General features: G+C 53.5%; 47 protein-coding genes and 1 tRNA gene (2 of these 48 cut by a window edge). 21 read left to right on the forward strand and 27 right to left on the reverse strand.

Annotation, left to right across the window (positions count from 1 at the left end):
* The 4 genes from MICA_RS04050 to MICA_RS04065 all read left to right on the forward strand — a co-directional run.
* Positions 1–97 carry the end of a GIY-YIG nuclease family protein gene (locus MICA_RS04050; RefSeq protein WP_014102426.1) on the forward strand. Its footprint begins 212 nt before the window's first position, so only the last 97 of its 309 coding nucleotides appear in the window; its start codon lies off the left edge, out of view; the stop codon is at positions 95–97.
* Positions 98–318: 221 nt separating this feature from the next.
* Complete coding sequence (locus MICA_RS04055; RefSeq protein WP_014102427.1) at positions 319–942, forward strand: MarC family protein; 624 nt, start codon at positions 319–321, stop codon at positions 940–942.
* 24 nt (positions 943–966) lie between these two features.
* Complete coding sequence (locus MICA_RS04060; protein WP_014102428.1) at positions 967–2,385, forward strand: bifunctional 2-methylcitrate dehydratase/aconitate hydratase; 1,419 nt, start codon at positions 967–969, stop codon at positions 2,383–2,385.
* Positions 2,385–3,068, forward strand: a complete 684-nt coding sequence (locus MICA_RS04065; protein WP_041793792.1) for a hypothetical protein — start codon at positions 2,385–2,387, stop codon at positions 3,066–3,068. Before MICA_RS04060 ends, MICA_RS04065 begins: the two co-directional genes overlap by 1 nt.
* 11 nt (positions 3,069–3,079) lie before the next feature.
* Here MICA_RS04065 and MICA_RS04070 read toward each other — a convergent pair whose 3' ends face one another.
* On the reverse strand, positions 3,080–3,787 hold the full coding sequence (locus MICA_RS04070; RefSeq protein ID WP_014102430.1) for an MBL fold metallo-hydrolase: 708 nt from the start codon (positions 3,785–3,787) through the stop codon (positions 3,080–3,082).
* 237 nt (positions 3,788–4,024) lie between these two features.
* Here MICA_RS04070 and MICA_RS04075 point away from each other — a divergent pair, with 237 nt between their 5' ends.
* Positions 4,025–4,945: a glycerophosphodiester phosphodiesterase family protein gene (locus MICA_RS04075; protein WP_014102431.1), complete on the forward strand. Its 921-nt coding sequence runs from the start codon at positions 4,025–4,027 to the stop codon at positions 4,943–4,945.
* A gap of 9 nt (positions 4,946–4,954) precedes the next feature.
* On the opposite strand, the gene MICA_RS04080 is transcribed toward MICA_RS04075, so the two are convergent.
* Entirely contained in the window at positions 4,955–5,611 is a 657-nt protein-coding gene (locus MICA_RS04080) for a CPBP family intramembrane glutamic endopeptidase (RefSeq protein WP_014102432.1), read from the reverse strand.
* On the reverse strand, positions 5,611–6,168 hold the full coding sequence (locus MICA_RS04085) for a DUF4402 domain-containing protein (RefSeq protein WP_014102433.1): 558 nt from the start codon (positions 6,166–6,168) through the stop codon (positions 5,611–5,613). Before MICA_RS04085 ends, MICA_RS04080 begins: the two co-directional genes overlap by 1 nt.
* A gap of 169 nt (positions 6,169–6,337) precedes the next feature.
* On the opposite strand from MICA_RS04085, the gene MICA_RS04090 reads away from it, so the two are divergent.
* The gene (locus MICA_RS04090; RefSeq protein ID WP_014102434.1) at positions 6,338–6,622 is read left to right on the forward strand and encodes a hypothetical protein; all 285 of its coding nucleotides are present in this window, start codon (positions 6,338–6,340) and stop codon (positions 6,620–6,622) included.
* Positions 6,623–6,659: 37 nt separating this feature from the next.
* On the opposite strand, the gene MICA_RS04095 is transcribed toward MICA_RS04090, so the two are convergent.
* From MICA_RS04095 to MICA_RS04120, 6 genes are all read right to left on the reverse strand, one after another.
* Complete coding sequence (locus MICA_RS04095) at positions 6,660–7,781, reverse strand: beta-ketoacyl-ACP synthase III (RefSeq protein WP_014102435.1); 1,122 nt, start codon at positions 7,779–7,781, stop codon at positions 6,660–6,662.
* Between the two features lie 90 nt (positions 7,782–7,871).
* Positions 7,872–8,333, reverse strand: a complete 462-nt coding sequence (locus MICA_RS04100) for an EndoU domain-containing protein (RefSeq protein ID WP_014102436.1) — start codon at positions 8,331–8,333, stop codon at positions 7,872–7,874.
* Positions 8,334–8,340: 7 nt separating this feature from the next.
* A complete protein-coding gene (locus MICA_RS04105) occupies positions 8,341–10,596 on the reverse strand; it encodes an acyl-CoA dehydrogenase (RefSeq protein WP_014102437.1) in 2,256 nt (751 codons plus the stop codon).
* Between the two features lie 155 nt (positions 10,597–10,751).
* Positions 10,752–11,708 carry a hypothetical protein gene (locus MICA_RS04110; protein ID WP_014102438.1) on the reverse strand — a complete coding sequence of 319 codons (957 nt, stop codon included), beginning with the start codon at positions 11,706–11,708 and terminating at the stop codon, positions 10,752–10,754.
* A 4-nt stretch (positions 11,709–11,712) separates the two neighbouring features.
* Positions 11,713–12,741, reverse strand: a complete 1,029-nt coding sequence (locus MICA_RS04115; protein ID WP_014102439.1) for a DUF6782 family putative metallopeptidase — start codon at positions 12,739–12,741, stop codon at positions 11,713–11,715.
* A gap of 3 nt (positions 12,742–12,744) precedes the next feature.
* On the reverse strand, positions 12,745–13,740 hold the full coding sequence (locus MICA_RS04120) for a DUF6782 family putative metallopeptidase (RefSeq protein ID WP_014102440.1): 996 nt from the start codon (positions 13,738–13,740) through the stop codon (positions 12,745–12,747).
* Positions 13,741–13,909: 169 nt separating this feature from the next.
* Here MICA_RS04120 and MICA_RS04125 point away from each other — a divergent pair, with 169 nt between their 5' ends.
* The 6 genes from MICA_RS04125 to MICA_RS04150 all read left to right on the forward strand — a co-directional run bounded on the left by MICA_RS04125 (position 13,910) and on the right by MICA_RS04150 (position 21,755).
* Positions 13,910–15,517 (forward strand): carboxyl transferase domain-containing protein, encoded by a 1,608-nt coding sequence (locus MICA_RS04125; RefSeq protein ID WP_014102441.1) that lies wholly within the window; start codon positions 13,910–13,912, stop codon positions 15,515–15,517.
* A gap of 243 nt (positions 15,518–15,760) precedes the next feature.
* Complete coding sequence (locus MICA_RS04130) at positions 15,761–16,567, forward strand: enoyl-CoA hydratase/isomerase family protein (RefSeq protein ID WP_014102442.1); 807 nt, start codon at positions 15,761–15,763, stop codon at positions 16,565–16,567.
* Positions 16,564–17,430, forward strand: coding sequence for a putative phage abortive infection protein (locus MICA_RS11840; RefSeq protein WP_014102443.1), 867 nt, complete (start codon positions 16,564–16,566; stop codon positions 17,428–17,430). Before MICA_RS04130 ends, MICA_RS11840 begins: the two co-directional genes overlap by 4 nt.
* A gap of 103 nt (positions 17,431–17,533) precedes the next feature.
* Positions 17,534–19,471 (forward strand): acetyl-CoA carboxylase biotin carboxylase subunit, encoded by a 1,938-nt coding sequence (locus MICA_RS04140; RefSeq protein ID WP_014102444.1) that lies wholly within the window; start codon positions 17,534–17,536, stop codon positions 19,469–19,471.
* Positions 19,472–19,568: 97 nt separating this feature from the next.
* On the forward strand, positions 19,569–20,468 hold the full coding sequence (locus tag MICA_RS04145; RefSeq protein WP_014102445.1) for a hydroxymethylglutaryl-CoA lyase: 900 nt from the start codon (positions 19,569–19,571) through the stop codon (positions 20,466–20,468).
* Between the two features lie 105 nt (positions 20,469–20,573).
* The gene (locus MICA_RS04150) at positions 20,574–21,755 is read left to right on the forward strand and encodes an isovaleryl-CoA dehydrogenase (RefSeq protein ID WP_014102446.1); all 1,182 of its coding nucleotides are present in this window, start codon (positions 20,574–20,576) and stop codon (positions 21,753–21,755) included.
* A gap of 112 nt (positions 21,756–21,867) precedes the next feature.
* Here the strand turns inward: MICA_RS04150 and MICA_RS04155 are convergent, their stop codons facing one another.
* On the reverse strand, positions 21,868–22,218 hold the full coding sequence (locus MICA_RS04155) for an ArsC family reductase (protein WP_014102447.1): 351 nt from the start codon (positions 22,216–22,218) through the stop codon (positions 21,868–21,870).
* A gap of 190 nt (positions 22,219–22,408) precedes the next feature.
* On the opposite strand from MICA_RS04155, the gene MICA_RS04160 reads away from it, so the two are divergent.
* The 3 genes from MICA_RS04160 to MICA_RS04170 all read left to right on the forward strand — a co-directional run bounded on the left by MICA_RS04160 (position 22,409) and on the right by MICA_RS04170 (position 29,154).
* Entirely contained in the window at positions 22,409–25,876 is a 3,468-nt protein-coding gene (locus MICA_RS04160; protein WP_014102448.1) for an indolepyruvate ferredoxin oxidoreductase family protein, read from the forward strand.
* A gap of 133 nt (positions 25,877–26,009) precedes the next feature.
* The gene (locus tag MICA_RS04165) at positions 26,010–27,743 is read left to right on the forward strand and encodes an SbmA/BacA-like family transporter (protein WP_014102449.1); all 1,734 of its coding nucleotides are present in this window, start codon (positions 26,010–26,012) and stop codon (positions 27,741–27,743) included.
* Between the two features lies 1 nt (position 27,744).
* Positions 27,745–29,154 (forward strand): ATP-binding cassette domain-containing protein, encoded by a 1,410-nt coding sequence (locus MICA_RS04170; protein WP_014102450.1) that lies wholly within the window; start codon positions 27,745–27,747, stop codon positions 29,152–29,154.
* Here the strand turns inward: MICA_RS04170 and MICA_RS04175 are convergent.
* A complete protein-coding gene (locus MICA_RS04175) occupies positions 29,132–29,563 on the reverse strand; it encodes a PaaI family thioesterase (RefSeq protein ID WP_014102451.1) in 432 nt (143 codons plus the stop codon). The genes MICA_RS04170 and MICA_RS04175 overlap by 23 nt on opposite strands.
* Positions 29,564–29,629: 66 nt before the next feature.
* On the opposite strand from MICA_RS04175, the gene MICA_RS04180 reads away from it, so the two are divergent.
* The 4 genes from MICA_RS04180 to MICA_RS04195 all read left to right on the forward strand — a co-directional run bounded on the left by MICA_RS04180 (position 29,630) and on the right by MICA_RS04195 (position 37,290).
* Positions 29,630–30,445: a class I SAM-dependent methyltransferase gene (locus tag MICA_RS04180; RefSeq protein WP_014102452.1), complete on the forward strand. Its 816-nt coding sequence runs from the start codon at positions 29,630–29,632 to the stop codon at positions 30,443–30,445.
* A gap of 31 nt (positions 30,446–30,476) precedes the next feature.
* Complete coding sequence (locus tag MICA_RS04185; protein WP_014102453.1) at positions 30,477–32,339, forward strand: ABC-F family ATP-binding cassette domain-containing protein; 1,863 nt, start codon at positions 30,477–30,479, stop codon at positions 32,337–32,339.
* Between the two features lie 294 nt (positions 32,340–32,633).
* Complete coding sequence (locus MICA_RS04190) at positions 32,634–33,020, forward strand: HU family DNA-binding protein (RefSeq protein ID WP_236619963.1); 387 nt, start codon at positions 32,634–32,636, stop codon at positions 33,018–33,020.
* Positions 33,021–33,225: 205 nt separating this feature from the next.
* On the forward strand, positions 33,226–37,290 hold the full coding sequence (locus tag MICA_RS04195) for a CHASE domain-containing protein (RefSeq protein ID WP_236619964.1): 4,065 nt from the start codon (positions 33,226–33,228) through the stop codon (positions 37,288–37,290).
* 54 nt (positions 37,291–37,344) lie between these two features.
* Here the strand turns inward: MICA_RS04195 and MICA_RS04200 are convergent, their stop codons facing one another.
* From MICA_RS04200 to MICA_RS04225, 6 genes are all read right to left on the reverse strand, one after another.
* Positions 37,345–39,486, reverse strand: coding sequence for a hypothetical protein (locus MICA_RS04200; RefSeq protein WP_014102457.1), 2,142 nt, complete (start codon positions 39,484–39,486; stop codon positions 37,345–37,347).
* A 113-nt stretch (positions 39,487–39,599) separates the two neighbouring features.
* The gene (locus MICA_RS04205) at positions 39,600–40,574 is read right to left on the reverse strand and encodes a type II secretion system protein (RefSeq protein ID WP_014102458.1); all 975 of its coding nucleotides are present in this window, start codon (positions 40,572–40,574) and stop codon (positions 39,600–39,602) included.
* Positions 40,575–40,585: 11 nt separating this feature from the next.
* Positions 40,586–41,623, reverse strand: coding sequence for a type II secretion system protein (locus MICA_RS04210; RefSeq protein ID WP_014102459.1), 1,038 nt, complete (start codon positions 41,621–41,623; stop codon positions 40,586–40,588).
* Positions 41,623–42,909 carry a type II secretion system protein gene (locus MICA_RS04215; RefSeq protein ID WP_187287642.1) on the reverse strand — a complete coding sequence of 429 codons (1,287 nt, stop codon included), beginning with the start codon at positions 42,907–42,909 and terminating at the stop codon, positions 41,623–41,625. The genes MICA_RS04210 and MICA_RS04215 overlap by 1 nt, the downstream gene beginning before the upstream one ends.
* 219 nt (positions 42,910–43,128) lie before the next feature.
* Positions 43,129–45,438 carry a hypothetical protein gene (locus tag MICA_RS04220; RefSeq protein ID WP_014102461.1) on the reverse strand — a complete coding sequence of 770 codons (2,310 nt, stop codon included), beginning with the start codon at positions 45,436–45,438 and terminating at the stop codon, positions 43,129–43,131.
* A gap of 171 nt (positions 45,439–45,609) precedes the next feature.
* Positions 45,610–46,302 carry a beta/alpha barrel domain-containing protein gene (locus MICA_RS04225; RefSeq protein WP_014102462.1) on the reverse strand — a complete coding sequence of 231 codons (693 nt, stop codon included), beginning with the start codon at positions 46,300–46,302 and terminating at the stop codon, positions 45,610–45,612.
* A 226-nt stretch (positions 46,303–46,528) separates the two neighbouring features.
* Between MICA_RS04225 and MICA_RS04230 the strand changes: the two genes are divergently transcribed.
* Positions 46,529–47,131 (forward strand): hypothetical protein, encoded by a 603-nt coding sequence (locus tag MICA_RS04230; RefSeq protein ID WP_014102463.1) that lies wholly within the window; start codon positions 46,529–46,531, stop codon positions 47,129–47,131.
* Here MICA_RS04230 and recQ read toward each other — a convergent pair.
* The 10 genes from recQ to MICA_RS04280 all read right to left on the reverse strand — a co-directional run bounded on the left by recQ (position 47,128) and on the right by MICA_RS04280 (position 56,974).
* Positions 47,128–48,954 carry a DNA helicase RecQ gene (gene recQ, locus MICA_RS04235; protein WP_187287643.1) on the reverse strand — a complete coding sequence of 609 codons (1,827 nt, stop codon included), beginning with the start codon at positions 48,952–48,954 and terminating at the stop codon, positions 47,128–47,130. The genes MICA_RS04230 and recQ overlap by 4 nt on opposite strands.
* Positions 48,955–49,052: 98 nt before the next feature.
* Positions 49,053–49,733, reverse strand: a complete 681-nt coding sequence (locus MICA_RS04240; protein WP_014102465.1) for a class I SAM-dependent methyltransferase — start codon at positions 49,731–49,733, stop codon at positions 49,053–49,055.
* A gap of 81 nt (positions 49,734–49,814) precedes the next feature.
* Positions 49,815–49,905, reverse strand: a tRNA-Ser gene (locus MICA_RS04245).
* Between the two features lie 195 nt (positions 49,906–50,100).
* Complete coding sequence (locus tag MICA_RS04250; protein WP_041793802.1) at positions 50,101–50,307, reverse strand: hypothetical protein; 207 nt, start codon at positions 50,305–50,307, stop codon at positions 50,101–50,103.
* 208 nt (positions 50,308–50,515) lie between these two features.
* Positions 50,516–51,439, reverse strand: a complete 924-nt coding sequence (locus tag MICA_RS04255) for a PLP-dependent cysteine synthase family protein (RefSeq protein WP_041794321.1) — start codon at positions 51,437–51,439, stop codon at positions 50,516–50,518.
* Positions 51,440–51,458: 19 nt separating this feature from the next.
* The gene (mutS, locus tag MICA_RS04260; RefSeq protein ID WP_014102467.1) at positions 51,459–54,194 is read right to left on the reverse strand and encodes a DNA mismatch repair protein MutS; all 2,736 of its coding nucleotides are present in this window, start codon (positions 54,192–54,194) and stop codon (positions 51,459–51,461) included.
* Positions 54,195–54,198: 4 nt separating this feature from the next.
* Positions 54,199–54,696 (reverse strand): dUTP diphosphatase, encoded by a 498-nt coding sequence (gene dut, locus MICA_RS04265; RefSeq protein ID WP_049782091.1) that lies wholly within the window; start codon positions 54,694–54,696, stop codon positions 54,199–54,201.
* Between the two features lie 254 nt (positions 54,697–54,950).
* The gene (locus MICA_RS04270; RefSeq protein ID WP_014102470.1) at positions 54,951–55,454 is read right to left on the reverse strand and encodes a hypothetical protein; all 504 of its coding nucleotides are present in this window, start codon (positions 55,452–55,454) and stop codon (positions 54,951–54,953) included.
* A gap of 190 nt (positions 55,455–55,644) precedes the next feature.
* Positions 55,645–56,424 (reverse strand): bifunctional demethylmenaquinone methyltransferase/2-methoxy-6-polyprenyl-1,4-benzoquinol methylase UbiE, encoded by a 780-nt coding sequence (gene ubiE / locus MICA_RS04275; protein ID WP_014102471.1) that lies wholly within the window; start codon positions 56,422–56,424, stop codon positions 55,645–55,647.
* Positions 56,425–56,431: 7 nt separating this feature from the next.
* Positions 56,432–56,974, reverse strand: a complete 543-nt coding sequence (locus MICA_RS04280; RefSeq protein ID WP_014102472.1) for a hypothetical protein — start codon at positions 56,972–56,974, stop codon at positions 56,432–56,434.
* Between the two features lie 158 nt (positions 56,975–57,132).
* On the opposite strand from MICA_RS04280, the gene murJ reads away from it, so the two are divergent.
* A protein-coding gene (murJ, locus tag MICA_RS04285; protein WP_014102473.1) for a murein biosynthesis integral membrane protein MurJ crosses the window boundary here: on the forward strand, positions 57,133–57,671 show its start. 1,057 nt of this gene lie beyond the right edge of the window; only the first 539 of its 1,596 coding nucleotides appear in the window; the start codon lies at positions 57,133–57,135; its stop codon lies off the right edge, out of view.

A 57,671-nucleotide genomic window follows, 5' to 3' on the forward strand; every position in this document is an offset into this window, starting at 1 on the left:
AAAGCGGATCAAGCGGTGGCGGCGTGAATGGAAAGATCGGTTAATCGAAGAGAATAATCCGGAATGGAACGATCTCTATTCGGAAATTTGTAAATAGCACGGCACAAATCCCGGATAAAGGCTGCCGCCTTTTCCGGGATGACGGCTATTTTCTGTTTCGTCATCCCGGAAAGCCCGTTAGGGCTTATCCGGGATTTGTGCCGTGAAAGTATGTTTCAATAAAGTGGTGAGCATTGTGTCAAAACTCTCGGGAATGTCTTGCGGCCTTCCGGGGTGACGATAAAATGGTTTACTTGGAAATTTTGTCATAGGTTTTGCATGTCACCCGATCTTTTCCTGTCGGCCTTTGTCAGTATGTTTGTCGTCGTCGACCCGTTCGGCACGGCGGCGGTGTTTGCCGCCTTGACGAACAAGCTGGACAAGGCGATGCAGAAACGGATCGCGGTGAAGGCGGTGGTGATTGCGGCCATTATCCTGACGACGTTCAGTCTGGTGGGCGAACCGCTGTTGCGGCACATGTCCATTTCGCTGCCCGCGTTCCGGGTGGCGGGGGGGATTTTGCTGTTCGTCACGGCATTCCGCATGATCATGGGTTTCCACGATCCGGACCAACTCAATTCCGAAAAATCCGCGTATAAGGACCGCAGCGATATCGCCGTCTTCCCGCTGGCCATTCCGCTTCTGTCGGGGCCGGGGTGCATCACCGCCATCGTCATGTTCGCGACATCGTCCAAAAACATGGTCGACTACGCCACGGTGATGACGGCCACGGGGTGCGTGTTGTTGATTGCACTGTCCTGTCTGTTCTTCGCCGGATTTTTGGGGCGTATGTTCGGCCCCACGGGCTATGGCATTGTGACCCGTGTCATGGGCATTTTACTGGCCGCCATGTCGATCCAATTCCTGTCTGATGGGTTCCATCAGCTTTTTAATATTCAATAAAAAACCTTACCGGGAGTAACCACAATGTCCGCCAACGTCGACCTGAATAACCGCCCCGCACCGGATACCGTCCTGACCGATATCGCCGATTATGTGACGGGGTATCAGGTCACCAGTGACGAAGCATACCAAACCGCGCGGTACTGCCTGATGGATACGTTGGCGTGTGGCATTCTGGCGTTGAAATTTTCGGCCTGTACCAAAATGCTGGGCCCGGTTGTGCCGGGTACGGTTGTTCCCAACGCCGTGCGCGTGCCGGGCACACCGCATGCGCTGGACCCGGTGAAGGCCGCGTTTGATATTGGGTGCATGGTCCGCTGGCTGGATTTCAACGACACATGGCTGGCGGCGGAATGGGGGCACCCGTCTGACAACCTCGGGGCCATCCTGTCGGTGGCGCAATATATGCCCAACATGAAGATGCGTGATGTCCTGACCGCGATGATCAAGGCGCATGAAATTCAGGGCTGCCTCGCGCTCGAAAACTCCTTCAACCGGGTTGGGCTGGATCACGTTGTGCTGGTCAAGGTCGCGTCGACGGCGGTCGCCACGCAAATGTTGGGCGGGTCGTATGACCAGATTGTGGATGCGCTGTCCCATGCGTGGGTCGATGGGCAAGCCCTGCGCACCTATCGCCACGCGCCGAACGCCGGCCCGCGCAAAAGCTGGGCCGCCGGTGATGCCACATCCCGTGCCGTGCGTCTGGGCATGATCGTCGTGCAACAGGGGCAGATCGGCTACCCCGGCGTGCTGACCGCTCCGAAATGGGGCTTCTATGACGTGTTGTTCAAGGGCAATGAATTTAAATTCCAACGCCCGTACGGTTCATACGTGATGGAACAGATTTTGTTCAAAATCTCCTTCCCGGCTGAATTCCACAGCCAGACCGCCGTGGAAGCCGCCGTCCAATTGCATGGCGAAGTGAAAGATCGCCTGAATGATATCGAAAAAATCGTCCTGACCACGCACGAGGCCGCCATTCGCATCATTTCTAAAACCGGCCCGCTGCACAACCCGGCGGACCGTGACCATTGCCTGCAATACATGGTCGCCGTGCCGCTGATCAAAGGCAATCTGGTCGCCGAGGATTACGAGGATGATGTGGCCGCCGATCCACGTATCCAGATGTTGCGCGATAAAATGGAAGTGGTGGAAGACAAGCGCTACAGCGTCGATTACCACGATCCGGATAAACGCAGCATCGCGAACGCGGTCCAAATTTTCTTCAAGGACGGCACATCCACCGCCAAAATCGAAATCGAATACCCCATCGGCCACCGCCGCCGCCGGGCCGAGGGAATGCCGGTTCTAGAGGCTAAATTCGAAGCGGCCATCAAAGCGCATTACAGCGCCGATCAAGCCGCGAAGGTGATTGGTTTGTTCAAGGATTCCAAGGCGCTGGATGCGATGAGCGTGAAGGAATTTGTGGAGGCTTGGGTTTGATGTCTGAGCACCGTCCAACCATAACTGCCATCGTTTCTGTTGTCGTCTATGGACTTATAGGGCTCATGGTTTTTGCCATACTTATAGAAGAGAGCGCCCTTTCTATCCCTGACGATAATGGTGGGTGGGTCTATGCGTATCAAACGTTAATCACAGGTTTGATTGCTTTACTTGTTGGTTGGTCAAGTATTCGGGCTATCAGAGCTCAGATTAATGATCAAAGACGTGGACGTCTAGAGGCTCAAGTGGCAGCAGCGGAAGCTTATAGGGCTGCCATAGAAGATTACTACGAGAGAATAAACCGAGTAATCCGCATCGTTAATAGAAAGAATCGCTTGGGCACTGGAAAAAGGCATCGTTGGCAACCAGCTTTCATTGATATTGATTTTAATGAATGGAACCATATGCCAAAAGAATTGCCGGGGATTTTGACGGATTGGTATTATTTATCAAAAGTGCCATCACATAACGTTCCTCTTATGTTAGAGGTGGGGCGTTTTCTGCTTTCAACAAAGCGTTGTGTGGAGACACTTAAAGTTTACCCTGAGAAAGACGGTCTGAGCGCCCTATGTGTTCAGTGGAAAACGTTGATAAAGGCCGCTTCTGAAGATGAAGCGGAAATAAGAAAACGTCTGAATCAAATCAGATCTAGTAATATAAATATTATTTCAAAAATACAATAATGTAAGTCTATTTATAGCGTGACAGCTTCTTGGTCTATGCCAACAATAACGCTCTCTGCGTAGTTTATTTTCATATATTTCTGAAACTTTGCATCCTGCTCCGCGTCCAACATCGGCAAGTGCACCAGATAAATTGTCACATCCGGCAATGACGGCAACAGGGCTTCAATCTGCGCCCATGTCGTATGTTCGCGGTTGATCTCTACATCAATCTTGTTGCAATCGTGGATCAATATGTCGCCATCGCGCAAATGGTCGTAAATCGCCTGCACCGGTTCGGTGTCAGCGGAGTAGACGAGGCGGCGGTTGGGGCCGTCGGTGGTCAGGCCGAAGCACGGCGTGGGGCCGTGATTGACCGGGAAATAGGTCAGGGTGATCGACCCGGCGGTGAGGGTGCCGCCCGCATCATTCAATTCATGGAATTCAAACGGGAACATGTGCGGGTGCTGGGGCAGCTTCACCGCGTCCAATAATGCCCGCACGGCGCGGATGGTGGGGGCGTTGCCGTAGAAATGCAGGGGGTGGGTGCGGCGGTTGTCGGCACGATACAGGCACCCTTTGACCCAGCTTTGATGGATGAAATTGGGCAGGGCGGCAATGTGGTCGATATGTTCATGGGTCAGGAAGACATGGCTGAGGTCTTCAAAGGCGAGGCCAGCGGCGGTTAAGCGCTGGACGCACACGCCGTTGCAGTCGATGAGCAGGCCATCGCGCGTCATATCGGGGCCGTTTTCCAAAAAAAGTGAGGTATTATGGCGGGTTAGCGTGTTAACGGACCCCCCGGTTCCCAGCAAATGACACTTCATATAGGGCTCCCCCTGATTTGACCCTGATCTGGCTTTTTACGGGTTATAGCAGAAGAATCTTGCGGGCTGGGGCAAAAACAGCTAAAAAAGCGCACCTTAAATTAACATAATAACCGGCCTCCAATGAGGGGCCTCTGGGTAGCGTTTGGGATGACGATCAAAATTATTGGTCACCGTGGGAATGGTCGTACGACCGAAACCCCGTTTGCCGAGGGCAAGGCCCCGCAACAGACTCTGCTGTCTTTTATCCAGGCGATTGAAAATGGAGCCGAGGGCGTTGAGTTTGACGTCTTCCTGACCCGCGACCAAATCCCCGTTGTGATTGATAAGGACATGGCGTTTGGCCATATCATTTCCGAAATGGATTGTGTGGATGTACAGCGTATTCTCTTGCCCATGGGGCAGCGTATTCCGACATTGCGCGATACGTTGATCCTGTTATCCGGGATCAATGAGAGCCGGGAAGATATGGATGATTTGTTTATCAATATCGAATTGAAGGGCCCGAACGTGGTCAAGCCGACCATGAATGTTGTCGATGGGGTCGCTGCCCTCTACAGGTTAAAGAAAGACACAATCTATTACAGCGCAACCGATCGGCAGAAATTAAGCGATGTGCGGATGCGCGATGCCTATGCCAATATCCAGCCCACCATCCTGACCATGGAGTTGTTCGCCCCGGAAAAGGTTCACCAGCCGGGCTATTACGTCAGCCCGCGTACAGCGTATAACAAGGCGGCGTTGGGGGATTTGCGCCAATATATTCGCGATATGGATTGTTGCGCCATCGATGTCCCCACCACGGATATTCGTCCGCAATTAATCGAAACGGCGAATGATCTGGGTGTTGGTTTTTGTACGCACCCATCCGGTCCACGGCGTTTTGTGGATTGTGAAAAGACCTATAATGCGTTGACCATGTTGTATCAGTATGCCGCCAAGAGCGGGCGTACTGTCGCGTTTAAGGTGGATGATATTGCGGCGGGGCGGACTGTTGTCAACGCGGCGTCCAACCAGAACAAAGCCCCGGTGCCAATGTTGGAACGTGCCATGGGCACATTGTTTATATAAGATATTTTCTTACGGTGTGCCCCACGCCGCGCCGCTGTAGAAGAAAATTCCCAATCCCACAGTAAAAATCAAACACCCATACAACGCATGTTCAATGCAGGCGAGCCAGAGCGATTGGTGTTTCGCGTAATCGCGCGCGAATAAATATCCGCCAATGACCGTCATGGCCAATGCGACCCAGTTCAGGAACAGGATGTGCATAAAGCCAAAGGCCAGCGCGCTGGCCGCAATAAATCCATTTCCCCGGCCAAACAACGGCGCGTAACGGTTATACAGAAAGGTGCGGTAAATCATTTCCTGGGGCCAGACGGAGAGCAGGGGATAAAACACCATGATTTTGACCCAGAGCGATGTACGCTCCAGCGGCAGGGACAAAAATTGGTCCGGCATAAACGCCCATGTCATTCCCGCAATGATGGGCGCGAGCAGGGCAAAGCGCATCAACACTGGGCGCAATCCGGCGCGCAAACCGGAATCGTTACGGTCCATCCCGTGATGTTCGCGGACATAGAGATAGGTGAGAATGGACCCGATCCACAGCAGGGTCAGCATTAACCCCCGGTCCTTGATGGCCAGAACCAAAAGCGGCATGCCGCCAAACAGCGCCGCAAATTCAAAAGCCAGATAATATTTTGAGGATAGAAGCGAACGCAGCCGGGTCATCATCACAGATAAATGACGGACACCGTAAACGTGCCGGAATAAGACCCCGCCGCTTGCCCGGCATTCACATTCAACGTCGCCCCGATGGGGACCAGCAATGTGGCGTTGGTCATGTTTACGGTTTCAATGGCACCGCCGGCATTGGTGTTGATTTGGAAATTATCAACCTGCATCGTGTTGGCGCCGTTGAACACGGTGACGGTTGGGTCGGTCACGGAAATTACAACGCTGGACCCGACATCACCAAAGATGCGGATGTTGGCTTCGGACGGGGGCGGCGTCGCCACTTGCGTCACGCCGGTATAGGTTCCGGTGCCCGCCGTGTTGATGGTCACACTACCCGCGCCGCCGGATACGGCAAACGCGCCGAAGTTTAAATTTTGTGGGGATGTCAGGGCCAATGTACTGGGCATAATTATCGCCTGGGCCTGCAACACGCCCGTGGCGGCATTGGCCGGAACGGGACCAACGGGTCCGCCGCCCAAAACCATCAACGCCGCGCCCATCGTTGCGATGTGGGCGGTTCTGGTTTTTGTTGTGGCTTTCGTATGCGGGCTCATTTTCGGTGCCTGACTCCTGCATCCGATTGTAGCACGGGGCGGGAGTGTGGCAACAATCACACCGCGCAGCATTCTGTAAACTGCATGACCAAGGCTTTGTTTTTATTTGAAATGCTGTAGAATCTCAGCGGGTTTTAATTTCTAACGATCCACAACCAAGGGGATAAACATGGACGATAATCAAAAAGGGGCGAATTGCCCGATGGGGTTCTGCGCCAATTTGCCGTTACACCAGAAAATGATGGTGATTACGGGCGGTCTGTTTTTGCTGTTTATGTTGCTGGCGGAACTGATCTGGGATGGGCTGGCCATTCTGAACGTCGTTCTGGCCGCGGGCATGATTTTTGGCGGTCTGACCGGGAATTGCCCGTTGACGCGCATGGTTGAAAAACATTGCTGTGCCAAAAGCTGTTCAACCGGCACATCGTGCAGCACTGAGAAAAAAGAAGACTAAATAAAAAACCCGGCGAAATGGCCGGGTTTTTTTATGCTTAAACTTTGCGCAGGATGACGGAGCCCATCGAATATCCGGCCCCGAAGGAGCAGAGGATTCCCTGATCCCCGGATTTCATATCCGCGTGGTGTTTGTGGAACGCAATCACCGATCCGGCGGAGCTGGTGTTGGCGTATTCGTCCAGAATAACCGGGGCTTCGCCCGGGTTCGGGTCACGGCCCAACACTTTTTTGCCGATCAATTCGTTCATGTGCAAATTGGCCTGGTGCAGCCACAGGCGTTTCAAATCATCGGCGCGGATCTGGTGTTCCTGCATGTGGTCCAAAATCATGTCGGACACCATCGGAATGACCTCTTTGAAAACCTTGCGGCCTTCCTGCACGAACAATTTGTCCTTTGCGCCGATGCCTTCCGGGGCGGCGCGGTTCAGGAAGCCGAAATTGTTGCGGATGTTGTTGGAGAATTTTGTACGCAGGCGTGTGCCGACGATTTCAAACGCGTGCGGGCTGTCAGCGGCGTCTTTGCGTTCCAACAGGGTTGCGGTGGCAACATCGCCGAAAATGAAATGGCTGTCACGGTCGCGGAAATTCAAATGGCCGGAACAAATTTCCGGGTTCACCACCAAAATGGCGCGTGCGTTTCCAGCGCGGATCATGTCGGCGGCGGCCTGAATTCCGAACGTAGCAGAGGAGCAGGCGACGTTCATGTCAAAGCCGAAGCCGTTAATGCCCAATGCTTCCTGCACCTCAATCGCCATGGCGGGGTACGGGCGTTGCATGTTGGAACAGGCGACCAGAACGGCATCAACGTCCTGTGGCTCACGCCCGGCGCGTTGCAGGGCCTCACGTGCGGCGGCCACGGCCATTTCCGCCAGAACGGAAATCTGTTCATTTGGGCGTTCCGGAATATTCGGCGTCATGCGCTTGGGGTCCAGAATGCCGGCTTTGTCCATCACGTGGCGGGTTTGAATACCCGATGCCTTCACAATAAATTCCGTACTGGAATATTGTGCGGCGGGGATTGTGCCCGCTTCGATTTCGGCGGCGTGTTCGGCGTTGAACAAATCAACCCATGCGTTGAACGCTGTGACCAGTTCATCATTGCTGATGGTCTGGGGGGGGGTGAACAATCCGGTTCCGCTGATGACGATGGCGGTCATGATCTTTTGTCTCTCAAACTGTTATGGAACGCGGCAGTCTAGCCAAAGAATGGCCCGGATCAAGCGAAAAACGCTGGTTTTAGGCCGTTATTACGGGTTGTTATCGTTGTTTGCGGTGCGCGGGCACGGGTTTCTGCGGGTGTTCAGGGGGTAGGCGGTGATGACGTCATCACCGTCCCGGTCCAGAACAACCCGGACACGGACCCCCCGGATGGTGTTTTCCCCAACATGGTAGCCGTTATCTTCCTTACGCCAGTCTTGGTTGTCATTGGCGGTCATGGTGCGGACGGTGTTGATGACATCATCGGCGGACCAATCCGACGGGAATTCCGATTTGCACGGGACGTTCGCGCCATGCAAATGCCCGCCACCGTAATTGTCGCCATATAAAATATGTTGAATGGCGGGTTCGCTGATGCGGATGTCTTCGGCCATTAAACGCTGGTTGGCCGTGTGGGGCGGGTCGATGGCCGTGTTGACGATGCCAACGACAAACCACGCCATCGCGACCAGGGTCGGAATCACGGCCATCACTGCGGTCTTGCGTTTCATGCGCGGATTATCCGTTACGAATGTCCGGTGATTTTACACGGTGCATGGCGGGCCCGGTCAGGGTTTTGTCGAAATAATCGACCTGAACGATATCATCGCGTGCATCCTTCATCCGACGGAGCAGGGCGGCGGTGCTGGCGTCAATCACGCCTTTTTCCAGCCCTTCATCGACCATCTTGGCGTAATCTTCGGTCTGGGACACGATGCCTTTTTTCGCGGCTTTGAACAACGCGACTTCATGCGGATGGGCCTGGTGCGCCAGTTTGAATGTGTATTCCAAGCGGGCAATATAATCGCTACCCGTTGTCGGAACATAGGTGTTCCACGTCAAATTATCCCGCGCCTCGCCCGGTTTGGACAAAGCTTCGGCAATTTTCGCATCCAGATCATGGCCCGGTTTACGGGTCAGGCGGCCAAACGGAAACACCATCGGTTTCAGCAACAGGCCGACCAATTTGTTCGGATGGTTTTCAATGACTTCGTGTAAAGCGTTTTCCGCCTTGTGAATGCAGTGTGCCGCGGCCCATTGCATGAAGGCTTTGTCACTGTCCTTGCGTCCTTCCAAATTCCACCGGCGCAAGACGTTTGATGCAATGTAAAGATTACTGAGCGCATCACCCAGCAAGGCCGATGTGCGTTCCTTGCGCATCAAGGCGGCTTGCAAGGTCAGCATGGTGATGTTGGCGGTGAAGGAAAATGCCGCGGCCAGTCGGTTAATCTGGCGATAGAATTTTGCATCCGGTCCAGATTGCGGAGCGTGGGACAATGCCCCGCCCGTGAATCCCATGAAAATCGACCGCGCCGCATTGTTGAAAATATTGCCCAGATGTTTGAACAACAATTTTCCGGCGGCATCGGCATCATTATTCTGGGCGGCACGAATTTCATCCAGCGTATAGGGGTGGGCCAGAAACGCACCCTGACCAAAGATCATCAGGGACCGGGTCATGATGTTGGCCCCTTCCACTGTAATGCCGACCGGAACGCCCTGGTACAGGCCGCCCACGGGGTTGTTCGGGCCTTCGACTACGCCCTTGCCGCCGTGAATGTCCATGGCATCAATCGCCACCTGACGTCCTGCTTCGGTCGCGTGGTATTTCAAAATGGCGGAGGCTACGGCGGGGCGGGCCTGCGTTCCGGCTTCGTGCGCCAGATCCAGATCCTGCAACGGCAAAGTGCGCGCGGCATCAATCATATAAGTCAGGCCGCCAATGCGCCCCAACGCTTCTTGCACGCCCTCCATGCCGGACAGCGGTGTGCCGAATTGCTGGCGAATAAAGCTGTACGCCCCCGTTGCGCGCGCGGCAAAACGGGACATGCCGCCAGCCGATGCGGGGAGGGAGATTGAGCGGCCAATCGACAAGCAATCAACCAGCATGTTCCAGCCCTTGCCCGCATAGTCCGGGCCGCCGATGATTGATTCAACCGGAACCACCACATCTTCACCCCAATGCGGGCCGTTCTGGAACGGTGATCCCATTGGGCGGTGGCGGTTACCACGGGTCAAGCCCTTGGCATCAGCGGGGATGAGGGCGAGGGTAATGCCGATATCGTCATGATCGCCCAGCAAATGATCGGGGTCGCGCAGGCGGAAGGCCAAACCAAACAAGGTCGCCACCGGAGCCAGCGTGATATAACGTTTTTCCCAGTTCAGACGGATATATAATTTGTCATCGTCACCTTTGAATACGACGCCTTCGTCTTTCAAATTGGTAGCGTCCGATCCGGCTTGTGGACTGGTCAGGGCGAAGCAGGGGACTTCGCGGCCGTCGGCCAGACGCGGCAAATATTTGTCTTTCTGTTCTTTCGTGCCGTATTGCATCAGCAATTCACCGGGGCCGAGGGAGTTCGGAACCATGGCGGTCGCGGCAACGGTTGCGCTGCGCGATGCGATTTTGGAAACGATGGTGGCGTGCGCGTAAGCGGAGAATCCCAGCCCGCCATATTCTTTCGGAATAATCATGCCGAAGAATTTTTTGCTCTTTAAATAATCCCAGACATCGTCGCCGAGGTCTTTCAATTCATCGCGAATTTTCCAGTCGTCGATCAGACGGCAGAGTTCTTCTGTTTCGTTATCAAGGAAGGATTGTTCTTCGGCCGTTAATGTTGGTGCGGGGGTGTTCAGCAATCCGGTCCAATCCGGGCGGCCCGCGAAAATCGATTGTTCAAACCCAACCGTGCCAGACTCCAGCGCTGCCCGCTGTGTGGGCGAGATGCTGCCGTTGACTTTTTTAAACTGCGCGAGGGCGAATTTACCGAACATGAATCCCGAACTCCTGCCTGTGTTTTTATGGTTGGAAATGAGTTTAGGGTGCGGCGCAGGGCCGTCAATCACAACGCACTGTTTTTATGGCAAAATGGGGATTGTTTTGGGGGATTTGCGCCGCAGGGTTATGTTGCGACGCAATATATTTGGGATTAGGGGCGGGCTTGTTCCCGGATCAGTTCTTTGGCCAGGTCGCGGTAACGCTCAAAGCTTTTTTGATATTCGCCCAAAGGCTGATTTTTTCGGACGCCCGTGCGGTCCGCAAGCCAGTTGGAAAATGTGTTTGCGTCCATCGCGGTAATCGCCGGGTGAATGGTGAGGCGCTGGAGGTCGGTCATAAAATAGCTTCGGTAGAGGGTGGTCTGGTGCTCTGCGCTCATCGGCGTAAAGTGGGTGCTGAGGACATTTTGTGGCGTGTCTTTTTTCTCCAGCGCGCCCTTCAATGCGACGGCCCCGTTTCTTAAGAACGGGACGACATTGGTCGTATGTTTTTGTTCATAGGCTTTGAAGCGCGTATTGATTTCGGTAAAGCACGGTTCATAGGCATGATGCAGCATGTCCCGCAACGGGGCCGGGCGCAGGGCATAACGATAAGCCGTTTTCTGGCCATAGGTGGTGAACCCTTCGGCTGGATCGATCAGGTTTTTGCCGGTTATGTCCTTGTGGCTGGCGACGAAAGCTGCGGTCTGGGCACAGCTTTCAACCTCTTCCAGATGTAAGGCGTTAAAACGGGCCATAGGGGATAAGGTCACCGTTTCAATATCAAACATCGTCTTGCGCCAATGGTGGTGCATTTCATGAACAATCAGAAGGGTGGTTTTATCGTCTTTATACGCGGGCGATGCGCTGATCTGGTCTTTGCCATAGGATGCAGATGTTTTGTTTTTCAGCGCATCTGTCCATTGAAATTTCAGATTGGTTTTGGCCCCGTGCTGGTACAGATATTCGCCATGGGGTGTGCGGCGGATGGTTTCAATGATGGATTGAAGGCGCGCATCACCCTTGGTCGGAATATCGGCAAACGCAATATTCGTGTCATTGGCCAGTGCCGTATTCATAAACACAGGATACAGCAACGGGATCAATACAGGGGCAAAACGCTTTTTCATCGTGTTATCCTTGCGGTATCAAGCCCGCTTCCAATGCGGATTTTGGTTTTGCGGGGGCTTTTGCGTTCATCGTTTCAAGCAGCGTTTTGGCGGTGCGGTTGAGGTCGGCGTCCGCCTGGTTTAATTTTTCAGGATCTTGCGTGGAAACGTTCTGGTTAAACCATGTTTTGAAATCATGGCGGGTCATCGCCTGGATGGCGGTAACGGGAACATTGTTGACCAGATCGGTCGTGAAATGCTGGCGGTGCATATGGGTTATTTGTGCGGGGCTGATCCGGTTGAAATATTCATGATACACAGATGATGCGGTTTGGGAATCTGTCGCATTTTCCGCCTGTTCGACGACAATGTCGCGAACGTCAGAGACAAAATTAATGTGTTTTTTGTGGTAAATGTTCACCTGTGCAAAACAGGGTTCATACGCATCGCGCACATAATTCCGATCTTGCGGATCCATGTCGGCATAATCGCGGGCGATGCCAGACCCATAACCCGGTCGCCATATAAATTTGATCGCCAGACGCTCTCCTGTCGCATCTTTATGCGCGGCGGCGAAGTGGGCGGTATAGGCACAGGCATCAACCTCGCGCAATTGTGCGCTGTAATATTGGTCGTGCGGTTTCATTCGCGCGTATGGGAATGGGATTTCCGATAACTGCCAGTGATGGCGTATTTCATGGACCAGCGTGGCCAGGGCATGGTCATCCGACATGCCCGTGTACAAAAAGCTCGTGTGGTCCTTGTAGAGGCCGAGCGCCCCGCTTGTTTTCTTGTTATACCATGTAAACGCCATATTGGTCCGGACGGCATATTGGTACAATTCTTCACCCGCCGCCGATTGGCGCATCCGGTGAACCAGATGTTGAATGCGCGGGTCGCCGTTGGTGTGAATATTCGCAAATGACATCGTGGTGCCAATATTTTCCGTACCTGCGTGCGGGCTGGGTTCTTCGTGTGCGGCCACGAAAATGCCCGTGATCCCCAGAGCGCAAGCCCCGATGAGCCCGGCAATAATTTTTTCAAAACGGCGCATGGATCAGCTTCCCGGTGTTGGGGCAGGGATGAAACTCTTGATCACCTGACGGTAATAATTGAACGCATTTTGCGTCTCCTGTACCGGCGCTTTTTCGGCGGATCGGGACTGGGTTTCAATCCATCCCATAAAATCCGCATCATCCATGGCGGCAATGTCGGGGTGAATGGTGCCCGTCTTGATGTCGGTGACAAAGAAGGAACGGAACAGCCTGGCTTTTTCCGCCAATGTTGCCGTTTTAAAATGGGTGTTGAACACAGTTTCAAGATCTTTTTCATCGCTTTTTTGCAGGGCGTCGAATGCCGCATGGGCGGGCCGCGCCATGATGGAGAGGTGCGTCTTTTGATATTGATGGAAAACAGGTGAATTGATTTCGGCAAAACACTGTTCATATGTGTCGTGCAAATACAGCCGGGTTGTTTTCGATCGGCGGGCATAATCTTCGGCAATCTTGTCCCCGAACGCGGATTGTGCATTTTGGATCCGGGGCAGGGCTTTGCCCGTAGCATCAGCATGGGCCGCGGCAAAGATCGCCGTTTTGGCACAGGCATCCACCTCGACCATCTGGGCCAGATGATAACGGTCAACTGGGTCCAGTTTCCATTGTTGGGGTTGCAACGTTTCACCCTGCCAGTGGTGATAAAGTTCGTGAACGACCGCCAAAACGGTCCGGCTTTTCGTGTGGTCGGCCTGCATGGTGGTCAACCCGGATTCATACGTGCCCAGCGGGGCCAGCGGATTGCGGGGACGCCATTCAAAAACGGCCCCCGTGCTGGCGGCATGTTGATACAGGGCTTCGCCCTCTGGCGATTGACGAATGGTGGCAATAATCGATTGCAGGCGCTTGTCCCCTTTGGTGGGAATGTCGGCAAAGGGGATCAGCGTGTTGAGCCTTTCCGCGTCATCCGGGGCCGTATACAGCGCATAGCCCACAGCGGCCGCGCTGGTAAACGCGGCGTAGGCCAAGGCGGCAAGGGGGTTAATGCGTCGATGCGTCACGGCTAAGTCCCTGTTTTTATAATAAACCGGGGTTAAAATGACATAATTTCCATAAAAATACCAGTTTTTTCTCCGCTGTGCGCAGGTGGGTCCGGACCCTTGCCCGGGGGGCGGTATGCCCTTAATCTGGCGGCAAAATTTAAGGATAAAAAAGGGAAGGACGAACACAATGACCCGCCTGCACAGCGCCATCAGCGCCGAAAGCCCTGAATACGCCAAAAACCGCGAGGCCATGCTGGCCTTGGTCGCCGACTTGCGGTCCAAAATCGCCGTGATTGAACAAGGCGGCGGGGACAAGGCGCGTGACCGCCACACCTCTCGTGGTAAACTCCTTCCTCGTGACCGGATCAGCCGTTTGCTGGACCCGGGCTCCCCGTTCCTCGAACTCTCGCAAATGGCCGCCTATAAAGTGTATGCGGATGATGTTCCCGCCGCCGGGATCATCACTGGCATTGGCCGTGTCGCCGGACAGGAATGCGTGATCGTCTGTAACGATGCGACGGTGAAGGGTGGAACCTATTACCCCCTGACCGTGAAGAAACACATCCGTGCGCAGGAAGTGGCCGAGCAAAACAATCTGCCCTGCATCTATCTGGTCGATAGTGGCGGCGCGAACCTGCCGAACCAGGACGAAGTATTCCCCGACCGTGACCATTTCGGCCGCATCTTCTACAACCAGGCCAATATGTCGGCCAAGGGCATTCCGCAGATTGCTGTGGTCATGGGTTCTTGCACCGCTGGCGGTGCCTATGTTCCCGCCATGTCGGATGAAAGCGTGATCGTGAAGGAGCAGGGAACGATTTTCCTCGCTGGCCCGCCGCTGGTGAAGGCCGCAACGGGCGAAGACGTCAGCGCCGAAGACCTGGGTGGCGGCGATGTTCACACCCGCGTATCCGGCGTGGCCGACCATCTGGCCGAAAGCGATGACCATGCGCTGGATATCGCGCGCAAGATCGTCAGCCATTTGAACCGCCGCAAAGGTGGCGCGGTGCGGATGCAGGAGCCGAAGGAGCCATTATTCCCAGCCGATGACATTTACGGTGTCATCCCACCCGATTTGAAAACACCATACGATGTACGCGAAGTCATCGCCCGCATCGTGGATAACAGCGAATTTGATGAATTCAAAAAACGCTATGGCACCACACTGGTCACGGGCTTTGCCCATATTTACGGCATGCCGGTGGGCATTGTCGCGAATAACGGCGTGTTGTTTTCCGAATCCGCGTTGAAGGGCGCGCACTTCATCGAACTGTGCAACCAGCGCGGCATTCCGCTCGTCTTCCTGCAAAACATCACCGGGTTCATGGTGGGGCAGAAATATGAAAGCGGTGGCATCGCCAAGGATGGCGCGAAAATGGTGACCGCCGTGTCCTGCGCCCGCGTTCCGAAATTTACCGTCATTATTGGTGGGTCGTTCGGAGCCGGAAACTATGGTATGTGCGGCCGCGCGTTCAATCCGCGTTTCATGTGGATGTGGCCCAACGCCCGCATTTCCGTGATGGGCGGGGAACAGGCGGCGGGCGTTCTGGCCACCGTCAAACGCGCCGCGATGGAACGTGATGGCAATACATGGAGCGCCGACGAAGAAAAAGCGTTCAAAGCTCCCGTCATCGAACAATACGAAACCGAAGGCCACCCATATTACGCCAGCGCGCGTTTGTGGGATGACGGCGTCATCGACCCGGCGGACACCCGCCGCGTTCTGGGCCTGGCCATTTCCGCCAGTTTGAATGCGCCGGTCGAAGAAACCAAATACGGCGTATTCCGGATGTAATTCTCTCGCTCTCGATTGTCATTCCCGCGAAAGCGGGAATCCAGAGGACCGGGACAGATCGCGCCCCATGACTCTGGATCCCGGGTCAGGCCCGGGATGACAACGGGGGAAGGTTTAAAACTAAAACCGTCATCCCCGCCTTGTGCGGGGATCCGGATGACCGGGGTAATATGTGACATGTTGCTCCGGATCCCCGCACAAGGCGGGGATGACAACGGAAAAGTATTTTTTTAGGGACCAAACATGCTGAACGAAAACCAACCCGGAATTGATAATGTGTTGCTGGATATCCGCGACGGTGTGGCGACCATCACGCTGAACCGCCCGGATGTGCATAACGCGTTTGACGAACACGTGATTGCCGCCTTGCATGGCAAGCTGGATGCGCTGGCGTTGGAGCGGGATTTGCGGGTGATCGTTCTGCGCGGCGCGGGAAAGAATTTTTCCGCCGGGGCCGACCTCGTCTGGATGATGAAGGCCGCGAATTACACGCAGGAACAAAATAAATCCGATGCCCTCGCACTGGCCGGGATGCTGAACAAACTCTATTCCATGCCGCAAACCACCATTGCCTGCGTCCACGGCGCGGCCATGGGCGGCGGCTTTGGTCTGGTCGCATGTTGCGATATCGTTCTGGCCACCGAACGCGCCAGTTTTGCCCTGTCCGAAGTCAAAATCGGCCTGATCCCAGCCACCATCGGCCCCTATGTGATGAAGGCCATCGGCGAACGTCATATGCGCCGCTTCGCCCAAACCGGTGAACGCTTCGGCGCGGGCGTCGCCCACCAGATCGGTCTGGTGCATGAAGTGCTGCACGATGATGCCGCTCTGGCCGACCGCCTGAACGAAATCCTCGACGGCCTCGCCACCAACGGCCCCGACGCCGTGCGCGAAGCCAAAGCCCTGTGCAACGAACTCTCCGGCCGCCCCATCGATTTCGCCCTACAAGACCACACCGCCACCCGCATCGCCGAAATCCGCGCAGGTGGAGAGGCGAAGGAGGGGTTGAGTGCGTTTCTGGAGAAGCGGAAGCCGGGGTGGGTTAAATGAGTGATTGCACATCAGGTGATGGCTCCAAAAAGAGGACTGTTGTCAGCGAGCGTTGGGACGTTTTTGCCTGTTTATGTGTGATTGTTTGCTACATATGGCTTTTTTCGTGGTCTTCAATAGATATTTTTATCGCTGATAAAAGTCGTGGAGAGTTTGGGGATAAATTTGGCGCAATAAACTCTCTTTTCTCCGGGTTTGCGTTTGCGACATTGATTTATGCTTTGTTTTTGCAGATGGAAGAGCTGCGTTTGCAGCGAGATGAGTTGAAAGACACTCGTGCTGTGTTGAAGGAGCAAAAAGAAGAGTTTTCCCAGCAAAATGAAAACTTAAAGCGGCAACGATTTGAAAATACATTTTTTCAAATGCTGGAGAATTTCAGCAGGGTTACACTTGGCTTGAGAGGGGCTGTTCGAACAGGTAACAATAGCGCTGTCACAGAAGATTTCACGGGTGCGCGGATGTTGCATGCCTTAGTTAGTTGCGTACATCGTGGCTTGAAAGAACAGTTTATGTATCGGGCCACTACTGCGCCCGATAAATTCAATAAAAATATTACTAATATATTGAGGGATGAATGGATAAAGAGTTCGGAGAGGCGTGTGACTGTTTATCTGAACATGGTGTTGCAAATTGTCGATTTCATAGAAAGAGAAAACGTAAAGGATGAATTTTCAGGGGATACTACACTTTACATGAATATTTTTAAGTGTAGTTTGTCAATTGACGAGATGGAGGCTCTTTATCTTTTTTCTCCTCTTCATTCCGATAGAAGGTTGGCTCCTCTTTTGAAAAAATATAATTTTTTCGATGATGTTTTTGAATGCTTTAGCGAAAAAACGCAGGTATTTAGGTTTCTTCATTAATTAGGATAACGCTTGTTGCGCCGCAACATTCCCCTCCCTTTGCCCATTCCTTTGAATTTGCTACTGTCCCTCACCGCATTTGAATCATAGGGCTGGGGCGTAGATGTTTAAGAAAATCCTGATTGCTAACCGGGGCGAAATTGCCTGTCGCGTGATTGAAACGGCGCGGCGGATGGGGATTGCCACGGTTGCGGTCTATTCCGATGCTGATGCCCGCGCGCGCCATGTTCGTATGGCGGACGAAGCGGTGCGGATCGGTCCGGCGGCCAGCCGGGAATCCTACCTGCGCGGTGACATTATTATACAGGTGGCCAAGGATACCGGGGCGCAGGCCATTCACCCGGGTTACGGGTTCCTGTCCGAAAATACCGATTTTGCCGATGCGTGCGCGAAGGCGGGCATCGTGTTCATTGGCCCGTCGGCCACGGCCATCACTGCCATGGGATTGAAGGACCGGGCGAAGGAAATCATGGCCAAGGCCGGTGTGCCCATCGTGCCCGGTTACATGGGGGCGAAGCAGGATTCCGCAACCCTGAAAGCCGAAGCGGCGAAGGTTGGCTACCCCGTGTTGATCAAGGCCGTCGCCGGGGGCGGGGGCAAGGGCATGCGTCTGGTCGAGGACGCGAAGGATTTTGACGAGCATCTGAATGCCTGCAAACGCGAGGCCGCGGCATCGTTCAACAACGATCATGTGATGATTGAAAAATACATCACCCGCCCGCGCCATGTTGAGGTGCAGGTGTTTGGTGATTCCCACGGCAACGCCGTGTATTTGTTTGAACGCGATTGTTCCCTGCAACGCCGCCACCAGAAGGTGGTGGAGGAAGCCCCGGCGCCGGGGCTGAGCCAAGCCGTGCGCGAAAAACTGGGTGATGCCGCGGTGAAGGCGGTGGAGGCCTTGGGCTACACCAATGCGGGCACCATTGAATTCATCATGGATTCCAAAACCCATGAATTTTTCTTCATGGAAATGAATACGCGCCTGCAAGTGGAACACCCGGTCACGGAAATGATTACGGGCCTTGATCTGGTCGAATGGCAATTGCGCGTGGCGAATGGCGAAGCCCTGCCGTTGCGTCAAGATCAACTCTCAATCAACGGCCATGCGTTTGAAGTCCGCCTTTATGCCGAAGATCCGGCGGAAAATTTCCTGCCGCAAATTGGTCGTCTGACCGCTTTGTCCGCGCCGTTCGGTGTGCGGATGGATACGGGGGTTGAGGCGGGTGATGCCGTGTCCATCCATTACGACCCGATGGTGTCGAAACTGATCGTGCATGGGGCCAGCCGTACGGAAGCGTTGCAAAAACTTTCCTCTGCTCTGGCCGGGACGGTCATTGCCGGGTTGGTCACGAACCAGGAATTTTTGGGCAACATTGCGCGCCATCCGGCCTTTATCGCCGGGGATGTCGATACCGGTTTTATCGCCCGTTTTAATGATGATCTGTTGCCTGAAAATTACGGCGTGGCCGATCTGCATGATCTGGCGATTGCATCCGTTTATATCCTGTCCGGTTCCATGAATGTGGTACAGGGCGACGATATTTGGGATGTGGCCGATAGCTGGCGCATGAATGGCGCGCTGACCCGGACGCTGGATTTTGTGAACCGGGGGCGGCATGTGAAGGTATCCGTCACCTGCGCGGGCCGGGATTTTGATGTGGGTGTGGATGGAAAATCCGTGCGCGTATCACGCGATGCATTGGCCCACGCGAAAATCGTTGCCGATGGCAATGATTTAACATTGATCCGCGATGGCCGCGTTATTCGCCTGCATCTGTATACACCGGGTGCCGATGGTGAAGGCGAAGCGGGCGAAGGCCGCATCATCGCGCCAATGCCGGGTAAGATTATCGACGTCATGGTGAAAAAGGGCGCATCCGTGGACAAGGATCAACCATTGTTGATCATGGAAGCGATGAAAATGCAAATGACCATCCGCGCGGCGTTTGCCGGAACGGTAGAAGAATTGCCCGTGATCGCCGGACAACAGGTAACGGATGGCGCGCTTCTGATTGCCATTGAGCAGAAGGAAGCCGCGTGATGCTCATCCTCTCAACCGTCATACCGGCGAAGGCCGGTATCCATACGATCCATCCCATGGACCCCGGCCTTCGCCGGGGTGACGGGAGGAGTGTTTGATGGCGTTTCCTTCCCGCGTAAAAATTGTTGAAGTCGGACCCCGTGATGGTTTGCAGAATGAAAAGCAAACCGTACCGACGGATGTAAAAATCGAATTGATCCGCCGTCTGGGCGATGCGGGTTTAAGCGTGATTGAATCCGGCGCGTTCGTATCCCCCAAATGGGTGCCGCAAATGGCCGATACCGCCGATGTGATGGCGGGCATTGATCGCCGTGCGGGCGTGACGTACCCGGTTCTGGTCCCCAATGAAAAGGGGGTGGAGGGGGCGATTGCATCCGGCGTTGACGAAATCGCCGTGTTCGCCGCCGCATCCGAAAGCTTCAGCCGGAAAAATATTAATTGTTCGATTGCCGAAAGCTTTGAGCGTTTTGCCCCCGTCATTGCGATGGCAAAGGCCAAAAATATCCGCGTGCGCGGTTATGTGTCCTGCGTTGCTGGATGCCCGTATGAAGGCGCAATTGCGCCGCAGGCGGTGGCGGATGTGTCCGCTAAATTGTTGGATATGGGCGCTTACGAAATTTCGTTGGGGGATACGATTGGCGTGGGAACGCCGGTTGTCACCGCAACAATGTTGAAGGCCGTGATGGCGCGGGTGCCGGTTGAAAAACTGGCTCTGCATTGCCACAACACCTATGGCCAGGCGCTGGCAAATATTTATACCGGCCTTGAAATGGGTGTGGCCGTGTTTGATTCATCGGTGGGTGGTCTGGGTGGATGTCCCTATGCCAAGGGCGCATCCGGCAATGTCGCCACCGAAGATGTTTTGTATATGTTGAACGGAATGGGCATTGAAACCGGGGTTGATATAAATGCGGTCGTGGATACGGCGTGGTTTATTTCCAACCATCTGGGCCGCAAGCCGGATTCCAAAGTGGCCAATGCCATGCGGCCAACCTAACCGCCGTCATTCCGGCGAAAGCCGGAATCTTCAAGCCATAAGGGACGAAGATCCCGGCCTGCGCCGGGATGACGATGTAAGTGAACGATTGTAAAGGAGAGTGAAATGATCCCGTACCCGACACTGAAATTCGGTCATGCCGAAGAAATCGAAATGCTGCGCGAGGAAGTTTATAAATTCGCGCAGAAGGAACTCGCCCCGCGTGCGGCCGAAATCGATCATAAAAATGAATTTCCCAATGATATGTGGAAGAAGTTTGGCGATTTAGGTTTGCTGGGCATCACGGTTGGTGAAGAATTTGGCGGTGCGGATATGGGTTATCTGGCCCATGTGATTGCGATGGAAGAAATTTCCCGTGCGTCCGCCTCCGTTGCCCTGTCCTACGGCGCGCACTCAAACCTGTGCGTGAACCAGATCAACCGCAATGGCAATAAAGCCCAGCGTGAAAAATATCTGCCGAAACTGATTTCTGGCGATCATGTCGGGGCGCTGGCCATGTCCGAACCGGGGGCTGGGTCGGATGTTGTGTCCATGAAACTGCGCGCGGATAAAAAGGGTGACCGTTACGTCCTGAACGGTAACAAAATGTGGATCACCAACGGGCCGGATGCGGATACGCTGGTCGTTTACGCCAAAACCGATCCGGATGCGGGTTCGCGCGGGATCACGGCGTTCATCATTGAAAAAGGCATGAAGGGCTTCACCACCGCGCAGAAGCTGGACAAGCTGGGCATGCGTGGATCCAACACCTGTGAACTGGTGTTCCAGGATTGCGAAGTGCCGGAAGAAAATGTTCTAGGCGAGGTGGGCAAGGGCGTAAAGGTCCTGATGTCCGGTCTGGATTACGAACGTGTTGTTTTGTCCGGCGGTCCGCTGGGCATTATGCAGGCTTGCATGGATGTGGTTGTGCCGTATTTGCACGAACGCAAACAATTCGGCCAGTCGATTGGTGAGTTCCAGTTGATGCAGGGCAAAGTGGCCGATATGTACACGACATTGTCGGCACAGCGTGCGTATGTTTACGCCGTTGCCGCTGCCTGCGATCGTGGCGAAACCACGCGTAAAGATGCCGCCGGATGCATTCTGGCCAGCGCCGAAGCGGCAACGCAAATGGCATTGCAAGCGATTCAATGCCTGGGCGGCAACGGGTATATCAACGAATACCCGACGGGCCGTTTGTTGCGCGATGCGAAATTGTACGAAATCGGTGCGGGCACATCGGAAATTCGCCGCATGTTGATCGGCCGTGAATTGTTCGAAGAAACCGGGAATCGCCGCGTCGCGTAAATCATAAAAACCATTCATCACACTGGCATCCCCGCGAAAGCGGGGATCCATACGGGCCGCACCAAAAATGGATCCCCGCTTTCGCGGGGATGCTGATTAAGAGGCGGGACGCTTATTTGAAAAGTTTTTGGTAATCGTCGGGGGTGAAACCCAAATGGATTGTTTTTCCCTTCACCAGCAATGGGCGTTTGATCAGGCTGGGGTTATCCATCGCGGCCTTGATTGCCGATTTTTCGGTCATGTTGTCCTTCACATCATCGGGTAGGGCGCGCCATGATGTGCCCTTGCGGTTGATGACGGTATCCCATCCGTGTTGGGCGATGGCGGATTTCAAAACGTCTAAATCGGCACCTTCTTTTTTATAATCGTGAAAATCATAGGCGTGATTGTGCGTGTCCAGCCAAGTGAAGGCCTTCTTCATCGTGTCACAATTTTTAATGCCATAGATTTTAACGGGGGCCATGGGGAAGATCCTTGTGGTGGAAAATTGCGCCTATGCTATGGCACGCGCAATTTGCTGTCTAGCTTTTGGCATAAAGGCTTTGCGCATCGCACCAATTCGGGACGTGTGACCTAGAAAACCAAGGCGCTCTGCTGTAATTTAACGGCAATCAATAAAGAATCTATCGAATAACCATAATGCCGGGGACGATATGGCACAGGCACTGCGCAAGGTTTCACTGAAAGATAAATACGAGCTGCATGAAGGTGTGGCGTACATGTCCGGTCTTCAGGCCTTGGCGCGTATTCCGTTGATCCAGCGGCAACGTGATATCGCGGCGGGTTTGAATACGGCGGGCTTTATCTCGGGCTACCGTGGATCACCGCTCGGTGGGTATGACCGTGAACTGGTCCGTGCGCAAAAATATCTCGATCCGCTGAACGTGAAATTTGTTCCGGGCGTGAACGAAGATCTGGCCGCCACCGCCGTGTGGGGTACACAACAAGTCAATTTGATGCCGGGGGCCAAGGTCGACGGTGTCTTCGGTATCTGGTACGGCAAGGCCCCGGGTGTAGATCGTAGCGGCGACGTTATGCGTCACGCCAGTGCCAACGGAACCGCGCCCAAGGGTGGCGTTCTGGCCATCTTCGGTGATGACCATGCGTGCAAATCATCTACGCTGGCATGCCAGTCGGATCATGCGTTGTACGCCATGCAAATTCCGCAACTGTACCCGGCGAATATTCAGGAATTTGTTGAATATGGTTTGCTGGGTATTGCCATGTCGCGTTATTCCGGGTGCTGGACGGCGATGAAGGTGACATCGGAAACGGTGGAAACGTCGGGTACGGTGGATCTGTCACACGAAAACCGTGAAATTCTGATCCCCGATGAAACGGAATTCAAAATGCCGGCGGGCGGGGTACATATCCGCCTGAACGACACGCCGCGCGAAATTGATTTCCGTTTACAAAATTACAAACTGTTTGCGTGCCACGCCTTTGCGCGCAAGAACAAGATTGACCGCGTAATCTGGGATTCGCCCAAACCGCGTTTCGGTATTATTACTTCCGGTAAATCCTACGCCGACGTGCGCCAGGCGTTGCAGGATCTGGGTATTACCGAAGAGATTGCGCAACAGATTGGCCTGCGCGTGTACAAGGTTGGAATGACATGGCCGTTGGAGCCGATCGGGATTCAAAATTTCGTCGAAGGATTGGAAGAAATTCTGATCGTCGAGGAAAAGCGCGAATTTATCGAGTACCAGCTGAAGCAACAAGTCTATAACTGGGAAGCCGGGCGTCGCCCGCCGGTGATCGTTGGTAAGTATGATGAGAAGGGCGATGTGCTGTTGCCTTTGCACAACGATCAATCTGTTGGCCTGGTCGCCCGCGTCATCGCGCAGCGGATCGAACGATTCTATCGCACCGATCGGATTAACGAAGCCCTGAAATTCTATGAAGGGTATGAGGCGAAGGAGCAGGGTTATGTGCCACCGTCACTGCGCCGCCCGTGGTATTGCTCTGGCTGCCCGCACAACACATCAACGAAAGTACCGGATGGTTCCTTCGCCATGGTTGGCATCGGGTGCCACTACATGGTGCAATGGATGGACCGTAATTCCGCCCTGTGCACGCAAATGGGTGGCGAAGGGGTACCATGGATTGGTTCATCGCCATTTAGTGAAACAAAACATATTTTCGCCAACCTGGGTGATGGAACGTATTTCCACTCCGGTTCGTTGGCCATTCGCGCATCGGTCGCGGCCAAGGTGAATATTACGTACAAAATCCTGTACAACGACGCGGTCGCCATGACCGGTGGGCAACATGTGGACGGCGATCTTCCCGTCTGGCGCGTCGCGCAACAGGTCATGTCCGAAGGTGTGGCCAAGGCCTGGATTTTGACCGAGGATATGGGCCGGTATAAAGACCGTTCGCAAATCCCGGCGAATGTTCCGGTGATGGGCCGTGAATGGTTGCCGAAAATTATGCAGGAATGCCGCGAAACACCGGGCACGACCGTGATTATTTACGATCAAACCTGTGCCGCCGAAAAACGCCGCCGCCGCAAACGCGGCCAATACCCGGACCCGGCGAAGCGCGTGGTGATTAACCAATCGGTGTGCGAGGGCTGTGGCGATTGCTCCGTTCAATCCAACTGTATTGCCGTGCAACCGCTGGAAACCGAATATGGCCGCAAACGCCAGATCAACCAGTCCATGTGCAACAAGGACTTTTCCTGCCTGAAAGGCTTCTGCCCGTCCTTCGTGACGATTGAGGGCGGAGAATTGCGCAAGAACGCCCCGGCCAAGGCGGATGATGTGTTCTCATCCATTCCGATGCCGAACGTTCCGCAAATGACGAGCGCCTATAACATCCTCGTCCCCGGTGTTGGTGGTACGGGTGTTCTGACCGTTGGGGCGTTGCTGGGCATGGCCGCGCATTTGGAAGGCAAATGCAGTGCCATTCTGGATTCCACAGGCCTGGCACAAAAGGGCGGCGAGGTGCTGAGCCACGTTCGTCTGGCGCCGGAGCAAGACATGCTCCATAACGGCCACATTATTGCGGGCGGCACCGATTTGCTGCTGGCGTGCGATATTGTGTCCGCCGTGGGCAAGGCCGCCCATGAAACACTGAATGCCAATAAAACCATTGCTGTGGCAAATATCGACAATACCCCGGTTGCGGCGTTCGTTCTTGATAACAAAATGGATTTCAAGAACGACGATATCCGCGCGGAGTTGATCGCCGCCACGAAAACGCAATATTTCGTGGATGCGACCCTGGCCACCGGTGTTCTGTTGGGCGATGAAATGGGCACCAACGTGTTCATGATGGGCTATGCCTGGCAGAAGGGATTGATCCCGGTCAGTTTCGAAGCCATTGATCGCGCCATTGAATTGAACGGTGTGTCGATTGATGACAACAAGAAGGCGTTCGCCTTTGGTCGTCTGGCCGCGCACAATCCGACCGTGATGGATGAAATGGTGGCCGCAGCGCGTGGTCCGCTGGGCGAGGAGGGAATCTCCAAAACACTGGAAGACATTATTGCCAAGCGTGTTGTGTATCTGACCGATTATCAGGACGCCGCCTATGCCAATCGTTACCTGAACGCCGTGAAGCGTTTTGATGCGTGGCCGGATTTGAAAGAAGCCGTGGCGAAGAATTACCACAAACTGCTGGCGTACAAGGACGAGTACGAAGTGGCCCGCCTGTACACCAACGGCGATTTCATCAAGTCGGTGCAGGCGCAATTTACGGGCAACTATAAACTGACCTTCAACCTTGCTCCGCCGATCATGGAACAAACCGATCCGGCGACGGGCCGTCCGAAAAAACGCACCTTTGGTCCGTGGATGATGGGGGCTTTGCGCCTGCTGGCCAAGTTCAAGGGCCTGCGCGGCACGGCCTTCGACCCGTTCGGTCATCTGAAAGATCGTAAGGAAGAGCGCGCTTTAATCACGGAATACGAAGCGATGATGGATGCCGTTCTGGCCGCCGTGAATGCCGACAATGTGGCGCTATGCCGCGATATTCTGGCCCTGCCGGATATGGTGCGTGGCTATGGTCCGGTGAAGGATGGCAACATCAAAATCTTCCGCGGCCAAAAGGCTGTCCTGCTGACCCGCCTGCGCGGTGGGGCCGGGGCCAAGCCGGAAACGCGCGCGGCAGCGTAGCACTGTTTACATAATTAAAACCCTTCCCGTGTTGTTGTGCAATATGGGAAGGGTTTTTTATTGACAGAAAACGGCCTGAGTCCTCTTATACCTCCCTTAATCATAAAAAGAATTGAACAGGGAATTTATAGGTATGTCTGGCCGTCTTCGCCGTCTGCGCGATCTATTCAAACTTGAATCTGCCAACACCGGATGGGATTGCCCCGTCATGGCACCGGACATTTCGGCCCAGAAGCGCAAAGAGCTTCTGGAGGCGACAATGCTGGAAACACCGCGCAGTGCCACGCGGACCGTTCTGGGGGTTTTATCTCCCTATTGGTTGAAAGCGGGCAAGATCGAACGCGGGATTGCAACGGGCTTGCTGGCCACGTCGCTGTTCATGACCTGGTATTCCGTACAGATGACTGTGGAGTTCGGTGAATGGAGCGGTGGTTTAACCAACACGGTTCAGCATTTGGCGCAGTCGGTTAAAACCGCGCGGCCTGAACTGATCGCAAAATCGGTTGATCAATATCCGGCCTTGAAATCCGCAATGGACGAGCATCCTATTTTGAATGAAGCCATCCATACATATCCGGATTTAACTGCGTTTTTGAATAATAAAAAATTTGCAGACGTTATAAAAAATGATGCAGCGCTCCAGGATGTATTAAACAAAAATTCGTCGTTGGAAGAATTGGTTTCGGCCTTGCCCGGTGTTGAAAAAACCATTGCCCAAAGCCCTGAATTGATGGGGCAGGTCAGTGCGATGAAAACGCTCCTGACCCAGAATTTAATGGAGCTGCCTGAAACGCAGGAGCATCTGGACACGCTCAAAAGCTTGAGTGGGAGCGGATTTTTTGATGCTTGGGGAAAGGTGGCAAAAACCACCTATGCCGGCACAACCCATGTCCTGAAAAACGGCTGGAACGATAGCGATGAACAGCTGAAGGATATGAAAGGCTCGCTGCGCGATGCCTGGTACAACAAGGATCTGGCAACTATTGCGCTGAAATTCACAGCCATGGCCATCATTTCGTACAAGGCTGCGCAATATTTTGCCCTGCGCTGGCGGCTCTGGTCCACGGGGTATTATACCAACCGCTGGACGACGTCATCCGCCTATATGCGCATGCGGACCCTGTTTAACAATATTGACAACCCGGCGCAGCGGATTGAACAGGATCCTGCGAAATTCACGGCGGGTGCCGTATCGCTGATGACGGGTGTGACCAGTGCCGGGATCACGTTGGGCGCGTTTTCCAGCCAGCTATGGGCGATGGGGCCGTTGTTCGGCGTGGCGGGTGGTTTCTTCTGGCTTGGGGCGGCTTATGCCGCGGCTTTGACGGCGTTGACCATGAAAGCCGGGTACAAATTGCCGTCCATTCAACGGGGGCAACAACGCCGCGATGCGGATTTGCGGGCGGTTCTGGATAAGATCCACACCAATGCTGATGTCATTGCACAAAATAAAACTGAATCGGTCGAGCGCGAGCTGGTCAATCGTCGCCTGACCCCGGTGATGAAGAACTCGGTGCGCGAAATCGGGACGCAGGTCAAACTGATTTTGGTGGATGCAACCGCGGGGAACCTGTCCATTCCTATTCCATGGATTGTTGGTGCGTTTGGCGTGGCGGCGGGCACGGCGTCCATGGGGACAGTATCCATGATCAACTACGCCTTTAACCGCGTTACATCGGCGATGAGCTTCGTTGTTAATCGTTTCGAACAATTGTCGCAAATGAAAGCAACGGCGGATCGTATCTATATGTTCGACCGCGCGGTCCAAGCGGCGCATTACATTGATGCGGAAAAGAAACAAGCGGCCAAGCGCGTCATTATCCCAAAAGAGATGCCCGCCATGAAAATTTCCGGACCGGAGGCATAAAATGGCCAAGGCATTTGATGAATTTTACAAAAGCACCGCCCCGATTGCGCACAGTGAAGTGCCCTTCATTGTCGTGACCGAAAGTGCGGATGATTGCCCGGATATTCGAGTCTATGACCTGACCGTGCGCACACCGGGGGATAATCCGCGTGTGTTGTTACAGGGCGTAAACCTGCATTTCAAACCCGGCGATCGCGTGATTTTCACCGGAGCATCAGGCAGTGGTAAAACCACCGCTGTCAAAGCCCTGATGAACAGCTGGGATTACGGGCAGGGGTTGGTGGTGATGCCGCGCAACGTGAAAACCATGTTGTTTTCCCAAGCGGCCTATGCGCCCAATGCCAATCTTCGCACCATCCTGAATATGACGACCGAGGGCAAAGAAAATTTCACTGACCGGGAATTGCGTCATGCGCTTCAAAGCGTTGGTCTGAACAAGCTTGTTGAGCAAATTCCGGGACAACAGGTCGAAATCCTGATTGATGAGATGATGAATCATCTGAAGAACACGTCTCATCTGAAAAAGGATGTTGGTCAGGTCGCTGTCGATTTTGTGCAACGTCGCATTCCTGAAATGTTTTCAACAGTACAATTTGTTCCAAATGAACAACGAAACTACCTGCGTCAATCTTTGCGGACTCATGTACCTGAAAGTGACTTTGACGATGTTTTCCATCGCGTTGCCGATGCGATGGATGATGCATTGATGGCGCCGCTGCAAAAACGCCTGGCCTTGTTTGCTGCGGATATCGCCACACGCAAGCGCGGGAAAATCTACGCTTATACGCCCGCAAAGATTAAATATTTTGCGTGGTCATTGCGTCGTGCTTTGAATAAAGCCGTCAAGGCCTATATGAACAATGATGATACGGACGATGCCTTCCGCGAAATCCGCCTGAATGAATATCAGACGCGGCGTGTTGTGGACACCATTGTCAATCACACACGCGATGAAATGATGAAGCAGGCCTCATCCGGTCCGATGCATCAGGTCTTTAATGCTGCCAGCTGGCCGCTCAGTCTGGCCGCGGTGCGTATGAAAGCGCGCAGTGCCGTAAACGAGATTGTTCAGGCCGTAACATTTTTCATGGAAAAACAGGTCATGACGGGGGATACCATGTCCCTGTCCGGTGGTGAGCGGCAGAAATTGATGATTGCCATAGCGACGTTGCATCAACCGGATATTCTGTTTCTGGATGAAATCACGGCGGCGCTGGACAAGGAAACGGGGGCAATCCTTTACAAGGACATGCTGGATCATTTACCAAAACACACGATTGTTCTGAGCATTGCGCATAATACGCATATTATGCCGTATCATACTCTGCATGCACATCTGGAAAACCAGGGCATTACCGTGCGCCGTATTGCGCAACAGGCCCCGGGCGTTACGCCGACCCCTTCGGTGTAACGGCACAGGTCAGTTCGCTTTTCGCGACCAGCTTGTTGGTGTCTGATCGGATGTCGATATCCCACACATGTTTGGTGCGGCCCAGATGCACAGGGCGGCATGTGGCGGTAACGAATCCGTCCTTCACCGGGCGTAAATGGTTACAGGTGATGGCGGAGCCGACCGCATAGTTTTTGTCGGCATCAATACACATCAAGGACGCAATGCTGCCCGCCGTTTCGGCCAGAACGCATGATGCACCACCGTGCAAAATGCCGTGAATTTGGTGTGTGCGGTGATCGACCGGCATACGCAGCTTGATAAAATCCGGCCCGATTTCATGAATTTCAATGCCCAAGCGATCGAGAATATTATCGTGTGTATTGAAATTGCGAATATCTTCAATGGAATAGGGTTTGAACCAGATCATTGCTGTACGTCTCCTTGGTTGTGTGTAGAATCGTACAGGGTATGCGTAAAGTCAACGGGGACATGAATGACATCTGAATCTACGATTAAAGCGTATTATGAGCGGGCGGGCCTTCTGGAGTTGATTGATGCAGGATTAAAAGAGGCGGGCGTCGATCCCCTGCGCCCCGGTCCCGATGATTTATCCCCCTTTGATGAATTTCATATTGGCGGCAAACGCGCCACGGCTGATTTTATCAACCGTCTGGGGTTCCACGCGGGTATGACCGTGTTGGATATTGGCAGTGGCCTGGGCGGCCCGGCGCGGTACGTCGCGCATGAAATGGGGGCCAACGTGATCGGGATTGATCTGTCGCCGGAATATTGCGCCGTTGCCACAGAATTATCCCGCCGCATGGGCATGGGGTCACGCACGCAATTTCGTGTCGGCAATGCGGAAGCACTGGATTTTGCCGATGCCAGTTTCAATGGGGCCTATACCATCCATACCGGCATGAACATTCTGGATAAAACCGTTCTGTATAAGGGTGTTCACGACATTCTGAAGCCCGGGGCCATATTCGGCATATATGATGTGATGGCGGGGCCGGCGGGAACACCGCCCGCATTCCCGTTGCCATGGGCGGGGGGGAGCGAAACCAGCCATTTGGTCACGCCACCGGATACGGAGATGTTGCTGACCTTCTGTGGGTTTGAAATCCTTGCCAAGGCGAATCAATCGGCACAGGCCTTGGCCGCCTTTGACGCGGCGGCCAAAATGGGCGATCGCCCCGGTCTGGCCCGTGTTATGGGGCCCGAATTTGCCCAATCCCTGCAAAATCTGGCCGTATCCGTGAAAAACGGGGCCTTGGCCCCGTGGATTTTTGTGGCCCGCCGTGTATAAAGACCCCTGTGAATAACAGGGTACGGATATTGTGGTTGCACGACTTCTCTTAAGCGTTCAGGACGCCTGCGTCAGCTTTGGTGACAAAAAGCTGTTTGATGGCCTGTCCTTTAATATCACCGAAGGCGACAAAATCTGCCTGGTCGGCAAGAATGGCGCGGGCAAAACCACGTTGATGAATATTATCACCGGTACACGTGATCTGGACGATGGGACGCGGTGGCAGTTGCAGGGGATGACCATTGGCTATCTGCAACAAGATATCACACCGACCAAGGGGCAGAGCGTTTACGACTTTGTCTTCTCCCAATTCTCAACCGAAGAACAAATTGCCGCGAATGCGTACAAGGTCGATATGGTCCTGCATCCGCTGGGCCTTGACCCACAGGCGAAAATGGACAAGCTCTCCGGCGGCCAGTTACGTCGTGCGGCCATGGCGCGGGCTCTGGTTGAGGAACCGGATATCCTGTTGCTCGACGAACCGACTAACCACCTTGATCTGGATGTGATCGAATGGCTGGAGGGGATGGTTCGGGGCTATCACGGGGCCGTTGTCTGTATCAGCCACGATAAGGCCTTCCTGAACGCCATTTCCGATAAAGTGTTCTGGCTGGATCGTGGCACGTTAAAGGTCTGTCCTTACGGGTTCAGCCGTTTTGACGAATGGTCCGCCATGATTCTGGATCAGGAAGCCCGCACCCTGCATAACCGCGAGAAGGCTTTATTACAGGAGCTAGAATGGGCTAGCCGCGGTGTAAAGGCGCGACGCAAACGCAACCAGCGTCGATTGGATCTGGTGAAGGCCGAGCGCGACAAATTCTTTAAGGATAAGGGCGAATTTTTACGCATGATGGCGAAAATCGAAATTTCGCCGATTGAAACCGAGGTTTCATCCAAAATCGTTGCCGAATTTTTCAAGGTTAAAAAAGGATTCAATGAAGACGGGCGTGAAATACCAATTCTGGACCAATTTTCCCTGCGTATTATGCGCGGGGATCGGATTGGTATTCTGGGGCGCAATGGTTCGGGGAAAACAACCTTCCTGCGTCTGTTGACCGGGGAATTGGAGCCCGATGCGGGCAAGGTCAAGATGTCGCGGGAAATTGAATTTTCCTATTTCGATCAAACGCGCCGTGATTTGATACCGGAATGGTCCTTGTGGAAGACGTTGGCTCCTGATGGGGGCGATCATGTCAATGTACGCGGCAAGCCGCGCCATGTGTGCGGGTATCTGAAAGATTTCATGTTTGACCCGACCATGGCGTTACAGCCCGTTTCGACATTGTCAGGGGGGCAAAAAAACCGCCTGATGCTGGCGCGCGTCCTGGCTGATCCGAAAAGTTTCCTGATTCTGGACGAACCGACCAACGATCTGGATATGGATACGTTGGACATGCTGGAAGAAATGCTGTCCGAATATCAGGGCACATTGATTATTGTCAGCCATGATCGCGATTTCCTCGATCAAACCGTCACTAAAATTCTGGCGTTTGAGGGGGATGGGAAGATCGAGGGCTATATTGGCGGGTATTCCGATTATCTTGCCGCGCGGGCCGAGCGCAAGGCCCGTATGGGAGCGGCGGCAGAGGCGGCAAAGCGTACCGATAAGAAAGATGCCGATGCGCCGCAGGTGATTGAGGCGGCCCCGGCTGCTTCGAAAACGCGCATGTCCTACAAACTGCAATATGAACTCGACAATCTGCCGAAGAAAATTGCGGCGCTGGAAAGCGAAATTGATGAATTACAGGATGCGCTGGCCGATCCTGATTTGTATCAGCGCGACCCTGGTGCCTTTGAAAATATGTCGCGGCGTCTGCCGCTGGCGCAGGCGGATTTGGACCACGCGGAAACGCGCTGGCTGGAGCTGGAGGCGATGAAGGCCGAATCGGTTTGACTCTGCCGAATCGCGTGAAGGCCTGATTCTATGGGGCTTGGGACGCTTTGTGGGTCTGCTGCACGCCTGTGGGGCCTTAAAAACAAGGGGTTTTTGCCTGTTTTTTGGGGAAAAATGTGCAAAACAGCGTAAAGACAGGGGGTTCGTGCATTTTTTCTATCGACAAAAACCAGCAATCTGGCATTTATCAATGAAAGGTTTTCTGGTGTGATTCTGTTTTGCGGGGCCGTGAGCGGCCACGGGACAGAATGTGCCAGAGGCATATATCAACAACGATGGAAGAGAGTCCGACAAATGGCTGCTAAAACCGCTGCTAAAACTGCCGCTAAAGCTCCTGCTAAAGCCGCTGCTAAAGCTCCTGCTGCTGCTGCGAAATCCGCTACGGCAAAAACAACTGCTCCGACAGTGACGCTGAAACAAATCGGCGCCGAACTGGCCGAAAAGCACGAAATGACCAAGAAGCAAGTAAACTTGCTGATGGATGATCTGGTAGCCCTGCTGGTGAAAAACCTGAAAAAAGGCAACCGTGTTCGTATGGCTGGTCTGGGCATCCTGCAAGTGCGTAAACGCGCAGCTCGCATGGGTCGTAACCCGGCCACCGGCGAAACCATCAAAATCCCGGCGAAAAAGAAAATTGCTTTCCGCGCTGCTAAAGAACTGAAAGAAGCCGTAGGCAAATAAGCTTTGGATCGGCCCTAAAGCCGGTTTAAACCGCAAAACCCGTTCCGGACGCGTTCGGAACGGGTTTTTGTATGCGTGGATAATGCGCTGAAAATACACATTTTTATTTGTTTCTTTTCATGTTTAAGGCTTTTATGGCCTACAGGCTTATACTTTTTATAGAGCATAACGTTTCATATTTTTTGGTGTTTTGGTGCAGGGTCTTTTGAGTACAGACATGCTGACAATCGGGCGGATTTGCCTTTTGGCGCTGACCTATTATGTGGTCGGGCGTTTGGGCTTGTTACTGGCTGTTCCGCCGGGGTATGCGACGGTGTTCTGGCCCGCATCGGGTATCGCGTTGGCGGTGGTGTATCGTTACGGCTTTGCCATGGCACCGGGCGTTTTTCTCGGGGCGGCCATTCTCAATCTGTCCATCTGGATTCCCCAAACACCGGATGAGCAATTTTCGCGCTTGCTGACCAATTCATTGTCTATCGGTTTTGGATCGATGTTACAGGCGATGGTGGGGGCGTTTATTCTCTATCGCGCAATTGGTGAACGCAGCCGCCTGGAGCAGCTCAGCCATATTGTAAAATTCGTTGCCTATGCGGGCATTCTCGTCTGTCTGGTGTCGTCGACATGGTGTGTTGGGACGTTTTATCTGACCGGGACCGTGGCGTTGGAGAACGCTCCCTTCGTCTGGTGGACGTGGTATGCCGGTGATTTGTTGGGCATGATCGTTTTTGCCCCGATTGTCACGTTAATGCTGGCCCCCAATACGGAAGTGCGCCGCAAGGTTTTCGTGGGCGTTCCCATGGTTCTGTTGTTTTCCATGGTCATGATGTTTTTTGTCGGGGTTCGCAACTGGGATGATAAGCGCATCCAGACGGAATTTCACCATGATGCTCAATTGATCAAGACCGATCTGGAAACCCAGATCCACGATTACATGCAGGAGCTGCAAGCCCTGCAAAGTTTCTTTAATGCGTCAGATTCCGTAGATCGGCGTGAATTTGAAGTTTTTACTTATAATGCCTTTAAACGGAATCCTGGAATTCTGGCCATGGATTGGATGCCCCGGGTGCTGGATTCCGAGCGTGCTGAATTCGAGGCGTTGCGCCAGCAGGAATATCCGGGATTCTTCATTAAAGCGCCAGTTGGGCCCGATGCGTGGGAACGGTCGCCGCGGCGGGATGAATATTATCCGATTGAATTTATCGAGCCAGACTCGTTCAATCGCTATATCGGCTACGATTTAAGCGCGAATGAAGGGCGTTATGCTGCCTTTATTCGGGCCAGAGATAGTGGCAATGCGGTTATTACTTCGCGGATCAAGTTGCTGCCAGACGAAGAGTCCGACCAATACGGTTTTCTTCTTGTTCTTCCTGTGTATGAGCGCGGTGCGTTGATTACAAATGTTGCGCAACGCCGTGATGCTCTGATGGGGTTTGTGGCTGGCGGGTACCGTTTTTCGGATACGGTCGCACCCGTTTTCAGTCCATGGGAAAAGCAGGGTATTGAAATCCATTTGGTGACCCGGGAATCGGATATTGAGGAAAGCCTGTATATCTCTTACGACCCCCGTGATTATGGCCCAACGGGCAGTGACCGAATAGCCTATGCAGAAGAAATCCAATTGGATGTCTTTGGAAAACGCTGGGTTTTGAAAGTGTACAAATCGCAAAACTACATCATGGCTCATGTCAACTGGGCCATCTGGATTGCGCTGGCGGTGGGTATTTTCTTTTCGGCTCTGTGTGGTGTCTTCCTACTGTTTATTACGGGTTATGCCTCGGGGATTGAAAAGATTGTGACGCGGCGCACCGAGGAATTGCGCATGCAGCGGCAGTTTCTTGAGCTGGCGATGGCCGCGACGCAGGACGGTGTGTGGGATTGGGATGAAAACCAGCGGACATTGTGGTTATCACCCCGCTGGAAAGCCATGCTCGGCTATCGCGATGATGAAATTGAAAACTCCATGAAAGGGGCCGAAAGCGTCATCCATCCGGAAGATCTGTATGAATGGCGCAAGCGTATGGCTGACTACATTACCGGCCGTACGTCGGAATTTGTGGGCATTTTCCGTTTCTTCCACAAAAGCGGCCATATTCAATATGTGTTAAGCCGCGCCATTGCCGAACGCGACCCAACGGGGCATGTGATCCGTATTGTGGGGGCCCACACGGATGTGACCGAGATTGAACAGGCTAACCGTAACCTGAAAAAGGCGCGGGACGAAGCCGACAGCGCCAACCGCGCGAAGAGTGATTTTCTGGCGAATATGAGCCACGAAATCCGCACGCCGATGAATGGTATTATCGGCATGACGCACTTGTTGCTGGAAACAAAGCTGGATTCCCGCCAACGCCATTATGCGCAAACGGTAGGCCAATCGGCGGAATCTCTGCTGCAAATCATTAACGATATTCTCGACTTCTCCAAGATTGAGGCGGGCAAGATGGAATTGGAAAATATTCCATTTGATTTCCAGCTTCTGTGCGAAGATGTGTCGGAAATGATGTTTGTCCGGGCACAGGAGAAGGGGATCGAATTCCTTCTGTCGTGGGATCCGGATTGCCCGCAATTCCTCTTTGGTGATCCGGTGCGGATCCGCCAGATTTTGTTCAATCTGTGTGGGAACGCCATCAAATTTACGGACGAAGGTTATGTGCTTGTAAAGGTCAAACACCTGGGCACGCGCGATGGGCATACCGATTTGCGCATTTCTGTGGTCGATACCGGTATTGGTATTGCAAAGGAAAAGCAGGCCCTGGTCTTCAACAAGTTTGATCAGGCTGATGGATCGACAACGCGTCGTTACGGTGGTACAGGCTTGGGGCTGACTATCAGCAAGCAGCTGGCGGAATTGATGGGCGGGCATATTTCCCTGACCAGCGAACCCGGTGTAGGTTCAACATTCTCGGTTCACCTGACATTGTCGGTTGCGCCGCGCCCGAAATCCTATGTTCGGGCTCCTGAATTGGAGGATTTTGACGGAACGGGTATTCGTGCGCTGATTATTGATGACAACATTATGTCGTGCGAAATTTTCGATACATATCTGTCCTCCATCGGCATGAATGTTGAGACGGAAAGCAACCCGTATAATGTTCTTAGCAAAATGGAACGGGCTGTGGACGAGGGGCGCCCCTATAGTTTCCTGATCGTTGATTATGCTATGCCGGGGATGGATGGCATTTCCTTGTGCTCATTGATTGCCCAGAACAAGAAGATTCAGGGGGCCATCGCAATTATGGCGACATCCCAGCCTGGGCGTACCGATATTGAGCGTATGCAACGGGCAGGGATTAAAGGGTATTTGAGCAAGCCTGTCCGCCCGTCAGAACTGATTTCCGTTATTGCAACGTTGTGGAAAGCCCGAAAGACGGGTGAGGATATGGGACTGGTGACCCGTTTCACGCTGGATGAACAATGGGCGGGTCGCATTCGTGGGCCGGATGATCTGTATTTCAAAGATACCCGTGTTCTGGTGGTTGAAGATAACCAGGTCAACCAGGAAGTTATGGTGGCTATGCTGGATCATTATGGCATTCGATCCGCCGTTGTCGATAACGGTCGCGATGCCGTCCGCATCATGCGCGAACAGGATTTCGATCTGGTCTTTATGGATTGCCAGATGCCGATTATGGACGGGTATGAAGCAACCCGCACCGTACGCAAGGAAAAAGGCGGGCAGGACATTAAGATCATAGCCATGACCGCAAACGCCATGAAGGGCGACCGCGAAAAATGTATTGCCGCCGGCATGGATGATTATTTGTCCAAACCCGTGGTCGAAAAAGATTTGGAAGCGATCCTGGCGACATGGATTGCCGAAGAAAAAAGAACGAAGCGTGATGAAGACGGTGACGCAGACGCTGATAATACAGGTCTTGGTGTATCAGTTGGAAACGTTGATCGGAATATTCTGGATATGGATGCAATCCAGAAATTAAAATTCATCAGCCGGGACAAATTTCCGCAAATCGTAACTATGTTCCTGAACAATGCGGACCGGATTATTGGAGAGATTAAAACAGAGGTCGCCGCCGCCATGGCCCATGCTGGGGGTGGGAACGGCCATTTTGATACAATCGCCCACCTGGCCCATTCCCTGAAATCCAGCGTCGGACAGCTGGGGGCCATGGGATTGTATGATCAGGTTGTTGAGATTGAAACACTGGCCAAGGCCCGCAAGCGCGAAGATATTCATAACCGCCTGCCACAGCTCCACCAAACCTTTGCCGATGTACGGCAAGAGTTGGAAAAACTTCTGGCGAAGGGATGAGTTTGAGATCAAAAAAGCCGGCGCGTGCCGGGCGTTTTTATTGTTTTGGCTTTATTAGAGCGTGTCCTCGCGAACAAATTTCAGGGCCTGGTTCTGACATTGGAAAACGCTACGTTTTCCGCCACCACTATAGTAAGTGTAATGGCCCTGCGGGACGATGGTTTGTCCAGATTTACACGAGCCACCCAGGCTGCCATCTCCACAAGAAATGCCGTTGAGCGGGCCGCATCCCAGCAGGTTGGCAGGGTCAGAGCAGTAGGAGTTAGTCAATCCCGCCTTCAAAGCTGTTCTGAAGTTGCTCGAATCCGCTGCCAGATTGACAACCACCCCCTTCAGGCCGTAATTGCGAATAAAGTTCGCATAGAAGGCACTGGGGGAAGGTAGGCCCGCAAAGCTGAAATCTGTTGCCAGAACGATCAGGTTTGCGTTTGCGGCCTTCAATTGCGATGCCAGCGTTGCCGGAGCAACGTGATGGTGCGAAATCGCATCCGTAGCCAGAACGATGTTCAGCGGTCTGTCGGTTTGACCTTTGAAGTCGGCGACTGTTCGAGAAATTGCATAATATTGCGATTCTTCCCAGTCACCACCGTTCCATGCCGCCCATGACCCAATTTCGTTCAAAATTGCGGCCTTGGATGTCGATACATCGCGCAGGTTCATCTCGTTTCGGTAAGCCCAGTCTGCGGGTGTACAGAATGTACAAGACGGGAAGTCGGTAAAGCTTGTCAAACCAACTTTCCAACCCTTGAAGTCCGGATCGTTCAAAACGGCACTCATATTGTTTTTCAGGTTTGGCAGGTCATCCCAATACGAACCGGACAAATCCTGTACCAAAACCATGGCCCCTTCGCTCGACATGGCGTTGCATGTCTCCATGCTGGCTTTCGCGCTGGCCATACAGTTCGGCGATTTACCGCCTTCGCCTGTGGCCTGACATGTCCATGCCCAGGAACCGCCACCACTCGGAACTTTGGATGGTGTGCCAAAGGCGCAGAGGGAAGCGTAGCTGATTTCGCTTGCGCTGGTATAGGTTCGACCATTGGCCGTGCCGCAAACGCCATCAATGACCTGCGTGGCATAGCACTGTGCCGCTGGTTCAATGTCTTTCGGATCGCCTTCGCATTCCCAGTGATAGGTTTTCAAACCTGAAGCCGAATTCACCTTTTCTACAATTTTCGTCGGTCCGCCAACTACGCACTGGCCATAGGGTACGGCCAGAATGGCCGCGGCATCGGCGTAATATCCCTTATGTGCCGCGCCGCAATGGCCCGGGGCAGGGAACATTTTTTTCGGTTTTTCCCCTGCGCACAATGAAACGGTTGTTGGATAGCATGCGCTTTCCACTGTGCTTAGAACGGCGGGTTTGTTCATAATAAACGCATCCCAATCAGCGAATGACCCCGGGGGGCCCGCAGGCATCATCAAATCTTCACCGGCACCGGAATCACGTTGAATCCATTTCAGGCGATTGGGCTCGCCAACAGCTCCGCGGTCAATATATTCGAGGTAAGACGATGCCCCGGTCTGAATGCGGAACATATCATCGTTCTTACTGGGGTCAGAATGAGAACCGATAATTTTTGGTGTTGCGGTATCGTCAAAGACGCAGTGTTGTTTAACTGAATACTGATTTCCGCTCTCGTCTTTCGGACTTTTCAGGCTTGTGACGCGGCCGCCAACGCATTTGGACTCCGCTGTTGCGCTCACATGGGTTGGGCCAACGGGCATGGCTGGAACAAAGTATGAAATCTCATAAATGTCTTGGCCCAGTCGGTTTCCAATTTTTTTGTATTTTGGATCGTACCCTTCTTTACGAAGGTCAGCGAGCATTGAATTCAGATCGCTGGCGTGAACTTCGGGGTAGGTATAATCGAACGCATCATAACAGTTCCCAGACAATGATCCATTCACAACGGACCACTGACCGGCGCTACATTCGACGGTGGCACTGGCCTCGGCTTTGCTCTCCTCGCTTGGTGGAAGGGTGATTTTGATGGTTGTTCCCAAACGGGAATACACATCAACCGTGGATTTTTTAGTCCCATCCGTCGGCTTGAATTTATAGTGTTCCTGTTTTTCGGTATAGGTTTTTACCGGGGATATGTCCTGTGCATAGCCTGCGGACAAGGTGCCGGAAAATACAAGTGCGCACCCGGTAACCAGAAGAAGAAAGGAATATGATTTTGCTCTACCCATCACTCAACGTCCCCCACTTGACGCTATACCCAAAAAACAAAGATTCTTTTTATACTTAGGGATCATTTTAATCCCTAAATGTTTATCATTTTGTTAATAATGCGGGGGTGTGTCTATTCGTAGAAGAAGACGGAGGCCCTGATTTTCTGGCCTTCCATCTCGGTTCCGGCCTCAACGCGGTCTTCGCTCTTGATCTCGCCCCCGGCGGTGGCAGAGGTTTTGCCCGCAAACACCTGGCCAGAGGCTTTAACCTGGACTGCATCGTCGAGGGAATCTACGGCAACGGTTCCATTGACGTGCAATTTGGCCTTGGGTTGGGCTTCGCCAATACCGACATTGGCATTGTTTTTATTGGCAATTTCCAGACCGGAAGCCGTTGGTGCCGCGACCCAGACGCTGGTTTCGCGCGGATACAGGCTATAGACCAGGCGGTCGTCGAAATGGTTCGCATTGTTGACATCGTTCATGGTGGCATAATCAAGGTCGGTAAAAATGGCGTCACCGTCACAATTTTCAATATCGGCCGCCCCGCCGGTACAGGGGGTGCCAATCGCTGATGACAGAAGGCTTCGCGCCCCTTTTCCGTCTGGGCCATGATTGACCAAAACAAATGGAACCGTGCGTTCTTCGCCGTTCTTGTTCACAATTCGCACCGCGGTGGCATCCGTAAAGCCATCTGTTTGGGTCAGCGAGGCCGTCACGGCATAGGTCATTTTTCGATCAAAGAAATCTGCCGCCAGATGGTAAGGCAGGTTCAACGCGTGTACCGGAACCATACCTTGAACAACGCCGCTGGCTGCGGGGCATCCTGTTGTCATTTCCTTGCCAAAATCATTATTATCCGGGGTTAGGGTCGGATCAGCAGGGCAGGGCAGGCGATTGTTCTGTTCGGCGTAAAACGCCAAAGCTGACGTAATGCGTTCGCGGGTTTGAAATTCTTCGCGCACGGCCTTGTCGTTTTTATAGCTGGTGTAAACATGCAAAATGCCACTCAGCAAAAAGCCAAGGATCATCATTGATATGGCCATTTCAATCAGGGTGAAACCGGATTGGGCGCTTTGTGTGGGGCGGCGGCTGGTGTAAATCATGTCATGCCTCCCTAGTTACAGGCCGAAATATCAATATTGTAGCAGAAGCGACCCGCGCGGATCACTTCGCCAGCCTCAGCGGCATCTTTGGTAATGATATTGCGTTCGGCTTCGACACGGTCACCGCGAATTGTGGCGTTTGTCTGCGCCTCGATCGTGCCGCGCGTGATGATATCGCCGGATGCGCTGGCCCCGCCTGCGTCAACGTTCAGGTTTCCACCGCGAACGCTTAGTTTTGCATCGGGATTGTCAACGCCGATACCGATATTCCCTGTATTCCGGCTGACAATATTCACACCGGAATCGTCCGGCGTAATAACCCATAATGTTGTTTCTTTTTGTACCAAGCTGTAAATCACGGAATCGTCAAAATGATTGGCGTTATTGACGTTGTTCAAAGGGGCGTAGGGAAGGTCGCGGAACGCAGCGTCGCCATCGCAATTTTCTGAATCGGCGGCACTCGAGCCACAGGCGACGACGATGCTGGTGCCATCAACGCGATATGCGCCTTTCATGTCAGGGCCGTGGCTGATGACAATGAAAGGAGCGGTTTTGTCGATATCAACAATATTATTCGATGCATCCCTGCCTTTGCCACGAATTTGAACTTCGTTGGCGCCGGTGTTGAATGTAGCGGTGTTTGTTTTTGTACCAGTGACGGCGTAGAGAAGCTTGTTCTGATAACCGTCACCAACCATTTCAAACGGCAGGTTCAGATCGAAAACCGGCAAAGCCCCCTGTGCAACGAGAACCGTGTTGCATGTCGCAGCCGCTTTACCAAAATTGGCATCCTGTGGACGCAAATCGAGGCGTGCGGGGCAGGGATAGCGGCCATTTTTCTGCAAATAAACAGCCATCGCTGATGTGATTTTTTCCTGCGTCACGCGTTCCTCAACATTGGCGCGTTCTGTTCTATAGATGTCATAAAGTTGAATAAAGGCACTGGCGAGAAGCCCGATAATAGCCACACCAATCGCCAGTTCGATCAGGGAAAAACCGGCCTGCGAATTGTGCGTGTTCTGTGTGTATGTTTGCTTCTGTTTCATCATTATTGGCAGTTCGCAGTGATAGCAGGTTTATAGCAGAATTTGGGGGCAATGGCTTGACCTCCGCCCAACTCGTCGTCGACAACAATATTTTCCTGGGCAATAACGGTTGTATCGGCTTTGACCTGGGATTGTTCGATGCTGGCGGCGGTGGTTCCCACCGCTTTCAGGTCTCCATCAATCTCAACGTTGCCGCCATAGACGCTCAGCCGCGCTTTATCGTCAATTCCTGCGGTTCCCGGTACACCAATGCTCAGTGACTGGGATGTTTCTGTGTCCAGAACAACGTTACGATTGTCAACGCTGGCCCCTTGTGCCCACCGCCATACGTCTTTTTCACGCAAATATCCGTTGAGTGAAAATTCAACGCGATCATCGAAATGGTTGTTATTGTTCATGTCGCCCATGCCGGCGAAGGGCATGGCTCGAAATACGGCATCGTTGTCACAGTTTTCGTTATCGAGAGCCGATGTGGTTCCGCAGTTAAAGGCGCGCACACCGCTTTCATCAACCCATGCGCCTTTTGTGTCTGGGCCGTGGCTCAAAACGACAAAGGGAACGAGGTCGGCCGTGGCCTGCTGTCCATTACGGTTGATGATGCGGATATTTCCAGAGACGGGATTCTGGCTCAATCGGGTTGCATCCCGGGTAACGGCATAGGTCAGTTTTGTGCCATAAATATCGCGGCCCAAACTGTCGACCACACATTTACGACTGGTCTCGGTCACATTTAATGTGTTGCGATCTGCTTCGGTATCCTGGTCGAAGTCACCATAATCGGCGTAATTTGCATCGCTATCGAAGAAAATCTGCTGAACGCTGTTCAGCTTGTTTTGAAAAACCTGTTTTAAGTTGTCGGGCAAATCGGCATCGTCTGTTTCGGTGCATCCCATGGCACGGTTCAGGGCCCGCACCGGAACGGATCCTATAATCACTGTTCCGCCACCAATACCAGCAGCAGCCACGCCACCCGCCGGGGCCATACAATTACCGCCTGCATCAAAGTTTGGTTCCCCATAATTGGCGTCACCGGGACGCAGGGTTGGCGAAGCGGGGCAAGGGTAGAAGCCGTAAATACGATAGTATTCCGCCATCCCCAGCAAGACGGAATCAAAAATACCGTTCATGCGGGCGCTTTTAATTTCACCATCCTGATTCAGAATGTTAAAAACCGCCCCCATGATCAGGCTGGTGATCATGACGACAATAACCATTTCAAGAAGGGTGAACCCCCCCTGCGCAGAGGAGGCGAGTGGCAGATTTTTCTCTGTGCTCCGGCAAGTGCGCATACGCAGTATCCAGTCCTTACACCAATACTCATCAAGATGTACTTTTTTGATCTCGTTTCAATGCGGAATTGTATGTGAAATCAAGAGGAAAGCACGAGTGACAGGCCGCAGTGACCGAGATTCAACGCAATTTTATCAATCAATGTTTAATCAGTGATTAAGCAAAAACGTGCAATAAAGGAAGAAACAGGAGGGGGCTCTCCTGTTTCTTCCTTTACGCTATTCCCATCTGCAGATTTCATATTCCTTAAACCAGATCGTTTCACCCAGGCCGCAAGATACGTTTCGTAGCCAATATCTCTCCTTGCCAACGGTCACGGCACTTTTGTCAACGCAGGCGCCGTTTAATAAGTAACCCCATTTAGGGTCACCGCCGCTAAGGCATATGTTCATTGTTGCGCCGGTTCCACCATTTTTATAGGCGCAACTTCCGCCTCGTGCATAACCGGCGCGTTGAATAACGCGATTATTCGCATCATAACGGCATACCAGTTGCTTCTTCCGCGCGCCACAGACCTGCTCAACATCATCGGTACCAATACAGCCCCAATGATAGGCAGCATCAGAATCCGCAATATCGCGATAGGATCCCGATGTGCAACCATTCCCCGCATTCGCCGGTTGAGCAGAGTAAGTGTCTGAGAACACGGCACATACGCCCGGAGTGGTGACGACAATTTTCTTTTTCACACTGCAAGTGCGATCAATCTTGTCGGTACCGGTACAGGCCCAGCGGAATGCTGTTTCCGTATCGCCCAGATCTTTATACGAACCAACCGCGCATCCGGACGCCGCATTGCTGGCCGGCTGTGTTGAGAATTCGCCTGTGTAGCCTTTGCATTCACCGGAATTCAAGACAATTTTCTTGGTTGCCGCACAGGTGCGCGCAATACCGTCCGTTCCGGTACAAGCCCAGCGATAAGACGTATCCGTATCGCTGAGGTCGCTATAGCTACCGGCGCCGCACGCATTCGCGGTGTTTGTGGCTGGCTGGCTGGTATATTCCCCGCCATAGCTGGCGCATGACCCAGGCATAGAGCAGGCGACCTTCACACTGGTGCCGTGTCCCCATGCGTGCATGTCGGAGTCACTATACCGGCGACTGGACGGCGGGAACTGCCCATGGAATTCACCCGGCCATGTGCTGGTTTGCCAGCCATTTTGGGCTTGTGCAAAGGAGGCCCATATACGGTTGTTAATCACGGCGGGGCCTTTTTGGTGCAAAATAATGCTGCCCTGGAAATTCGGCTTGGAATAGATGGTCACGGTCGTGTCCCGCCCAATCGCAATGCCGTCAAACGTAAAGGCATCCGCATTCGCAAAAGGTTGGGATTTTGCGTATTCACCCGGGCCAACCATGTTGGACGCAAAATCGGTCACCCCAATCTGGCTGAACCACATTGGAACCGGATCCTTGCCAATCAACATCCCCGACACGTGGAAGAAGCAATAATTCGACGGTGGTGCTGTTTCTCCGGCTGGTGGCGGTTCCGGGCGAACGATGTTCGTGCTTTGCACGTTTGCAGAGCATGAATCGGTTCCTTCCGTAGACGGAATGCCTTTACAGCTCCACACGAATTTCCCGCCGGATTGTGTGATGGCCGTCGGAATACCGACATAGCATCGCGCACTGTCGTGGATGCTGGCAATATCTTTATACGTTCCGCCATTTGCAGAGCCGCACAAGCCGTTGACAGGAGGTTCGGGTGATGGTGGCGGTGACCCCGCGCACAGCGTGACGGTTGTCGGGTAACACGCCTGTTCTGCTTTCACCACACCAGATGGCGGATTACGAACGAAATCCTTGTAATCGGCGAAGCTGCCGGCCGGGCCGCTGGGAATCATTACGGAATCATCCGCGCGATATGCGGATTCACGCTCAATCCACTTCATGCGGTTATTGTCAGTTTGGGCAATCCCGGCATGGTCGATGAAAGCGCCGTTGGACGAGAAGCCATCCGCCGAATACATTTTCAGCATATCGTCGCCGGTCAACCCCGTGACTTGATTTTCCTCATCAATTGCACAAACCTGTTTTGCCTTTTCTTCGTTGCTGGATAAAAGCGCATTTGTACATTTGGATTTGTCTACTGTGACAACATCCGCGGCTGTCGCTTTCTTTATAACTTGGTAGCATAGATTCGTGACCTGGCCTTGCGTGTTGGCTTTGATGGTTTGGCTGGTGATGGTTTTGCCAGAAAGATGAGTGGCTTTGATTGAAGCAACGTCACGTGTTGGCACGTCATAGCAGAAATTGAAATCGTAACAGGCTCCGGTCACGTCCTTGTCAACAGCAGACCATTTACCGCCAAGGGGGGCGCCGCAATACACTTTGGCTTTGGCGTTGCCGCCTTGTTCGCCGCTGAACGTAACGGTCAGAGAGGATTTGTCGCGCGAATACTCATCCAATACGTAAGGGGTGGCTTTGGTGGGGTAATCCTTCACTGTTTCCGCCGCGTAAACGGGCATCGCCATCACGCACAGGACAACGCAGGAAAGAAACGCAGAAACAAAGATACGCATACTCATATAGAAACCCCTTCTAATCCATGTCTTCGCGCATGGGTAGTGCAGTGTCCTAGAATTTTAGCGTGCAATGCGTTAATTTTTAAATAAATTGTCCTTTATTTTCCGTGGGTTGAAACATAAAAAACCTATCCATGGGGATAGGTTTTTTATGTTTCTGGCAATGACGATGGTTTATTCTGGGGTGACGTGGGGGGCGGCGATGTGCAACACCCGGCGTACTTTATCCAGATCAAAATGGTCGTTGGTTCGCACGCCCGTTTCCATGTCGATCCACGTGGTGTGGCCGTTGGCGACTTTTTGAATCATCTCGATGTTACTTTGGACGTTGTCCGGGTTCATGCCGCCGGCATAGCCGCAAAAATGCCCGGGCAAGGGCGCATCCCAGCTGTCCGGGCTGATGCCACGCCCAGCAGATTCATCAAACAAAACAGCGTGGTTGGGAACATCGGACAAGAGGGGGAGGAGGCCCGCTTTATCCTTTGTGTATTGGATAATAAATTGGTGCTGCGGATTTTCGCGCACGCGCGCCACCAGATCAGCCGGGTCATAACGCCCCTCAACATCACCAAATTTCAGGTTCAGTTGGATCCGTTTAAAACCGGACATTAAATCGAGAATATCCTGTTCACCGCGAATAAAGCCCAGGAAACCCCCATCACATAAATGCATGGCGGTGTTTGTCCCTGTGTAATTTTTCGAAAAATCAGAAATCCAGGCCGCAGTGGGAAAGCGGGCCTGCCCGGCGCGGGCCGGTAACAACAAAATGGCCCACTCAACGAACGGGAATTCGGCCGCAATTGTGTTCAGATCGTCGACTTTGATTTCGTCATCTGCACCGGTGATCGAACAATATTGCAACTTCATGGGGAGGGCTTTCTGTTTCAAGCATTATGGTCTGGCGCTGATTATGGGGAAGGGGGTGTGTATTCTCAATATAATTTGACAAACCATGAATATTTACATAATTATTGGCGTTGTTCCAGGGGCTTTAGGGCAGGCTAAAATGCGAAACTTCTTTGCAAAACAATGGCTTCTTCGTCAATTTCGATACGCTGATCCTGTGGCGGAGCCCTATCATGGGGACGCGGGCGTGCTGCTGGCCGAGACACCGGCCGGTTTTAAACGGCTGGCCGACCCTGATGTGCGGGCTGTGGTCTGGATTCCCCGTGATGGCTTCCTGCATGACAGTGCGGCGGATATACGCGGCAAAATTCAAAATCTGGACCCGGATGATCGTGATGTGCTGGCGTCTTCTTTGCTGATCCAGCATGGGCAGAATACTTCCGAAGACCAGAAATCCATTTTGTCTGCGCGTGGGCTTACGTCTATTTTCAAACAAACATCTGGTTTTATGCGGGATCGCCTCGACCTCATCCATTCGTTTCATGTCGCTGATGGGGCCAGCTATATCCTGCCCGTGGCCACGTTGATGAATGATAAGAATGATTCCATGAACAATGCGGGCAACCGCATGCACCGGGAACAGGCGGTGACGCAAATGTTGCACGTTCCTATCGGCCCGGGCACGGTGTGGTTGAATGACAGGGGCGAAAATGTATCGTTGCCCGAAAATGGATTTTTGCTGTTCAAGGGTGTGTTTTCAAAGGACCCTGAAATGGCTTTGTGGCACCGCTCGCCCATTTATTCCAATCCGCAACCGCGGATGATCTTCTCATCCTTTGGCGGCGCTTAACCAGCCTGGCGGATTACATCCAGAAATGCGGGTGCGTATCGATCCAGCTTCGATTGACCCACCCCGGGGATTTGCGCCATGGAATCCATGTAAATGGGCCGGCGTGTGGCCATTGCGATCAGTGTCTTATCATGGAAAATGACATAGGGCGGCAAGTTCGCCTCCCGTGCGATCGATAGGCGCAGGGCTTTTAATGATTCAAACAACGCCCGGTCGGCATCGTTTTCCAATTCCGCCAGGGCATTTCCGGCTTCACGATTTTTGCTCTGGCGGCTTTCCTTCTCACGCGGCAGGCGCAGTTGCAGGGTTGCCTTGTCTTTCAGGAACTGCATCCCTTCCGTTGTCATCTTCAATCCACCATGGCCTTCCAAATCGACGAAGATCAGATTGGCGGCCACCATCTGGCGGATAAAGCTTTCCCATGTCCGGCGGTCAATATCGGTACCGATGCCCCATGTGCTGAGCTGGTCATGGTTGTGTTTGTCGGTTTGTGGTGTTGGTGTGCCGGTCAAAACATCAACAATGTGTTTGCCACCAAACATGTTTCCCGTGCGGTGGATACAGGACAGGATTTTTTGTGCTGGAATGGTGCCATCAATGCTTTGTTGTGGCGACAGGCAGGAATCGCAATTGCCACAGGGTGCGCCGTCATCGCCAAAATATTGCAACAAAATCTGGCGGCGGCAATGGGCGGCCTCGCAATAGCCGAGCAGGGCGGTCAACTTATGATGTTCAACGCGTTTTTGTTCATCCGGTGCATCGGAATTGGTGATCATCTGGCGGCGCAGCGCGACATCCTGCAATCCGTACAGCATCATGGCCGTTGCGGGCAGGCCATCGCGGCCCGCACGGCCCGTTTCCTGGTAATACGCCTCAATATTCGCGGGCAGGTCGAGGTGCGCCACAAACCGGACGTCGGGTTTATTGATGCCCATGCCGAACGCGATGGTGGCAACAATAATAACGCCTTCTTCTTTCAAGAATCGGTTTTGGTGATTGGCACGCGTGCGCGCATCCAACCCGGCATGATAGGGCAGGGCTGTGTACCCCTGATCAAGCAACCATTCCGCTGTTTCATCCACCTTGCGGCGGGACAGGCAATAAATAATCCCGCTTTCCCCACGCGGGCGATCCTGCAGGAAAGTCAGCAATTGCTTTTTTGGGGTGTCCTTGACCGCCACATCATATCGAATGTTCGGGCGGTCAAACCCAGCGACAAAAATTTCATCCAGTTTCAGTTGCGCCATAATATCCCGGCGCGTCGGCGCATCGGCGGTCGCGGTCACGGCAATGCACGGGACATGCGGGTACCGGTCACGCAGGGCGGATAACATCCGGTATTCCGGGCGGAAATCATGCCCCCATTGTGATACGCAATGGGCCTCATCAATTGCAATCAATGCAATGTCGATATGGTCCAGAATATTCAGGATGGCATCCGTAACAAGTCGTTCCGGCGCAATGTACACCAGATCCAACTGCCCATTCTGCATGGCCGACAGGGCATCCTGCATTTCTTGCCAGCTCAGCGATGAATTCAGCGCCGCCGCACGAATGCCCAGTTCGCGCAACGCGCTCACCTGATCCTGCATCAACGCAATCAACGGTGACACCACAATGCCGACGCCAGGGCGACACAGAGCCGGGATCTGATAGCACAATGATTTCCCCGCACCCGTCGGCATCAGGGTGCAACAACTTCCCCCCGCCATCACATGCTCAATCACTGCCTGCTGATGCCCGCGAAATGAATCGTAACCGAACACGGTTTTGAGGACCGTTTCGGGGGAGGGGCTCGTAGTGTTTTGTGTCGGGGCTAACATCCTGTTTTTTAACATGCGGGCCCAAGGGGTGACAGCTATATTCTGGCGCTTTTCAATAAAGTCCTGTGGATATTGAGGTGTTTGTCGCGCAGCCGCAATTATGCCTTTACCCCAAACCACCCGGAAATCATAAATGACTGAAAGAATCGAACGGGCCGAGGAATGCCGCTAATGCGGAGCATGTCCTCTGTTTCCGCTGGGGAAATGACACACAGAATATTCTTCAGTAAATTCGGAATGTTTTTGATAGAATCTTCTGTTCCACCCATTTGCATCTGCAAGGCTTGCCATGCATGTAGCATGTCGGGAAATTCCGCAGAGTTCAGATCAAAGCTGATCTCTGTATTGATCAAGTATCCACCCGGCTTCAATTGCTGCTGCATGCCTGTATAAAACGCAGTGCGTTCATCACGCGCAATGAAGTGGCCGACAAGGATGCTGAGAACTGCGTCAAATTGTTCTCTACCAACAATATCTTGAATATATCCCTGGATCAGTTCGCAACGATGAGAAAGGCCCGCATTTTTTAGATTTTGGCGGCAAACGTCCAGCATTTCGATTGAGGGGTCAATGCCCACGAATGACCATTCTGGGTATAGACGAGCCAATGACAAAATCTCGGCCCCGGTTCCAACGCCAACACACAAAATGCGTGCATTGATGGGCAAGTCTTTTAGCAGAAGACGGATCAAGAAATGCATATTATCCGCAACGGCAGCCACTCTGCTGTTTCGCTCATCATATGATTTCGATATTTCTGCGGTGAAAAAATTTGTCATCCTAACGCTCCGTGCAACTGGAATTTCCATGCTAACGGTAGCGGTGCGAATCGGTAAAGAAAAGTATGAATATGAAATGGATGGCGGAGAGGGGGGGATTCGAACCCCCGATAGGTTATGCACCTATAACGGTTTTCGAGACCGCCGCATTCAACCACTCTGCCACCTCTCCGTGCCTGAATAGATGTGTGGTTCTTACGGACGGGGATTTATAGGCGATTGGGGCGGGTTTGGCAACAGGGGATCGGGGGGTGAAGAGGCTTTAAAAGCAAAGAGTTAGGGGCGTGCGGCTGGGGCGGGGCTGAGAAAAAGGCCCCGGTGTGCGTCCGGGGCCTTGTTTCGGGAATGGTATGTCTTGCTTGTGCCCTTAGCGGGCTGGTTCTTTGCAAACCGTGTTGGACGACATCTCATTCGCTTTTGGATATTTATGCGCGCATGTCTTGTTGGCTGTATCATGGGCCGTTTCATAATAATTGGTCCATGTGTTCTGTGGGCGGGCGGTACCGCTACATGCGGCGAGACCAACGGCACACAGAACGGTCATACACAGAATAGCGCTCGTACGAACTGACATAACAGGAGCTCCTTTGTCTGAAGTGGTATGAGTACTTTTAGGTACTGAAGAAACACGTATCTTTAGTATAAGCAGAGTCTACCCCGGGATTGGTTAACGCGTGCATCAGGCGCAGATTTCTGCGGCTTTTAAAATAAAAATGGGTGCGCTCGTGTTCAGGAAGCGCACCCAAAACCGATTTTCAGGATTTTCTTAAAATTTTACAGGCTCAAGCCCCCGTGTCCTGATACATCAGCGACAAATATTTTTCCCCGCGATCGCACAGGAATGTCAGAACATTTTTAATCGACGGATCACGGCGTTTGATTTCGCGGGCGGCCCAATAATTGGCACCGCTGCTGGGGCCGACGAATTGGCCCATTTCGCGGGCCATGCGGTGGGCTTCGTCAATCGCGATTTGGCTGTCGACGCAAATCACTTCGGTGATTTCATCGCGGTGCCGATCGTAAATTGTCGGAACAAAACCGTCGGAAATGCCCTCAATTTTATGATCTGCAACGATGCAACATTCTAATGTCTGGCTTTCACTGGGTTCCATCGCGAAAACTTTGATGTCCGGGTTGTGCCATTGGCGCAAGGCTTGGGCCACGCCAATCAACGTACCGCCGGTGCCAACACCCTGCACAATCGCGTCGATTTTAACGCCAGCTGGAATTTGCGCGATGACTTCGCGGCCCAGCCATTCGCGGTTTTCTTCGACGTTCCATTCATTGTCGAATTGGGCGGGGCAATAAAATCCGGGTTGTTGGCCCAAGCGAATGGCTTCGGCGCGGGCCTCGTTCACTTGAAAATGGCCAACCAGTTTGATTTCGGCCCCAAACCCGCGCGAAATGCGCACGCGTTCGTTGCTGTACCCATCGGGCATGACAACGATCATCTTGTAACCCTTGGCCGCCGCAATCATGGACAGGGCGTTGCCGGTGTTGCCGCTGGTGGCTTCAACAATGGTGTCGCCGGGTTTCAGGAGGCCTTCGGCCTCGGCCTTTTCAATCATAAACTTCGCCATGCGGGCCTTGATCGAACCGGACGGGTTGAAATATTCGGCCTTGGCATAAATGCCATCACCCAGATCCAGCAACGGCGTGTTGCCAATGCAATCCAAAATGGATTTCGCCGGGCAGGGGGTGGTCATGTGATCCGTCATGGTTTTATTATTTTTCGCTTGTGCCTGTTGCATCATCAATCTCCGCCTTCAAACTGTACAGAAGGTCCAAAGCCTCCCGCGGGGTCAGGGCGTCAGGATTGATGGCTTTCAGGCGTTCTTCAAGCTTTGAATGTGCTGCGTTTGCGAAAGAGTCTGATTTTTGCGGCAGGGCGGCGCTGAACAACGGCAATTCATTGGCCAGTTTGTTCAAATTGCCGGATTGTTCACCTTTTTCCAGCTTGTCCAAAACCGATTGCGCGCGGGCAATCACGGCCGGGGGCAGACCCGCCAAACGGGCCACATGGATACCGTAAGACCGATCCGCCGCGCCCGCGCCAACGGAATGCAGGAAGATGATGTCACCCTTCCATTCCTTCACCTGCATTGAATGACAGGACAGGGAGGGCAGGCGTGATTGCAGGCTGGTCAATTCATGGTAGTGCGTAGCGAACAAAGACCGGCACTGGCTGACCTCATGCAAATGCTCAACACACGCCCAGGCGATGGACAGGCCGTCGAATGTCGCTGTACCGCGCCCGATTTCATCGAGGATGACGAGCGATTTGTTCGTCGCCTGATTCAAAATCGCGGCGGTTTCAACCATTTCAACCATAAAAGTTGAACGGCCACGCGCCAGATCATCCGATGCGCCAACGCGGCTGAACAGCCGGTCGACCAAACCAATATGCGCGGATTTCGCCGGAACGAATGATCCCATCTGCGCCATGATGGTGATGAGCGCGTTCTGGCGCAGGAAGGTGGATTTACCCGCCATGTTCGGACCGGTTAGAAGCCACAAGCGTTGCGCATCGGATAAATCGCAATCATTGGGCACAAAATCCCCGCCACCATCACGGCGCAGGACGGATTCAACAACCGGGTGACGCCCGCCAGCAATGACAAAGGCGGTGGTGTTATCAATCGCGGGGCGTGTGTAATTCTGTTCCAGCGCCAGATGGGCCAAAGCCGCGGTCACATCAACAGCGGCCAATGCACGGGCCATCGTGCCAATGTTTTGGGATGCCGCACCGACGTCATCCACCATCTGGCGGAACAATTCCAGTTCGATGCCGAGGGCTTTGTCGGCGGCGGAGGAAATGTCCCGTTCCAGTTCGGCCAGCTCCGGTGTGGTAAATCGCACGGCATTCGCCATGGTCTGGCGGTGAATATATGGATTGGCTTCGCTGTTTTGTTCGCCCTTGTGAATCATCATCACATCGGCGCGTTTTGCGGGCACTTCGATGAAATAACCCAACACGTTGTTATAGGTGATTTTCAGTGCATCAATCCCGGTATGGGCCTGATATTTCGCCTGCAACTGGGCCATGACTTTCTTGGCGTCATCGCGCATGGTGCGCAGGTGGTCCAGCTTGTCGCTGTATCCCGCGCGGATAAACCCGCCGTCGCGTTCCAGCGCGGGCAAATCGTCTTTCAAGGCCGCGCTCAAACGGTCGAGCAAGGCCTGCGTCGTCGGGGTTGATTGCAAATCCGCTGTGATGGGGGACAAAGGCGTGATATTCGCGGACAGCAAAACGCCGCGCATATCTTCGCCAGCACGCAACCCATCACGGATCATGCCCAGATCGCGCGGCCCACCGCGTCCGACGGTCAGGCGGGAGAGCGCCCGTTCCATATCTGGGGTTGATTTCAACCGGGTGCGAATATCATTGCGCAGGGTGGTTGCGGACACCAGTGCGTCCACCTGATCCAGGCGTTGGGCAACGCCTGCCACATCGCGCAACGGCGCGGACAGGCGGGCTTGCAACGCGCGGGCGCCGGGGCCGGTGATGGTCCGGTCGATGGTGGCCAGCAACGATCCCTTGCGGTCGCCATTCATCGTGCGGGTGATTTCCAGTGAACGGCGCGTGGCGGCATCAATCTCCATCACCGCGCCAGACGCCAATTGGCGGGGCGGGTTCAAATGGGGGATTTTGCCTTTTTGCGTGCGGTCGATGTAATCAATCAACGCGCCAGCGGCGGCAATTTCGGCGCGGGAAAACGCGCCAAAGGATTCCAGTGTGCCCACACCGAACATGGATTCCATGCGGCGCTGTGCATTCTGGCTGTCGAACAGGCTGGCCGATTGAACGGTCAGGGCCTGGCGGACGCCGGCGAATGTTTCGAACAGCGCCTCTTTCTGCGTCAGCTTGTCGCTGGTCAGGATTTCGCTGGCGCCCACGCGTTCAAACGCGGCGGCGATGTCGGCTTCGGCCACGGGCTGGACCCAGAAATCCCCGGTGGAAATTTCCAGCCAGGCAAACCCATATTGCCCCCCAGCCTCGGCCAGTGCGGACAGGTAATTGTTTTCCCGGGAATCCAGCAAATGGTCTTCGGTAATGGTTCCCTGTGTCACCACGCGGATGACGTCGCGGTTGACCAGCGCCTTGGACCCGGCGCGGCGTTTGGCTTCCTCCGGGGTTTCGGTCTGTTCGCAGATGGCAACCTTGTATCCGGCGCGGATCAGACGGGCCATATAGGATTCGTATGAATGGAACGGCACCCCGCACATGGGTATGTCGGTCCCATTGGTTTTGCCGCGTTTGGTCAGGGTGATGTCCAATGTTTCCGATGCCTTGATGGCATCGTCAAAGAACATTTCGTAAAAATCGCCCATCCGATAGAACAACAAACAATCCGGGTATTGCGCCTTCAGCCCCAGGTACTGGGTCATCATGGGCGTATGCCCCTCGGTCGAGAAGGCATCGGGTGTTTGGTCGTCTGTCTTTTGGGCGGCGTTTTGCATGGGTCTATTTCGTTCCGGTTGATCCGAACCCGCCCGCGCCGCGTGCGGTTTCGTCCAGGCTGGCCACTTCGGTCCAGGTCACGGTGGCGTGGCGGGCGATGACCATCTGGGCAATGCGCATGCCGCGTTCGATCACGAACGGAGTCTGGCTATGGTTGATCAGGATGGCTTTGATCTCACCGCGGTAATCGGCGTCGATGGTGCCGGGGCTGTTCAAAACGGTCACGCCGTTTTTGGCGGCCAGGCCGGAGCGGGGGCGAACCTGGGCCTCGAACCCGGCGGGCAGGGCGATGGCCAGCCCGGTTGCGACCATGGCAGTTTGGCCCGGGGCCAGGGTCAGCGGCGCATCAATCGCGGCACACAAATCCATGCCCGCCGATTGCTCGGTCGCGTAAGATGGCAAGGGCAGGTCCGCCGCATGGGGCAGGCGGGTGATGGATACGCCAACATGGTCCAGTTGGTTGCCAATGGTGTTTGCGCGCAATTCTGCCTGTGCGGTCATGGTCTTAAATCCTGATCTTCATCATGTGGGTTGATGAGGATTTTATAGCAGAAAAGGGTCCGAAACCCGACCCGCGCGGCGGGGTTTTGCGGGAGTCATGCACAGTTTTTGATCGTGATGAATAATCATTTATTTTCAATATGTTGGAATGCTCTATTGCGGTTGTGCCTAAAACAATAAACCCCACCATTTCTGGCGAGGTTTATTTGAATTCGAGCTTCAGCAATCAATTACATCACATTGATGCAAAAGGATTAGTGGGCGTGACCTTCCGTCACTGCTTCCTTCGCGGCATCCGTTGCTTCTTCTTTTACAGCTTCGGTGGCTTCGGTTGCAGCTTTGTCAGCTTCAGCAGCAGCTTTCGCAGCTTCGTCAGCGGCGGCTTCAGCAGCACCTTCGGCCTTATCAGCGGCGTCGGTTGCAACATCAGCGGCTTCTTCGGTTTTCTCTGCGGCTTCGGTTGCTACAGCGGCGGCAGCATCGGTTTGTGCGGCGGCTTCGGTCGCAACATCAGCAGCGACAGCGGCATCAGCAGCCGTGGAGGCGGCAGCGTCAGCAGCAGCTTCGGCGGCAACAGCTTCAGCAGCGGCATCCGTGGCATGCTCAACAGCGGCAGCGGCGGCGTCTTCACCGGCGGCCGGTTCGATCGCAACAACGCCGGAAGCGTCGCCCATGTAGTTGTTGTAAACGAATTGGATGCCGAACAGGCCAGCAACCAGAACAACAACGGCAGGCAGGATGTTTTTAATGATATTCATTGGGTGACTCCTCACTAAGGAACGTTTTTTGTTGTGTCTTAAAGTTTAGGACAGGGCGTTACCGCCATATCCATAATTTCGGTAACCCGCAGAAAATACTGCAGATTGAATGGAAAATGCAATATTTATGAACGGGTTATCCCCGATTCAACCACCGCAAAATGCAAAAATGGCGGAAGACCGCCATTTTTTAGTATTTCCAACCTTCGTGAATGGCGGCGATGCCAAAGCTGAGGTTCGTATGGCGGGCCCGGTCAAACCCGGCGGCGCGCATCCGGGTTTCCAATTCCCGTTGCGGCGGGAATTTGCGGATGGATTCGACCAGATATTGATAACTGTCCCGGTCCTTGGCGACAATTTCGCCGATCTTGGGGATGACGCTGTAGGAATAAGCGTCGTAAATCCGGCGCAACATCGGCTCGGTCACGCGGCTGAATTCCATGCAGTAAAACCGCCCACCGGGTTTCAGAACGCGGTACGCATCGGCCAACGCGCGGTCAATGTGTGTGACGTTCCGCAAGCCAAAGGCGATGGTGTACACATCAACGCTGGCATCCGGGATGGGCAGGCATTCGGCATTGCCCGTGACCCAGTCAAAATCATCCATCCATCCACGATTGATGGCGCGGTCACGACCGACGCGTAACATTTCCGGATTAATATCGCAAACAGTGATGGCGGTATCCGGTCCAGCCTTGGCACGAATGCGGAATGCAATATCCCCCGTGCCACCCGCAACGTCCAAGAAGACTTGATCGGACCGGGGGCGGATCATGCGGACCAGGCGGTCCTTCCACAAACGGTGGACGCCCGCCGACATGAAATCGTTCATCACATCATAACTGTCCGCCACGGATGCGAAGACATCGTGGACCAACCCGGTTTTTTCCTCTGGGCTGACATGGCGTTCGCCGAACCATTCGCGTTCCGGGTTTTTCTCGTTCTGCGGCTTTGGTTGGGCTTTGGTCATCTGGGTCTTACTTTACAATGTGCAAATGTGGGGTCCGCTGAGTGTTGTCTAGATTATGGGCATCACGCAACATGTTGTTCCAGCTTGATCCACCTTTTTCCAGCATTCTTATAAACTCAAACGCTTCGGGGCCGGCGTAGGGGCCGGATGTCAGCTCGTTCCAATCTTCGCGGCAGTAATTAAAGTCGAAGGACAATTCCGAAGCCTGGCCCGTTTGGAAAAAACGGATGCGCAGCATTTGGACATAAAAGTTCAGGCGTGTGCTGGGCTCATAGGTCAGCCCACCGATTTTAAACACCAGCGGCGTGGGCAGGGTTTGCCCGGAGGACAGGGTCATTACTTCGCGCTGGAACATCGGTTCCTTGGTGTTGAAGAAATAGCGCATATACCGGGCCGCATGTTCGGGCGAGCGCGGTTTCACGATCACTTCGGAATGATCGTCCGTATTCACGCTGATGGTAATGCTGCTGAAATCCAGCGTGCGGTTGGCTACGGCGCGCTGAAACAGTGCGCGCAGGTGGTTCTCCGGGGTTGTGAAGCCATCAATCATGGTGCTTCCGTCCTGTTCGTTTTTTATAATTTATGAAAAATCTCTAGCCCATGGGGTCCCCAAGCGCAAGGGGGGATATCTATATATATGGTGTGCAGGCACGCAACCTTTTTGTTTTTCCCTTTCTTTTGCCCCAAACCCGCGCCATTCTGCGGCGCATGAAACTGATTAAAGCCATGGCGACGGTTGGGGGACTGACGGGATTATCCCGTTTGGTCGGGTTTGTGCGCGACTTGATGACGGCGTTCTTTTTGGGGGCTGGCCCATTAGCTGATGCGTTTTTTGTGGCGTTGAAGTTGCCGAATTTCTTCCGCCATGTGACGGCGGAGGGGGCGTTTAGCGTATCCTTCGTCCCGCTGTATTCCGAAGCGCTGGAAAAAGAGGGGGAGGATGCCGCAAACCGTTTCGCGGGGCAGGCCTTTTCCTTCATGCTGGCGGTATTGCTGGTCTTTACTGTGTTGATCATGGCGGCAATGCCATGGGTTATCGGTCTGATCGCCCCAGGATTTACAGCGGGATCGGAACAATATGATCTGGCGGTTGAGCTCTCCCGTATTACGTTCCCGTATTTGTTGCTGATGTCGCTGGCGGCTTTGGTGGGTGGCATGCTGAATGCGCACCACAAATTCGGTCCGTTTGCTGCCGCGTCCATTTTCTTCAATCTGTGCCAGATTGTCGCGATGTTGATGGCGGATCG

This window comes from Micavibrio aeruginosavorus ARL-13, from assembly GCF_000226315.1.
Classification (GTDB): Bacteria; Pseudomonadota; Alphaproteobacteria; order Micavibrionales; family Micavibrionaceae; genus Micavibrio; species Micavibrio aeruginosavorus_B.

What these genes read in the sequence shown, in the direction of transcription:
- MICA_RS04225 (WP_014102462.1), bottom strand. Translation starts at nt 46,302, where the DNA reads ATGAAGTTGCAATATTGTTCGATCACCGGTGCAGATGACGAAATCAAA.
- MICA_RS04210 (WP_014102459.1), bottom strand. Translation starts at nt 41,623, where the DNA reads ATGATGAAACAGAAGCAAACATACACACAGAACACGCACAATTCGCAG.
- MICA_RS04095 (WP_014102435.1), bottom strand. Translation starts at nt 7,781, where the DNA reads ATGACCGCCATCGTCATCAGCGGAACCGGATTGTTCACCCCCCCCCAG.
- MICA_RS04190 (WP_236619963.1), top strand. Translation starts at nt 32,634, where the DNA reads ATGGCTGCTAAAACCGCTGCTAAAACTGCCGCTAAAGCTCCTGCTAAA.
- MICA_RS04270 (WP_014102470.1), bottom strand. Translation starts at nt 55,454, where the DNA reads ATGAATATCATTAAAAACATCCTGCCTGCCGTTGTTGTTCTGGTTGCT.
- MICA_RS04145 (WP_014102445.1), top strand. Translation starts at nt 19,569, where the DNA reads ATGGCGTTTCCTTCCCGCGTAAAAATTGTTGAAGTCGGACCCCGTGAT.
- MICA_RS04180 (WP_014102452.1), top strand. Translation starts at nt 29,630, where the DNA reads ATGACATCTGAATCTACGATTAAAGCGTATTATGAGCGGGCGGGCCTT.
- MICA_RS04250 (WP_041793802.1), bottom strand. Translation starts at nt 50,307, where the DNA reads ATGTCAGTTCGTACGAGCGCTATTCTGTGTATGACCGTTCTGTGTGCC.
- MICA_RS04070 (WP_014102430.1), bottom strand. Translation starts at nt 3,787, where the DNA reads ATGACGCGCGATGGCCTGCTCATCGACTGCAACGGCGTGTGCGTCCAG.
- MICA_RS04110 (WP_014102438.1), bottom strand. Translation starts at nt 11,708, where the DNA reads ATGAAAAAGCGTTTTGCCCCTGTATTGATCCCGTTGCTGTATCCTGTG.
- dut (WP_049782091.1), bottom strand. Translation starts at nt 54,696, where the DNA reads ATGACCGCACAGGCAGAATTGCGCGCAAACACCATTGGCAACCAACTG.
- MICA_RS04150 (WP_014102446.1), top strand. Translation starts at nt 20,574, where the DNA reads ATGATCCCGTACCCGACACTGAAATTCGGTCATGCCGAAGAAATCGAA.
- MICA_RS04255 (WP_041794321.1), bottom strand. Translation starts at nt 51,439, where the DNA reads ATGACCACCCCCTGCCCGGCGAAATCCATTTTGGATTGCATTGGCAAC.
- MICA_RS04075 (WP_014102431.1), top strand. Translation starts at nt 4,025, where the DNA reads ATGACGATCAAAATTATTGGTCACCGTGGGAATGGTCGTACGACCGAA.
- MICA_RS04060 (WP_014102428.1), top strand. Translation starts at nt 967, where the DNA reads ATGTCCGCCAACGTCGACCTGAATAACCGCCCCGCACCGGATACCGTC.
- MICA_RS04205 (WP_014102458.1), bottom strand. Translation starts at nt 40,574, where the DNA reads ATGATTTACACCAGCCGCCGCCCCACACAAAGCGCCCAATCCGGTTTC.
- MICA_RS04280 (WP_014102472.1), bottom strand. Translation starts at nt 56,974, where the DNA reads ATGATTGATGGCTTCACAACCCCGGAGAACCACCTGCGCGCACTGTTT.
- MICA_RS04125 (WP_014102441.1), top strand. Translation starts at nt 13,910, where the DNA reads ATGACCCGCCTGCACAGCGCCATCAGCGCCGAAAGCCCTGAATACGCC.
- MICA_RS04130 (WP_014102442.1), top strand. Translation starts at nt 15,761, where the DNA reads ATGCTGAACGAAAACCAACCCGGAATTGATAATGTGTTGCTGGATATC.
- MICA_RS04115 (WP_014102439.1), bottom strand. Translation starts at nt 12,741, where the DNA reads ATGCGCCGTTTTGAAAAAATTATTGCCGGGCTCATCGGGGCTTGCGCT.
- MICA_RS04155 (WP_014102447.1), bottom strand. Translation starts at nt 22,218, where the DNA reads ATGGCCCCCGTTAAAATCTATGGCATTAAAAATTGTGACACGATGAAG.
- MICA_RS04080 (WP_014102432.1), bottom strand. Translation starts at nt 5,611, where the DNA reads ATGATGACCCGGCTGCGTTCGCTTCTATCCTCAAAATATTATCTGGCT.
- MICA_RS04175 (WP_014102451.1), bottom strand. Translation starts at nt 29,563, where the DNA reads ATGATCTGGTTCAAACCCTATTCCATTGAAGATATTCGCAATTTCAAT.
- MICA_RS04200 (WP_014102457.1), bottom strand. Translation starts at nt 39,486, where the DNA reads ATGGGTAGAGCAAAATCATATTCCTTTCTTCTTCTGGTTACCGGGTGC.
- MICA_RS04055 (WP_014102427.1), top strand. Translation starts at nt 319, where the DNA reads ATGTCACCCGATCTTTTCCTGTCGGCCTTTGTCAGTATGTTTGTCGTC.
- MICA_RS04215 (WP_187287642.1), bottom strand. Translation starts at nt 42,909, where the DNA reads ATGCGCACTTGCCGGAGCACAGAGAAAAATCTGCCACTCGCCTCCTCT.
- recQ (WP_187287643.1), bottom strand. Translation starts at nt 48,954, where the DNA reads ATGTTAGCCCCGACACAAAACACTACGAGCCCCTCCCCCGAAACGGTC.
- MICA_RS11840 (WP_014102443.1), top strand. Translation starts at nt 16,564, where the DNA reads ATGAGTGATTGCACATCAGGTGATGGCTCCAAAAAGAGGACTGTTGTC.
- MICA_RS04100 (WP_014102436.1), bottom strand. Translation starts at nt 8,333, where the DNA reads ATGAAACGCAAGACCGCAGTGATGGCCGTGATTCCGACCCTGGTCGCG.
- MICA_RS04065 (WP_041793792.1), top strand. Translation starts at nt 2,385, where the DNA reads ATGTCTGAGCACCGTCCAACCATAACTGCCATCGTTTCTGTTGTCGTC.
- MICA_RS04090 (WP_014102434.1), top strand. Translation starts at nt 6,338, where the DNA reads ATGGACGATAATCAAAAAGGGGCGAATTGCCCGATGGGGTTCTGCGCC.
- mutS (WP_014102467.1), bottom strand. Translation starts at nt 54,194, where the DNA reads ATGCAAAACGCCGCCCAAAAGACAGACGACCAAACACCCGATGCCTTC.
- MICA_RS04160 (WP_014102448.1), top strand. Translation starts at nt 22,409, where the DNA reads ATGGCACAGGCACTGCGCAAGGTTTCACTGAAAGATAAATACGAGCTG.
- MICA_RS04170 (WP_014102450.1), top strand. Translation starts at nt 27,745, where the DNA reads ATGGCCAAGGCATTTGATGAATTTTACAAAAGCACCGCCCCGATTGCG.
- MICA_RS04240 (WP_014102465.1), bottom strand. Translation starts at nt 49,733, where the DNA reads ATGACAAATTTTTTCACCGCAGAAATATCGAAATCATATGATGAGCGA.
- MICA_RS04220 (WP_014102461.1), bottom strand. Translation starts at nt 45,438, where the DNA reads ATGAGTATGCGTATCTTTGTTTCTGCGTTTCTTTCCTGCGTTGTCCTG.
- MICA_RS04165 (WP_014102449.1), top strand. Translation starts at nt 26,010, where the DNA reads ATGTCTGGCCGTCTTCGCCGTCTGCGCGATCTATTCAAACTTGAATCT.
- ubiE (WP_014102471.1), bottom strand. Translation starts at nt 56,424, where the DNA reads ATGACCAAAGCCCAACCAAAGCCGCAGAACGAGAAAAACCCGGAACGC.
- MICA_RS04105 (WP_014102437.1), bottom strand. Translation starts at nt 10,596, where the DNA reads ATGTTCGGTAAATTCGCCCTCGCGCAGTTTAAAAAAGTCAACGGCAGC.
- MICA_RS04085 (WP_014102433.1), bottom strand. Translation starts at nt 6,168, where the DNA reads ATGAGCCCGCATACGAAAGCCACAACAAAAACCAGAACCGCCCACATC.
- MICA_RS04140 (WP_014102444.1), top strand. Translation starts at nt 17,534, where the DNA reads ATGTTTAAGAAAATCCTGATTGCTAACCGGGGCGAAATTGCCTGTCGC.